Source organism: Rahnella perminowiae, assembly GCF_019049755.1.
Lineage (GTDB): Bacteria > Pseudomonadota > Gammaproteobacteria > Enterobacterales > Enterobacteriaceae > Rahnella > Rahnella perminowiae.
This window is the reverse complement of sequence record NZ_JAFMOS010000638.1, coordinates 1-47,146: the sequence shown is the minus strand read 5'-3', so window position 1 is coordinate 47,146 and position 47,146 is coordinate 1. Positions and strand designations below refer to the sequence as shown.

The window sequence follows — 47,146 nt, the reverse complement described above, 5'->3', positions numbered from 1 at the left end:
GCATAAATGAATGCACCGGCCTTTTCTACTTTCGGGTCTCATTATCTTAAAAACGTTTCGCGATCAGCTGCGGTGATCGGGCGTATCACCCGGCACGGCACACCTGCTGCAACCACATCGGCTGGAATGGACTTCGTGACCACGCTGCCCGCGCCAATCACGCTGTTCCGGCCAATGGTCACACCCGGATTCACCATCACGCCAGTGCCCAGCCAGACGTTATCTTCGATGATGATGGGCAGGGAGAATTGCTGTCCGGTGATGCGGATTTCAGGGTCGATAGGATGACCTGCCGTGGCGAGGGTCACATTTGGCGCGATCATCACGTTATCGCCAATCGTCACCGTGGCGTCATCCACCACCGTGAGATTGAAGTTGGCGTAAAAGTGATTGCCGATATGAATATGCGAGCCATACGCGACATGCAAGGGCGGCTCTATCCAGCAGGATTTGCCCAGACTGCCCATAATGCTTTTGAGCAAATCCAGGCGCTTTGCCTCTTCGGACGGTCGCGTGAGGTTAAAATCATACACGCGCTCTTTTCCGGCGCGACGTTCCTCCGGCAATCCTTCGCCCATGTCTGTATACAGCTCGCCCATATTCATCTTTTCGCGCGTTGACATATCCTGTTCCCTCATCAGAAATTTACGGGGTAAAACCGCAGTCTACTGACCGGAAAAAGAAATGTGAACGCGCGACAATTTCATTGAGTCAACTATGCGACACGGGTCTCGCGTCGCGGGCTGACGGGCGGGTCTTCTTCCTCCATATCCGGCGGGATTTCCAGTTTTTCATGTCCGGAAGCCACACCCCAGTAATAGCAAACCAGCGTCGCGATAACCACCAGCACCATATCCAGCGGGCTTGAAATGGTGCCGGTGCCACCGTAAGTCCCGAAATAAGAGAGAATGAAAATGGCGACGTAATACGCCAGCAACCACCATGCGCTCCGGACATCACGTTTGAAATGCTGATCTTTCTTACCAAACAACACATACGCCACCCAGGCAATCACCAGTATCGGGATCAGCAGCTCATTCACTGACCAGCCGCTCCAGTAAATCAGCAGGGTACTGGCGACAAATGCCAGCGGGCTGAGCAGGGCGAAAACCGGCAGTCGGAACGGACGCGGCAAATCGGGCAACCGTGAGCGCATAACACCGGCATTGACCGGGCCGGGCATATAGGTAAACACGGTGGCGGAAGTGACGGCACCAATCAGCCCGCCCCAGACCTGAAACTCAGACGGCAACGTCCACGCAATCGCCAGTATCAGCGACAGCCAGAGGGCGCCGCGTGGTACGCCAGATTTCGGATCGACCTTGGCGAAAATCGAAAACAGATGACCATTCTTTGCCCAGGCAAACAGCACGCGGGAAGCCCCGGCGAGATAGATATTTCCGGTACCTGCCGGTGAAATCACTGCATCAATCAGGATCAGGTTGATCAGCCATGTTATGCCCAGGCTGCGGGCCAGATCGGCATACGGCGACTGGAAGATAGTTTTCAGCCCCACCCAGCCGTGTGCGCTGAGAATGTCGGTTGGTACCGCACCCATAAAGGCGAACTGCAACAGAATGTAGATAACAAAACTGATGCCGATAGCCAGCATGATGGCGATCGGGATATTGCGCTGCGGGTTTTTCGCCTCACTGGCGAAATCCACCGCCTGGCGGAATCCGAGATACGCAAACACAATTCCTGCGCCGGTCAGGGAGGAGAATATACCGTGGATCCCCCCCGGTGCGGTACCTGGCACGCTCAGGTTGCCGCCGTGGAAATAGCCAAATAAGGTGACGATCACCATCAGCGGCACAATGAATTTGAACGTCGTGATGATGGTGTTGATGCGCCCGAAGAAACTGACGCTCCAGTAGTTAAGCAGGAAGAAACACACCAGGAGAACGATTTGCATCACAAAGCCGAGGCGGGTCGGGCTGCCGTCGGACTGACCTAACGCGGGCCACCAGTACATGGCATATTGCCGCACAGCTTCCACCTCCACGCCCGCCGTGCTGGTATACGCCAGTAAGGAACTTACACCGATCACAAAACCAACCACATTCCCATGGGTGTAATTCGGATAGCGTACAAAACCACCCGCCCGCGGAATAGCCGCTGAAAGCTCGGCGAATACCAGCCCGATCAACAGCACCATCACGGCGCCCAGCAACCAGGCCCAGCCGGTTAAACCACCCGCATAGCCGGAACTGGTGAGTGCCGCATAGAGCCATCCTGAACCGATCATGGATCCGACACCAAGCAAGGTCAGATCCACCAGGCCTAATTTTTTTTTCAAAGTCCCCTGAGTCATAGGATCCTCTTTAGGGTTGAAGAGTTGGGTAGACGGCAGAAATCTTCACTGCCAAAAAAGGGAATTAGCACCCGCGCCGGGATTGCGCGGTCAGAGGGTATTGAGCATGAACCATGCCAGTAATGTGATTTTCGCCACACAGCACCGTGGCGGGCGTAAATACACAGTGCTTATGGTTTGCATGCTATCTGATGGCGCAAAAAGATCGCGCAGAGGTCACGCGGTGCACCTGCGTGGGGCAGGAAAAACATCAGGGTTATGCGGATATTTTCCACAATCTCAGCAGAAAAGCCCGGTGTAACTGAATGTTACAAGCACAGAACGCTAAACGCCTTGTGACCTCGTCCCGGTTTTTAGCGTCTATACTTACTGCCATATTCCGTTTTGAATGGCATAAATCAGGAGGATCCCTTATGTCTGCCCAGATTGAAAAACTCTCCGCACATCCTTTATTTAAGACCGGCTATTTTGCTGGCGGTAAATGGCTTGAGGCCAAAGACACCTTCGATGTGCTGGATCCGGCAACCGGCGAGGTGGTCGCCAAAGTGGCAAAGGCCGGAAAGGCGGAAACGGAAGCTGCAGTGAAGGCGGCCAGCGACGCTTTTCCACAATGGCGTAAAACCACAGCGAAAGCGCGTTCTGAAATCTTGCATCGCTGGTATGAACTGATGCTGGAAAATAAACAATTCCTGGGTGAACTGATGGTTGCCGAGCAGGGCAAGCCGCTGAAAGAGGCATTGGGTGAAGTCGATTACGCTGCAAGCTATCTGCAATGGTTCAGCGAAGAGGCCAAACGTGCCAACGGCGAAATCATTCCTCCGGCCAAATCCGGCTCACGCATCCTGGCGACACGCGAACCCGTCGGCGTGGTGGCGGCAATCACGCCATGGAATTTCCCGCTGGCGATGCTGACCCGCAAACTGGGACCGGCGCTGGCGGCAGGTTGTACCGGTCTCATCAAACCGGCCAGTAACACTCCGCTGTCTGCATTTGCTTTGTTGCAACTGGCACAGGATGCGGGCGTACCGGACGGTGTAATCAACGGCGTGGCCGGTGACACCGGTGCTATCAGTGAAGTGATTATGACCAGCGACGCGGTACGTAAAGTCTCCTTTACCGGCTCGACGGAAATCGGCAAAACATTAGTACGCAACAGCGCCGACACCATGAAGAAAGTGTCAATGGAACTGGGCGGTAATGCCCCCTATATCGTGTTTGACGATGCCGACATTGAGGCGGCCGTGCAGGGCGCGATCACCTGTAAATTCCGCAATTCCGGTCAGGTCTGTGTATGTATCAACCGCATTTACGTGCAGGACGGGGTGTACGAGGCATTTACCTCACGGCTGGTGGAAGAAGTGCGCAAACTGAAAGTCGGCAACGGCATGGACGAAGGTGTGATTGTCGGGCCACTGATCAATATCAAGGGGCTGGAGAAAGTCGAAGAACACGTCAGGGACGCGCTGGAGAAAGGCGCACGCCTGATGGAGGGCGGTCAGCGGCACAAACTCGGTGGTAACTTCTTCCAGCCGACAGTGATTATTGATGTTACCGATGACATGAAAGTGGCGCATGAAGAAACCTTCGGCCCGCTGGCGGCCTGTTTCCGTTTCAAAACGGAAGAAGAAGTGATTAAGCGCGCCAACGATACGCCTTTCGGGCTGGCGGCGTATTTCTACAGCCAGAATCTGCAACGTATTTTCCGTGTCGCGGATGCCATAGAAAGCGGGATGATCGGCATTAACGAATGCGCGATTTCCAACGAAGCCGCGCCTTTTGGTGGCGTAAAAGAATCCGGCCTGGGACGTGAAGGTTCGGTGCTGGGACTGGAAGAATATTTGCAGGTGAAAACGCTGCATTTAGGGAACCTTTAAGTCAGCTTTCCAGAAGCTGTTTTTTAAGAAACAATAAACAGGAACATATTCATTCGGCTTAATACAAAGGACGTCAATGAAGGCATTTAACGGGCTGCGTTCGCGCACTCTGGTGATGGCAGCCGCCGTGGTTTTTGCGCTGTGCGGTATCGCGGGGCAGGTTGTCGCTAAAGCGACATATAATCAGGGCACAATAGTCCCGGGTACCGATGAGCAAACAGTGATCGGCTATTTGCGCCAGAATCATCAATTGCCTGAAAATTACATCACCAAGAAAAAGGCACGCGAAGCGGGCTGGGATGCCCGTGCCGGGAATTTATGTGAGATATTACCCGGTAAAGCGATTGGCGGTGACCGGTTCTCAAACCGGGAAGGGCGTTTGCCTTCGGCGTATAAAAGGGTGTGGCATGAAGCGGATATTAACTATCGCTGCGGGCGTCGCGGGGCAGACCGGGTGTTGTTTGCCAGCGACGGGCTGATTTATGTCAGTAAAGACCATTATCAGAACTTCGTTCGGGTGGAGTAATGTCGATGAATAAAATGAGCTTCGATTTTAATCACATCCCGGATTTACCCGCATTCTACCGTGAGTTCGTCCGTCAGCTTGAACTGACCGACAGCTTTGGTGCGAATCTGGATGCACTCTGGGATGAGGTGACGGGCGGAATAACACTGCCGGTTGAGATAGATTTCATTAATCTGAATGCCAGCCGTAAACGTCGTTTCGGCGCATTGATTCTGTTGTTTGAAGAAGCGGAAGAAGAACTGGAAGGCGAGCTGCGGCTGAACTTACTGGAGAAACCGGTCGCAAAGGCCAAAGGCTGAAAAGAAAAAACCCGCCATTTTCGGTTAAGTAAAAAGGCGGGCTTTTGTTTTTTTATTCCTGACCTTCAGCCAGTTCGCGCAGATACTGGAAAATCTGGCGGTAAGATTTCGGCGGCTTGTTTGCGGCTTTTTCTTTCTGCGCGTTACGGATCAGCGCACGCAGTTGCTGGCGGTCGGCTTCCGGATACAATTCCAAAACCGGCGGGATCGCATCATCACCTTCTTCGACCAGACGATCTCGCAGCATTTCCAGTTTATGGAACAGTGAAACCTGCTGGTTATGGCGGTTTTTCAGCTTATCCAGCGCCGTCTGGATCGGTTCAACATCACGTGAACGCAGCATTTTACCGATCAGTTGTAACTGGCGGCGACGGCCTTCTTTCTTGATCTTCTGCGCTAAGTCGATGGCTGCACGCAGATCGTCGTCCAGCGGCAGTTTGTCCAGCGAGTTTTTACCCAGCTCAACCATTTCCGCACCGAGATCTTTCAGCGCCTCGGCGTCACGTTTGATTTCACTTTTACTGACCCAGATGATTTCATCATCATCGTCGTTCTCGTTGGTTTCGGGAACGTCATCGTGCCAGTCGTCAATTTTCTTTGTCATGGGCGCTTCCTCTTAACGAGGTAATCCTGTCAGTTTGATTGTGCTTTATTGCTTCGGCGGCATTATGCAGGGTTATGCCGCATACATCCATGTTCTGTTGCAACTTTGGGCATAACAACGCCGGTGTGAATGCGAAATTATGGCGAGTCTCTGTTAGACTCAAAGATATTAGTTTCTGAATACCCGTGTAGAACAACCTCTTAATCTCATAAGCGATGGCATGCCGATGAATGTAGTCAATCAAGTTGCGCAGCAGCGTAAAACCCTGGAACAGGCCGTATCTCAGGCGCTGGAACTGGCGAAAGCGGGTTCAGATGCCGCCGAAGTTGCGGTCAGCAAAACCACCGGTATCGGCGTCAGCACCCGTTTTGGCGAGGTCGAAAATGTTGAATTCAACAGCGACGGCGCACTGGGGATTACCGTTTATTATCAGAACCGTAAAGGCAGCGCGTCTTCTACTGATTTAAGCCCGGATGCCATTTCCCGCACCGTGCAGGCAGCGCTGGATATTGCCCGTTATACTTCGCCGGATCCGTTCGCGGGTGTGGCGGATAAAGAGATGCTGGCATTTGATGCGCCGGATTTGGATTTATTCCACCCGGAAGAGTTGGATCCGGATCGCTGTATCGAGCTGGCCGCCCGTGCTGAACAGGCGGCTTTGCAGGCTGATAAGCGCATCACCAATACCGAAGGCGGCAGTTTCAACAGCCATTACGGTATCCGTGTTTTCGGCAACAGCCACGGCATGTTGCAGAGCTATTGCTCAACGCGTCATTCCATTTCCGCCTCAGTGATTGCTGAACACGAAGGTGACATGGAGCGCGACTATGCGTATTCCATCGCCCGCAAAATGAGTGATCTGAAAGACCCTGAGTGGGTCGGCACCGAGTGCGCCCGCCGCACCTTGTCACGTCTGGCTCCGCGCAAATTACCGACCATGCAGGCACCGGTATTGTTCGCTTCCGAAGTGGCGACGGGTCTGTTCGGGCATCTGGTGGGCGCGATCAGCGGCGGCAGCATTTACCGTAAATCGTCTTTCCTGCTCGACAGCCTCGGCAAGCAAATTCTGCCGGACTGGCTGACCATTGAAGAACATCCGCACCTGTTGCAGGGACTGGCTTCCACGCCCTTCGACAGCGAAGGTGTGCGCACCGAGCGTCGTGATATCGTCAAAGACGGCGTGCTGCAAAACTGGCTGATGACCTGTTATTCCGCCCGTAAACTCGGCCTGCAAACCACCGGTCACGCGGGCGGCATCCACAACTGGCGCATTGCCGGTCAGGGTGATGATTTCGCAGGAATGCTACGTAAACTCGACAAAGGCCTGGTCGTCACAGAACTGATGGGGCAGGGCGTCAGCGGCGTCACCGGCGATTACTCCCGTGGCGCGGCCGGTTTCTGGGTCGAGAATGGCGAAATTCAGTATCCGGTAAGCGAAATCACTATTGCCGGTAATCTGAAAGATATGTGGCGCAACATGGTCGCGATTGGTAGCGATATCGAGACTCGCAGCAATATCCAGTGTGGTTCCGTGCTGTTACCCGCAATGAAAATCGCTGGCGAATAACCCTTCCTGAAGCAGCGGTCGCCCGATCGCTGCTTTAATTCTTTACAAAAAATTCATGCCGTTTTTCTCTCTCTCAGCTTATTTTTATAAAGCCTTACAAGTAATGTCGTTTTATCTAACAAATAAATAACAACAGAGAGAAAATCATGCGTAAACAACTGATGGCGTTAGCGGTGATAGCCCTGCTCGGAAGCAGCACGGCAGCACTGGCAGCAGATTTAGAAACGGACATGGACACCATTGCTGATAACTACGGCAAGGTTTTGAAAACCAACGATCAGGCCGAGCTGACCACGGGTCTGGCAAACATGAAAGCGGCTGCCGAAGACGCGAAAAAAGCGACGCCACCAAAACTGAAAGGTAAAGCCCCTGACAGCCCTGAAATACAGGATTATCACAAAGGGCTGGATACGCTGATCGGGCAGATTGATAAGGCGTCAGAACTGGCGAAAGCCGGAAAGATTGATGAAGCGAAGAAGGAAGCGGAAGGGTTTAAAGCCACAAGGAATGAGAACCACAAGAAGTTTAAGTAAGCAGATGGCCGGTGTCTGAGCGGCATTCTCAATGCTGAGGGCGGTGAAAGTTTCGGTTTTTTAATCGCGGTGATCGCTCGGTCTTTCGCGCCGAAACCGACCAAAGAGGGCTAAGACGAGCCCTCTTTGGAATCTCCACGTCTTAAACTGCGCGCTTCGCTCGCTGGCTATGTTTCAGATTTCCAGCCTGTCTCCGCGTTACCTGAAACATAGCCGCCAGCGACAGCGCGCAGTAAAAAAGCGGAGGGAGATCCAAGAGGGAGTAAGCACTTCTCCCTCTTGGGCGGTTTCGGCGCTGCGCGTTAAGCGATCACCGCAGGTGAGAAACCGAAATGTTCTCGGTCTTTAGTAAAGCAGTGCAGCGGCTTCTGCATATGAGAAACCGAAATGTTCTCGGTCTTTAGTAAAGCAGTGCAGCGGCTTCTGCATATGAGAAACCGAAATTTTCTCATTCTTAAGTAAAGCCGCCATTGCAGCGGCTTCTGCAAAAGAAAACCCTTAACGTCTCAGCTCTCCCGCTGCCTCCGGCTGAAACAACAACTCCAGCACGGTAATGTCACTCTCAGCACCATTGGGCATTTCCCACGTAATGCTTTCGCCCACGCGCAGCCCCAGCAGCGCAGCACCGAGCGGAGCCATCACCGATAATTGCTCGTTGCTGTCCTGCAATGCTGCCGGATACACCAGCGTGCGGATGTGTTCTTCGCCGTCTTTACCTTCTGTAAAGCGTACCTTGCTGTTCATCGTGACCACATCGGCCGGAATTTGCTCAGGCGGCAAAATCTCTGCGCGATCTAACTCTTCGTTCAGTGCATCGGCCACCGGGCTGTTGGCAAAGGCCGGTTGTGCCAGCAGTGTATCCAGGCGTTCTGCGTCAAGTTCGTTGATGATCAGTGTCGGTTTACTCATAACATTCTCCGTGGTTCCTTTTGCATCACCCGCCTCATGCGGGTGGGGTGCCGGTCGGCAAAAAACAACACCCCCGCGGGTAAGCGCGGGGGTGTCGGTAATTTGCATGTGTTCTTTGATACTAGGCATTCTCAGGCGGAAATGAAAGCATTGTGTGGGAATTAATCCGTATTGCGAAAATTCCGATTACCAGCGAAATACGCTGCTACATGCCGCAATATTCAGTGATATGGCGACTTAACTTTTCGTTTTGCGAATGAGATCTGCTCAGCGCATCGTATTTCCACTTCGAACTGGAAAAAGACCCTCTACACAGGAAATGTACGCGGGGTTAGGGTAAAGACAGACAAAATAAACGGCTGGAAATAGTGAGTCAGACAAGGAGAGAGGTAATCGCGAGTGAATAACGCAAGCGCATCTGTGAACGGGGTCGGGCGGATTGGATTGAATGATGCGGCGGCGATAACAGAGCAAGTATTAAAGGATATTCAGGCGATGCAAAGTGCAAAGAATATCTACACCACAGATGTTCAGTTGCAGATGTTAACGTCACACGTTAAAGCCATGGTATTACGCTCTATTACCGGCGAGCCGTTACCTGATGTCGAGAAAGATTTATTTGATGAAATTTCTGCCGAGTCCATGCAAATGGCAGAGGAAGTGGTCAGCTGGTTTGGAAATTTACCGATTGAGGAGGCGTATTTACTCTCGGTGCATTTCGAAGTCGCAAGAGATAATGAGCCTGAATAAATTTTACCGAAAATTTAGCGAATTAATTAATCCGGAGATGTGAAACATGGGACAAGTATTAGTGGTGATCGGCGACCGTTTAGGGAAAGGCCAGAAAGTGGCAGCAGGCGTGGAAGCAGCGGGTGGAAAAGCCATTGTTGTCCCTGGCATGGCAGCAGATATGAAACTCGGCGATGTGATGAAAGCAGAGGGTGCCAGCTTAGGTATTTCTTTCTGCGGCAGTGGCGGTGCGGGTGCGATTACCGCACAAAACAAATACGGATATAAAGCTAAATATGGGATGCGCTCCGTGGATGAAGGAGTTACGGCAATTAACGAAGGCTGTCTGGTATTAGGGTTCGGCTTTATGGATAAAGAAGAACTGGGGCAGCGTCTGGTTGAAGCTTATAACAAGAAGTATGGTCAGGCGTAATGAAGCAACAATTAACCACGACGGTCCGGGTTGAAGGAAAAGGCGAAAATAAGGCTGCCGCCTTTTCTTCCGCACTGAGTCAGGTTCAGAGAACGGTTCTCAAGTCATCTGCCAATAATGTCTTGCTACGCATTGAACCGCAGGACGTCAAGATAATAAAGGCAGAAGAATCAGTCAAAAGGGAAAAGTTTCTGTTCTTTTTTCTGGCCAGGGAAAGAAAGAGTTATTACGTGGCGTTAGACATTACCGTCAACCTGACTGTTATTAATACGGAACAGGTAGTTTTTGTCACGAAATAAAAACGTTAGCTATAAATGACAAGGATATACTGATGTTTTTAATTATTTTATTTAAGTCGCTTATTATCGGCGGACTGGTCGGTGTGGGCGTAGGTGCGGGTGCCGCACGTATGTTTCATGCACCCACAGTGCAGGGAATGGGGGCTTTTCGTACGCTTGGGGAATTAAACTCCTGTGAAGGCGATCCGGCTTCACATTTCTCCTTTGGTCTCGGCTTCTTCTTCAACGCCTGGGCTTCTTCCGTGGCGGCAGGTTCTTTCACTCAGGACGTTGACCACCGCATTATTCCTCACTGGGCAACCGCCGCCCTGATGTTCAAAAACCGCAATGTGGCTGAAACCCTGCACGACCCGCGCAAGATGGCAATTGCGGGCGGCATCATCGGCATGATTGTGGTCGCCTTCCTCAACACTACCGCCTCTGCGGTACCTGCAGCGTTACAGGTTACGGCAATTAAAGTGCTGGTACCTGCGGCTAACCTGTTGGTAAACACCGTGATGCCGGTAATTTTCTGGCTGGCGGCAATCGATGCAGGGCGTCGTTCCGGTTTCTGGGCCACCATTTTTGGCGGTATGGCGCAGATGATCATGGGTAACGCCGTGCCGGGTCTGGTGCTGGGTATTCTGATTGGTAAAGGTGTTGAAGAAAGCGGCTGGAACCACGTCACCAAAGTGATGATGGCGGCGATTATCGCGCTGTTTGTCCTCAGCGGCTTCTTCCGCGGGTTCGACGTCAAGCTGTTGCAGTCATTCATGCTGGACGTCCCGACATGGCTGAACGGCATTCACAATTCACTCAGCGGTAAGTAAGGGAGCATGACAATGGAAGAACAAGCCAAACGTGGTTTCTGGTACGCCGAGTGGTCGTTCCCGATCTTTGTCGGACTGCTGTCTTCCGGCGTTTTCGCCGGGACACATATGTATTACCTGTACGGCATCGGCGCGTTTAACGAAGTGGCCTTTGTGTCGATGCTACGTTCCGGCATGGACACCGGCGTGTACGGCGCAGTGGCGGCTTTCGGTGCCAGTTTCCTGTTTGCCCGCATCATCGAAGGCTCGCTGGTCGGTATTCTCGATATCGGCGGCGCGATCCAGACCGGTATCGGCCTGGGCGTTCCGGCACTGTTGCTCGGCGCCGGGATCATCTTTCCGGTGGCGAACTTCGCGGCCTCACTGGTGACCGGCCTGATCCTCGGGTTAGCCGTGGGATACATCATCATTCTGGCGCGTAAATTTACCATCAATCAGAGCAATTCAACCTACGGTGCTGACGTCATGATGGGCGCGGGTAACGCCTCGGGCCGTTTCCTCGGGCCGCTGATTATCCTGTCAGCAATGGCGGCATCGATTCCTATCGGTCTGGGCTCGCTGATGGGTGCGCTGGGTTTCTATTTGTGGCAGAAGCCGATTACCGGTGGTGCCATTCTCGGTGCGATGGTGCTGGGCGCTATCTTCCCTGTTTCACTGTAGCAACAGCAGCGGATCAGCGGTAAACGGGCGTCAGGAGCATTCCTGATGCCCGAGATTATGGAGAATGTCGTATGTATGACTTAATCATCCGGCAGGCATTACGCGCAGACGGTAGCCTGACTGATATTGCAATTCGCGACGGCAAATTTGCCGCCATTGGCACACTGGCCCCCGGTGCCACTGCCCGCCAGACTCTCGATCTGCAGGGTAAGGTTTACGCCAGCGCTGGCTGGATCGATTCCCATGTTCACTGTTACCCGAAATCGCCGATTTATCATGATGAAGCTGATCTGATCGGGGTCGCCTGCGGTGTCACCACCGTGGCGGATGCCGGCAGCACCGGCGCAAATGATATCGACGATTTCTATCAGATCACCCGTAAGGCGAAAACCAATGTTTATGCTTTCCTGAATATCGCCCGCACCGGCATTGTGACGCAAAACGAACTGGCGGATATGACGCAGATTGACAAGATCGGCGTGCGTGATGCCATCGCGCGAAATCCCGGTTTTATCATTGGTATCAAAGCACGCATGAGCAGCAGCGTGGTCGGGCAGAACGGCCTGAAACCGCTGGTGCGCGCCAAAGAAATACAGCAGGAAAATGCTCCTCTGCCGCTGATGGTGCATATCGGCAATAACCCGCCGAACCTCGATGAAATCGCTGATTTGCTGACCTCAGGTGACATCATTACTCACTGTTATAACGGCAAGCCGAACCGCATTCTCTCGCCGGAAGGCGTACTGCGCGACTCCGTTAAGCGTGCGCTCAGCCGTGGCGTGTTGCTGGATGTCGGTCATGGCACTGCGAGTTTCAGCTTTGAAGTGGCAGAACTGGCTATTAAGCAGGGCATTTTGCCGCACACCATCAGCTCCGATATTTATTGCCGCAACCGCCTGAACGGGCCGGTTCACAGTCTGGCGACCGTAATGTCGAAGTTCTTCAGCGTCGGCATGACATTGCCACAGGTCATTGATTGCGTGACCACTCACGCCGCCGGTGCACTCTGTCTGCCTGCCAAAGGCCGTCTGGACGCAGGCGCAGATGCCGATCTGACACTGTTCGAGTTACGTCAGGCACCGCAGGTATTTATTGATTCCGAAGGAAAGTCCGCGAAGGGCGAAAGTGTGCTGGTGCCCCTGGCCGCCGTGGTCGCGGGTGTCATCCTGTTAACCGAAGAAGGGAAATCTGCTCATGTCTTCTGAACAATCTTTATATGAAAAATATGATTTAAAACAGGTTATTAACGCATCAGGTCGCATGACGGCACTGGGTGTTTCTACTCCGCGCGAGGAAGTGGCAGCGGTAGTGAATACCGGTCTGAATCATTACTTTGAAATGAAAGATCTGGTGAACAAAACCGGCGCTTACATCGCGAAATTGCTTCACGTCGAAAGCGCGGTGGTCGTCTCCTGCGCCTCGGCCGGGATCGCGCAATCTGTCGCGGCGGTGATTGTGAAAGATGATGCCTGGCTGCTGGAAAACCTGCATGTCGCGCCGCTGGACATTCCGCACGACATCGTGCTGCCAAAAGGCCACAACGTGAATTTCGGTGCGCCGGTCGCAACGATGGTGACGATGGGCGGCGGCAAGGTAGTGGAAGCCGGTTATGCCAACGAATGTTCTGCCGCGCAACTTGCCGCCTGCATTACGCCGCGCACGGCCGCAATCATGTACATCAAATCACACCACTCGGTGCAGAAAAGTATTTTATCAGTCGCCGAAGCCGCCGAAGTGGCGCGTGCACATAACGTGCCGCTGATCGTCGATGCTGCCGCTGAAGAAGATCTGACGTGTTATTACGAAACGGGTGCGGATCTGGTGGTTTACAGCGGTGCTAAAGCCATCGAAGGGCCGACCAGTGGCCTGGTGCTCGGTAAAAAACAGTATGTCGAATGGGTAAAACTGCAATCCGGCGGCATTGGTCGTGCGATGAAAGTCGGCAAAGAAGGCATTCTCGGCCTGACGCAGGCGATCGAAAGCTATCTCACCCTGCCGAAAACCACCGGACAGGAAATGGTCGACAAGATGACGCCATTCATTGCCAGCCTGAACGAAATTAAGGGTGTGACTGGCCGCGTGGTCTGGGACAGTGCCGGACGTGATATCGCCCGCACGGAAATTACTTTCGATGAAGCCGTACTCGGCTGGAAAACCAAAGCCATTGTGGACGCCATGAAGAGCGGCGATATCGCGATTTATTTTCGTGGTTACCGGGCCAATGAAGGCAAGATTGAAGTCGACGTACGCAGCGTAACGCCGCCTCAGCTTGCCATCGTCGCACAACGTTTTAAACAACTTTTCAAGGGAGACAACGCATGAAGCTGACTCCGAACTTCTACCGTGACCGTGTGTGTCTGAACGTTCTGGCAGGCTCAAAAAACAATGCGCGTGATATCTATGAAGCCGCAGAAGGCCACGTGCTGGTCGGCGTGCTGTCAAAAAATTACGCGGATGTGGCCAGCGCGGTAGCGGATATGAAGGAATATGCGGCGCTGATTGAAAACGCTTTGTCCGTCGGGTTAGGCGCAGGCGATCCGCGTCAGTCGCTGATGGTCAGCCAGATTTCTGCACAGGTTCAGCCGCAACACGTCAACCAGGTCTTTACCGGTGTCGGCACCAGCCGTGCCTTGCTGGGGCAGAATGACAGCGTGGTGAACGGTCTGATTTCGCCAACCGGTAAAGCGGGTTTGGTGAAAATCAATACCGGACCGCTGAGTTCAGGCTCTGCTGACGCGATTGTGCCGGTAGAAACGGCCATTGCGCTGCTCAGAGACATGGGGGGCAGCTCGGTGAAGTATTTCCCGATGGGGGGCCTGAAAACCCGTGACGAATTCGCTGCCGTGGCCCGTGCCTGTGCCGAACAGGATTTCTGGCTTGAGCCGACCGGCGGTATCGACCTGGAAAACTTCGAGCCGATTATGGAAATCGCGCTGGCGGCAGGTGTCACCAAAATCATCCCGCATATTTACAGCTCGATCATCGACAGTGCATCGGGTAATACGCGTCCTGAGGATGTGAAAACCCTGCTGGCCAGCGTCAGAAAGCTGGTGGGTTAAGGTTCTGACACTTGCTGCCGGAGGACAAATATATTTACGCAATGAATCAACGAAGCGATAACATCACCAGATTCAAGGTATCAGCCGAAAGCGGCACGCTGTCTTTTTCGATAGTTATGTGACGGTGGGCAGCCCCTCACCGAGGGTGATGGTGCCTTAAATGGCGCGGCAACAGTGACACCCCCGTTCGCGACACGCATTTGCTGTGAACGGGGGCCCGTTGAAACGAACTGGAAGAACTATGGTGAGATTTCCCAATCAACGTCTGGCGCAACTGTTTGATGCGCTGCAAACCGAAACGCTGCCTCAGGACGAACTGGCAAAACGTCTGTCGGTGTCGACGCGAACGGTTCGTGCGGATATCACTGCGCTTAATGAAATCATCGCAGACTATGGCGCGACTTTTATACACAGTCGTGGCAGCGGATATCAGCTGCGGATTGATGACCATGGCCTGTTCTCGTCGTTGCAGCAATCAACACAACCTAAACCGAATCCGACACCCCGCACAGCCGCCGGGCGGGTGAAGACGTTGTTGATCCGCTTTTTGACTTCTGCCTTTTCATTAAAGCTGGAAGATCTGGCCGATGAATGGTTTGTCAGCCGCGGAACTCTGCAAAATGATATGGCTGAGGTAAGGGAGCATCTGGCCCGCTATCACCTGAATATCGAAACCAAGCCGCGCTATGGCATGAAGCTGTTTGGCGCTGAGCTGGCAATCCGTGCCTGCCTGACTGACCTGCTGTTTCAGCTCGATGCTGAAGAACAAACCAATCCGCTGCTCAAATCGGAAAGCCTGGAACCGGAAGCGCTGGTGCCACTGACGCGCTTTATGCATCAGCTTCTGAGTCAGTCTTCTATTCAGCTGACTGATGAGGGCGAGCACTATCTGATCCTCTATTGTGCGGTGGCCATTAAGCGTATCGCCAGGGGCTATCCGCTGACTGATTTTGATGCCGAAGATGGCGACCCGGCGGTGAAACAGGTTTCTGTAAGGCTGGCGGCAGAGCTGAAAGCGCTGGTCGGCAAGGAAATTCCTGCCTCTGAAGAGGCGTATCTGCGGGTGAATATCGCCGCGCGTCGCGTACAGCAAATTCTGCCGACAGACATCAATGCAGATGATGATGAATCGCTGGTCGATTACATCCTTTCGTATATCAACTCGCACTATAACTATGATTTGCAAGGCGATAAGCAGCTGCGTGCTGATCTGCTGACGCACATTAAGACCATGATTACGCGGGTGAAGTATCAGATTAATATTCCCAATCCGCTGCTAAACAACATCAAACAGCATTATCCGATGGCCTATGACGTCACGCTGGCGGCGGTTTCAAGCTGGGGGAAATACACGCCGTATACACTCAGCGAAAACGAGATTGGTTTTCTGGTGCTGCACATCGGCGTCGGGCTGGAGCGGCATTACAATATCGGCTACCAGCGACACCCGCAGGTGATGCTGGTATGTGATACCGGCAATTCGACAATCCGCATGATTCAGGCGCAGATTAATCGCAAGTATCCGCAACTGGTGATGAAGCAGGTTGTGACGTTGCGTGATTATGAGCAACTGGAACACATCGACGAAGATTTTATTATTTCCAATGCCCGCATCAGTGAGAAAAATAAGCCGGTGGTGGTGCTGTCGCCATTCCCGACCGAATACCAAATGGAGCAGCTCGGTAAACTGGTTCTGGTAGACCGCACGCGGCCTTATATGCTGGAAAAATTCTTCGACGAAAAACATTTTATGATTATCAATGAACCGATGACGCAGGCGGAGTTATTCCGCCATGTGTGCTCGCAACTGGAAGCGGAAGGTTATGTCGATCAGGCGTTTTATCCGTCGGTGGTAGAGCGTGAAGAGATTGTCTCGACCATGCTGGGTGAAGGCATTGCGCTGCCGCACTCGCTGGGGTTGCTGGCAAAGAAAACCGTGGTAATCACGTTGCTCTCTCCCCAGGGCATTGCATGGGGAGAAGGGGAGACCGCACACGTAATTTTCCTGCTGGCGATCAGCAAAGCAGATTATGAAGAGGCGATGGCGATTTACGATTTATTCGTGACGTTTGTGCGGGAACGCTCAATGAGCCGTTTGCTGAGCAGTGAGAATTTTGAAAGCTTCAAGGCAATTGCAATAGATTGCCTTTCACGCATTTAAAATCTTACTTATCCCCAAAATAGTTCGAGTTGAGGAAGGTGGCAAACGAAGGAGTCCCGATGAGCTTACACGGGTAAGTGATTCGGGTAACTGAGCGCAGCCAACGCACCTGCAACTTGAAATATGACGGGGATTAGTCCTCGTCAAAACCGGAGTTGATCAGATTTACGACAGCGGTGAGCGCCTGTTCTTCGTCGGGCCCCGTGGCTTCGATTTCGATTTTCTGGCCTTTCGGGGAGTCTAGCATCAGCAGCGCGATAACACTGCTGGCTTCCGCTTCTATGCCCGTGCCGTTGCGCAGCATAACTTCTGATTCAAAGCTCTGCACCAGTTCAAACAATTTCATTGCCGGTCGGGCGTGCATGCCTAACCGGTTTTTGATTTCTACCGTTTGTTTCACCGTCATGATTTGCGTTTTTCCAGCGTGCGATGGCGGGACTGCACATTCTTCCCGCGGGAACGGAAATAGTCGGCCAGTTGCTCTGCGATGTACACCGAACGGTGTTTACCGCCGGTACAGCCAATGGCGACGGTCAGATAGCTGCGGTTGTTGGTTTCCAGCATTGGCAGCCACTGTTCGAGGTAGCTGCGGGTCTGGTAGATAAAGTTATGCACTTCAGTATGACGGTCGAGGAACGCCGCCACCGGCTTATCAAGGCCGGTCATCGGACGCAATTTCGGATCCCAGTGCGGGTTCGGCAGAAAACGGACGTCGAAGACGTAATCCGCATCAATCGGTATGCCGTGTTTGAAGCCGAAGGATTCGAATACCATGGTCAGTTCGCGCTCGCGTTTACCCAGCAGACGGGTACGCAGCATTTCTGCCAGTTCATGCACGGACATTTCGGAGGTATCGATGATCAGATCCGCCGACGAACGCAGCGGTTCGAGCAGATCGGCTTCTTCATCAATGGCACTTTCGAGGGACAAGTTTTTGCTGGAAAGCGGGTGCAGACGACGGGTGTCGCTGTAACGGCGGATCAAAGTATTACGGTCGGCATCAAGGAATAACAGCTGCGGCGAAAAACTCTCCGGCAGTTGTGACATCGCATGCTCATAAACTTCGGGTGTTTCCGGCATGTTACGGACGTCAATGCTCACGGCCGCTGACGTATTACGTTCAACGAGTGTCTGGGCAAGCTGCGGCAATAACACCACCGGTAAATTGTCCACACAGTAAAAACCCATGTCTTCTAATGCCCGTAGGGCAACCGACTTCCCGGAACCGGAACGGCCGCTGACAATCATCAGCACCATGGTGACACTCCCCTGGCATTCAGTGTTCAGAATTCATTTTCCCGGCACCGTACCGGGAATCAGCAATTTATTCGTTTTCAGTCATTATCTGGAACAGTTCTTCGTCGCTTTGCGCACCACGCAGACGGCGACATACTGTTTTATCAGCTAATTTCTTCGCGACTAAAGATAATGTATGTAAATGGGTTTTACATTGATCTGCCGGTACCAGCAAGGCAAAAAGCAAATCTACCGGCTGATTATCGATGGCGTCAAAAGCAATCGGCTGTTCAAGCTGAATGAACACGCCAACGGCACGTAAAGTGTCTTCTTCCAGCTTACCGTGCGGGATGGCGATCCCGGCACCGATCCCGGTGCTCCCCATACGTTCGCGGGTCAAAATAGCGTCGAAAATCACCTGTGGCGACAAATTTAATTGTTTGGCGGCCAGCTCGCTGATGATTTCCAGTGCGCGTTTTTTGCTGGCGCAATGAACGCCGCTTTTGGTGCATTCGGCATTAAGCACCGACGTTAATTGCATTGCAGTATCGTTAATCATGTCATCTTTCACTTTTGCGCTGTTTCACCCTTAAAGCTATATCGGCTCGTTTCCCGAAGGTCACAAGCCGATGCCCGAAGGTTTGTAGCACAGGGTTGGCTACATGAATGTCAGTGCTGTTTCAGTTTGTCTTTATGTTTATTCAGCTGTCGGGCCAGTTTATCAACCAGCCCGTCAATCGCTGCGTACATATCCTGATGTTCCGAGGTGGCATGTAATTCGCCTCCGTTCACATGCAAAGTGGCTTCCGCTACTTTCTGCACCTTTTCCACGCTCAACACCACATACACCTGATTAATCCTGTCGAAATACTGCTCGAGCTTAGCCAGTTTCGACGTGATGAACTCTCTCAGGGGATCCGTGATCTCAATGTGATGTCCGGTAATGTTGAGCTGCATAATGTCTTCCTTCTCTGTTGAGGTCAAACTAACTGTTTACGTTGGTTTGAGGGCGGGATGGACAAAGACTCTCGGTATTTGGCGACAGTCCGGCGCGCAACCATAATTCCCTGATCGGAAAGCAGGGTTGCTAACTTGCTGTCACTGAGCGGTTTTACAGGATTCTCCGCTGCGATTAATTTCTTCACCAGCGCCCGGATCGCGGTTGACGATGCCTCGCCGCCGCTGTCTGTACTGACATGGCTGGAGAAGAAATACTTCAGTTCGAAAATACCACGCGGACTGTGCAGGAACTTTTGTGTCGTCACGCGTGAAATCGTCGATTCATGCATTTCCACGGCACTGGCAATATCGGCCAGCACCATAGGTTTCATAAATTCTTCACCCAGTTCAAAGAACGCCTGCTGCTGCTCAACGATGCAGCGCGTCACTTTCAACAGCGTGTCGTTACGGCTTTCCAGGCTTTTAATTAACCACTTGGCTTCCTGCAGATTGCTGCGGATAAATTGCCCGTCGCTGTCGCTGCGTGTGGAGTTACCCATCGCGGCGTACTGCTGGTTAATCTTCAGACGCGGAATGCTGTCGGAATTGAGTTCTACCGTCCAGACCCCTGACACTTTACGCACCAGCACATCCGGGATCACGTATTCGGATTCGCCGGTATTGATCGACTGACCCGGACGCGGATCCAGAGACTGGATCAGAAGCATCGCTCCTTTGAGTGTATCTTCTTTTAACCGGGTTGATCGCATAAGTGCGCGGAAATCATGGTTCGCCAGCAAATCGAGATGTTCGCTGATGATAAGACGGGCTTCAGTGATGAAAGGCGTGTCAGTGGCATATTGAGACAGCTGGATCAGCAGACAATCGCGCAGGTCACGTGCTGCCACCCCCACCGGATCAAAACGCTGAACGCGTTTAAGTACGGCCTCAACTTCGTCCATCGTGATGTTTTCATCACCGACGCTTTCGAGGATGTCTTCAAGGGAGACGGTCAGGTAACCGGTGTCATCCACCGCATCGACAATTGATGTGGCAATCGCGGCATCAGTATCAGAAAACGGCGTCAGCTCAACCTGCCACATCAGGTAATCCTGAAGGGTCTGGGTGGTTTCACCCTGATAAATGGGCAGCTCGTCGTCGCTGTAATCATTACCGGTACCGGACGGCGTGCCTGCGGTGTAAATCTCATCCCAGGTCGCGTCGAGCGGCAATTCTTCCGGCATATCTTTTTGCTCGAGCGCCTCGCGGGTGTCTAACCCCTCGCTGTCGGTGGCTTCTACCGAGTCGATTTCTTCATGAAGGTCAGTTTGTTCCAACAGAGGGTTGCTCTCCAGCGCGAGTTGGATCTCCTGCTGGAGCTCAAGCGTGGACAGTTGCAACAAGCGGATGGCCTGTTGTAACTGGGGAGTCATAGCCAGTTGTTGGCTGAGTCTGAGTTGCAAACCTTGCTTCATATCTTGGCTTAATTCCGTTGATGAGTGAAAACGGCAACACTTCTGTCAGAGACGGCCTGTTTCAGTGTAGGTGGAAACAGGCACGGTTCCGGCGGCACAGATCACAGACGGAATTCTTCACCAAGATAAACACGTTTAACTTGTTCATCAGCAAGAATGTCGGCTGGCGTGCCGTGGGCAATCAATTTCCCCTGACTGACAATATACGCGCGTTCACAAACGTCGAGTGTTTCGCGCACGTTATGGTCAGTGATCAGTACGCCGAGGCCGCTGTCACGTAAATGCTCAATGATTTTTTTAATGTCGATAACGGAAATCGGGTCAACCCCGGCGAACGGTTCATCCAGCAGGATGAATTTAGGGTTTGCTGCCAGCGCACGGGCAATTTCCACACGACGTCGTTCACCACCGGACAGTGACTGACCGAGGTTATCGCGCAAATGAGAAATATGGAACTCTTCCATTAATTCATTCGCGCGGTCATTACGCTGTTCTTTGGTCAGATCATCACGGATCTGCAGCACCGCCATCAGGTTATCAAATACACTGAGACGACGGAATATGGAGGCTTCCTGCGGAAGATAACCAATACCGCGACGGGCGCGGGTATGCAGCGGCAGCAGGCTGATGTCTTCATCATCAACGATGATACGGCCCGCATCGCGCTGGACAATGCCCACGACCATGTAAAAGGTGGTGGTTTTACCCGCACCATTTGGGCCCAATAACCCGACGATTTCACCCGAGTTGACCATCAGGCTGACATCTTCAACGACCTTACGGCCTTTGTATGCCTTGGCGAGATTCTCTGCGATTAATTTAGCCATAAAATATCAGTTACTCTTTTTGGTCGGCTGGCCGCCCGCTGCAGGCGTTTTTTGTTGCAGCTGCGAAGGGACCAGAACGGTCGTCACACGGTTACCCTTATCACTAAAAGCTTCCATTTGCTGTTTCTGTACCAGATAAGTAATGCGGTCGCCTTTCACATTGCTGTCCAGTTGCTCAAGGTAAGCATTGCCGGTCAGCGTGACGAGGTCATTTTCCACTTCGTAGCGGACTTTCTGGGCATGGCCTTTTACCGGCTTACCGTTGTCCTGCATCTGATAGAACGTCACCGGGTTACCGTAACCTTCTACCACTTCTTTACCGGACACACCCTGCGGACGTATCACCACCACTTTATCGGCTTTAACCTGGATCGTGCCCTGATTCACCACCACATTGCCGGTAAACGTCGCGGTATTGGTGTTGACGTCGAGTGCCTGATTTGCCGAGTCAATGGTGATCGGTTTCGTTGTGTCGTCTTTTAAGGCAAATGCCGGAACGCTGACGGCTAACAATGAGCTGACGATCAGAAGATCACGGATTTTATTTTTTGCTTTGAATTTCATAGGAAGTCGATACCTTTTCGATCAGCTCTGCTGTTTTATCACGCAGATTACCACGCATTTTCATGCCGTTAGATGTAAAACCTGTACCATAAAGCGTCACTTCATCGTCTGAGGCAACGTCCTGTGTCGTCAGGTTAACCTGTGCATTGTCCGTTTTGATTCTTTGCAGCTGTGATGTCTCAGGCGTCAGGCTATCGGCCTGCACATGCCCATAGAGATAAAGCATCTTATCCTGAGTCAGTTTCGCTTTATCGGAACGTAATACCCAGGTGGCTACTTTGTTCTTGTCATACATGGTCGCGACCGGATGAGTAAACCACGACACCTGATCCGTGGTGTAATATTTTACCTCGTCTGACACCAGTTTATACGTCAGGCTGCCCATCGGGTCATATACCATCGTAACGGTGTGGGAAGTCTGATAAGTCGGATCCTGATCGTTAACCACCTGCGGAACATCATCGCTGTTGTCAGACAATGACCAGCCAATCAGCACCAGGACAATGGCGGTAAGCGCCAGAATAACCCAAAGTTTTGCTTTACTCATATCGACAGCCCTTTGGCGTCCTCCAGCTTGCCCTGCGCCAGCAGAATCAAATCACACAGTTCGCGAACTGCACCACGCCCGCCAGCGATACGGGTAACATAATGCGCTTTTGGTAACAAAACAGGATGTGCATCCTGAACCGCCACAGAAAGACCCACTTCGGCCATCACCGGCCAGTCAATCAGGTCATCACCAATGTATGCCACTTCTTCGGCCCGAAGAGACAGTGTATCTAACAGTTCGCGGAAGGCCAAAAGCTTATCCGACTGGCCCTGATACAAGTGGCGAATACCCAGAGTTTTAGCGCGATCTTCCAGTAATTTTGCATTGCGGCCTGTAATAATCGCGACTTCGATGCCGGATGTCAGCAGGCAGCGGATACCGTAACCATCGCGAACGTTGAAACTTTTCAGCTCTTCTCCCTGATTTCCCATATAGATCAGGCCATCAGACATGACGCCATCGACATCGCAAATCAGCAGGCGGACCGCTTTCGCCCGTTCAAGCACTTGCGTACTGACCGGACCGTAGCAGGTTTCCGCCAGGGCTGCGCTATTACTCATTTAGGGAATTCCTCAATTAAACTACGCCAGCGCGCAGCATATCGTGCATATGTAACACACCCAGCAACTGGTCACCATCAGCAACCATCACACACGTGATGTGTTTGTCCTGCATTAAATTCAGCGCATCAACTGCCAGCAGTGACGGACGTACGCGAATGCCGCCTGTCGTCATCACATCCGCAATTGATGCCGTATTGATGTTGACACCCATATCAAAGATGCGTCGCAAATCCCCATCGGTAAAAATCCCTTCGATTTTCATCAAATCGTTGCAGATAACCGTCATGCCCAGATTTTTACGGGTGATTTCCAGCAACGCATCCCGTAACGACGCCTCGCGGCTGACGTGCGGGATCTCATCTCCGGTGTGCATGATATCGCTGACGCGAAGCAACAGCTTGCGACCCAGTGCTCCGCCAGGGTGTGACAGGGCGAAATCTTCCGGTGTGAACCCGCGAGCTTCCAGCAGTGCGACAGCCAGAGCATCGCCCATCACCAGCACCGCTGTGGTGCTGCTGGTCGGTGCCAGCCCCAGCGGGCAGGCTTCTTTGGGCACTTTTACACAAAGATGGACATCCGCCGCTTTTCCCATCGTGCTTTCAGGGTTAGACGTCATGCAGATAAGCGTAATGCCCAGGCGTTTGAGTACCGGAATCAGCCCCAGAATTTCATGGGCTTCACCGGAGTTGGAAATCAGAATGACGACATCCTGCTTTGACACCATGCCCAGGTCACCGTGGCTGGCTTCACCGGGATGCACAAAGAAGGCCGGCGTGCCTGTACTGGCAAAGGTGGCGGCCATCTTACGGCCAATATGACCGGATTTGCCCATGCCCATGACAACGACTTTGCCATTGCAGGCGAAAATTTTTTCGCAGGCGCGGGTAAAATCACCGTTAATGTATTGATCTAACTGCTCAAGTCCTTCACGTTCTGTTTTCAGTACATCACGTCCGACGGCCTGAAAATCAAAACCGGGGGCGAAGGTATCGTTAGCCATAGTCGGTTCCTGACAGAGTTCAGAAGGCAATGCTGTCTGGTAACAGGAACAGCACTGCCATATAGGCGATAAATCCACACAGCAATAATGCACCGGCTAAATGGCCGATACGGTGTTTACGCATCAGGCATAGCCCGGAAAGCACCACGCTGACCGCCAGCATGACCCAATAATCGCGATGAAATGCGTCCGGATTGAACGAACCTGGTGCCACCAGCGCGGGTAATCCCAGCACCAGACAGGTATTAAAAATGTTTGCGCCAATGATGTTACCTAGCGCAATGTCATCTTCGCCTTTGATAGCACCGGCGATAAAGGTCGCCAGTTCCGGCAGACTGGTACCGATGGCGATGACCGTCAGGCCGATCACCAGTTCGCTGACACCCAGATAACGCGCGATGACGGTGCTGTTATCAACGATCATGCCCGATGCCAGGGGCATGATGATAAAGCCCAGCGCCAGCCATAAAAACGCGACCGTATTGCTGCTGTCTTGTGGAAGTTCGGACATTTGCTCATAGGTCAGCGTATCCAGGCCTTCTTTTTCGGCAGCACGGGCGATTTTTATCACCAGCATCATGAACACGCCTGCACTGGCCAGCAACAAAACACCATCAAGCCGGCTGAGTTCTCCGTCGCTTAACAGAAAACCACACAGAGCCGTGACCAGTAACAATAATGGGAGTTCGCGGCGTAATATATCAGAACGAACGGAAAGTGGATGAATCAGGGCGGCACCGCCCAAAATCAGAAGAATATTAATGATATTCGAACCAATGGCGTTTCCGATGGCCAAATCCATCTGATCGTTGATAGCCGCGGTGGTGGAAACGACCAGTTCAGGAAGAGATATTCCGACGCCGACGACAGTCATACCAATTACCAGCGGGGAGATGCCTATCGAGCGTGCCAGCACTGCGGCTCCGTACACCAGACGATCAGCGGCATACACTAACAGTAACAAGCCGACAATCATCAGTACGATAGCGAGAAGCATGAAACATCCTTTATTGGGTATAATGCGAGGTTCGTTGCCTTTACGGGCAGGCGATTCCTTCGTCAACATGAGCTAAGGCGACATTTTGTCTGAAAACAATGCCACCAGGTTCCTGTATGTTAGACGATGAAGGCTTTTAATTTAAAATGGTAATTGGTTGATTTTGACCATCTGTGGCTGAAAAGTAAATCGATGGCAACTTTGGTAACGAAACCGGGGTAAGTTTTTGTAAAAATACCAAAGTTATACGATACCCTGTGCGTGTCAGACGTATTCTTAGCGAAAGCATTCCGAAGGGAAAAACTGAATGAGTCAAAGCGAATCGAATCTGGTTGAGATCAAGGGCATGAGTTTCGTGCGTGGCGATCGTCCCATTTTCGAAGAGATAAATATGACAGTGCCGCGTGGCAAAGTCACCGCAATCATGGGGCCTTCGGGGATCGGTAAAACCACCTTGCTGCGTCTGATCGGCGGTCAACTTACGCCCAACAACGGCGAAATCTGGTTCGACGGCGACAACATTCCGACATTGTCCCGTCGCAAGCTGTACGAGTCGCGCAAGAAAATGAGCATGTTGTTTCAGTCCGGTGCATTGTTTACTGACCTGACTGTGTTCGAAAATGTGGCGTTCCCGTTGCGTGAACACAGCAAATTGCCGGAGGAATTACTGCGCAGTACGGTGACCATGAAACTGGAAGCGGTAGGGTTGCGCGGTGCCGGTAATCTGATGCCTGCCGAATTGTCCGGTGGTATGGCGCGGCGCGTCGCACTGGCGCGTGCCATTGCGCTGGACCCTGAGCTGATTATGTTCGATGAGCCTTTTGTGGGGCAGGATCCGATCACCATGGGCGTTCTGGTCAAACTGATTGATGAGCTGAACCATGCGCTGGGCGTGACGTGCATTGTGGTTTCCCACGACGTGCCTGAAGTCCTGAGCATTGCTGATTATGCCTATATCGTGGCCGCACAGCATGTCATCGCAGAAGGTACGCCAGAGGAGTTGCAAAATAATCCTGATCCGCGCGTTCGTCAGTTCCTGGATGGTATTGCCGACGGACCGGTGCCTTTCCGTTTCCCGGCCGGTGATTACAAAACCGAGTTGCTCGGATGATGGAGTTATCTGCTTATGTTAACTAAGGCACTCGCCTCAGTCGGACGTCGCGGGATAAACACCTGTGCGTCTTTTGGTCGTGCCGGACTGATGCTCTTTCGGGCATTGGTCGGTAAGCCGCAATTTGCCAAACAATGGCCGCTGCTGATCAAGCAGCTTTACAGCGTTGGCGTACTTTCCCTGTTGATTATCCTGGTTTCCGGTTTGTTTATCGGCATGGTGCTTGGCTTGCAGGGGTATCTGATTTTAACCACCTACAGCGCTGAGGCCAGCCTCGGTATGATGGTGGCGCTCTCTTTACTGCGCGAGCTTGGACCGGTGGTCACTGCACTGCTTTTCGCCGGGCGCGCGGGTTCTGCGCTGACCGCTGAACTGGGATTGATGAAAGCCACCGAGCAAATCTCCAGCCTGGAGATGATGGCCATTGATCCGCTGCGCCGCGTTGTGGCACCGCGTTTTTGGGCCGGTCTGATTTCCATGCCTTTGCTGACGGCGATTTTTGTTGCCGTGGGGATCTGGGGCGGATCGCTGGTGGGAGTGGACTGGAAAGGCATCGACAGTGGTTTCTTCTGGTCAGCGATGCAAACTGCCGTAGACTGGCGGACCGACCTGCTTAACTGTCTGATTAAAAGCCTTGTTTTCGCTATCACCGTGACCTGGATTGCATTGTTCAATGGCTATGATGCGATACCGACGTCCGAAGGGATTAGCCGGGCAACGACACGTACTGTGGTGCATTCGTCACTGGCGGTGCTGGGATTGGATTTTGTGCTGACAGCACTGATGTTTGGAAATTAAACCATGCAAACGAAAAAGAGTGAAATCTGGGTAGGCGCATTTTTAATCATCGCTTTGATTGCTGTGATCTTCCTGTGTCTTAAAGTGGCCGACATCCGTTCAATCGGCTCCGACCCGACTTACCGTATTTCTGCTGACTTCGACAATATCGGTGGCCTGAAAAGCGGTTCACCGGTCAAAGTCGGTGGCGTGGTGATCGGCCGCGTCAGCAGCATCACGCTCGATAAAAATTATTCTCCACGTGTAGAAATGGATATCGACCAGAAATACAACCAGATCCCGAGCACCAGTACGCTGGCGATCCGCACGTCTGGTCTGCTGGGCGAGCAATTCCTGGCGTTGAATATTGGTTTTGAAGACCCTGAAATGGGAACGACTATCCTTAAAAACGGTGGCGTTATTCAGGACACTAAATCAGCGCTGGTTCTCGAAGACCTGATTGGTCAGTTCTTGTATAAGAGTGGCGATGGTAAGGCTGATCCTGACGCAACGGCGGCACCTGCAGGGAATGCTGCACCTGACGCCAATACGGCGCCGCAACCGGCTGCCCATTAACAATTTGCCATCACGGATTCTCCATAAAAGAGGAAATAAGTATGTTTAAACGTTTAGTGATCGCTGCACTGCTGGTGGTTATGGCTCCGCTGGCGAATGCCGCCGTGGACAAGACCAATCCTTACAGCGTGATGAATGAAGCGGCGAGCAAAACCTTCACCCGCCTCAAAACCGAACAACCGAAAATCAAGCAGGATCCTAACTATCTGCGCCAGATTGTTCGTGAAGAATTGTTGCCGTATGTGCAAATCAAATACGCCGGCGCGCTGGTGTTAGGCCGCTATTACCAACAGGCGACACCTGCACAGCGCGACGCTTACTTCGCGGCGTTCTCAGACTACCTGCAACAGGCTTACGGCCAGGCTCTGGCGATGTACAACGGCCAGAACTATACGGTGCAGCCTGAGCAGTCCTACGCGGGTAAAGACATCATTGCTATCCGTGTCACGATTACCGATCCGAACGGCCGTCCTCCGGTTCGTCTGGATTTCCAGTGGCGTAAAAACAGCCGCACCGGCGACTGGCAGGCTTATGACATGATCGCCGAAGGCGTCAGCATGATTTCGACCAAACAGAACGAATGGGCAGATATTTTGCGCCAGAAAGGTATTGATGGCCTGACTGAGCGCCTGAAACAAGCCGCTGCTCAGCCGATCACGCTGGATAAACAACAATGAGTGAAGCCCTGCGCTGGGAATCGCAGCCGCCGCGACTGTCGTTGCACGGTGAGTTAGATCGCGAAACGCTGGTGGCATTTTGGGATGTACGCAAAAAGCTGATGCCCGGCGTGACCTGTCTGGACGTCTCCGGGCTGGCGCGTGTTGACTCTTCTGGCCTGGCTTTGCTGGTGCATTTACGCGAGGAAGCCAGTCAGCAGGGGATTACGCTGACGATTGCGGGTATCACTGACAGGCTGAGAACACTGATTGCTTTGTATAACCTTCAGGACATTATTCCGTCGGAGACCACGACTTGTTCTGTTGAATAAATAGTTGAGCAGTTCCCGTGGGTTAGGCTGTGGGATATGAAGCGTTATCGGTATGTCCATAAAGCCCCTGTGCGAAACTCTTCGTCAGGGGCTTTTTCGTGGTTTAAGAATTGCGCCAATCCCTATAAGATATCGGGCTGTTATGATTCTTCAGAAGAATAGATCCCTATGGAAACGAGTGAAATTAAAGACGTGCTGATGAAGGCATTGGCACTGGACGAAGCCCACATTACTGGCGATGGCAGTCATTTTCAGGCCATTGTCGTTGGTGCGATGTTTGATGGCATGAGCCGCGTGAAAAAACAACAGACCGTTTACGCGCCGCTGATGGAATACATCGCCGACAATCGAATCCACGCTCTGTCTATCAAGGCTTATACCCCTGAAGAATGGGCGCGTGACCGTAAACTGAGCGGTTTATAAGACTGCCGGCGTTCCGGCAGCTTCCTCCTATCTGACCTGTCGTTTTAATAAATAGAGAGCAGTCATAATGGATAAATTTCGTGTACAGGGTGGGACTCGCCTGAGTGGTGAAGTCACTATCTCTGGTGCAAAAAATGCAGCACTTCCTATTTTGTTTGCCGCACTGCTTGCTGAAGAACCTGTTGAACTCCAGAACGTTCCTCACCTGAAAGATATCGATACCACCATCAAGCTGCTGAGCCAGCTGGGCACCAAAATCGAACGTAACGGTTCTGTTTTCGTTGACGCCAGTGCGGTGAATGAGTTTTGTGCGCCGTATGACCTGGTAAAAACCATGCGTGCTTCCATCTGGGCGCTTGGCCCGCTGGTGGCGCGTTTCGGTCGCGGCGAAGTTTCTTTACCGGGCGGCTGTGCTATCGGTGCACGTCCTGTTGATCTGCATATTACGGGTCTGGAACAGTTGGGCGCGACCATTGTTCTGGAAGAAGGCTATGTGAAAGCCTCTGTCGATGGCCGCCTGAAAGGCGCGCACATTGTGATGGATAAAGTCAGCGTGGGCGCAACGGTCACTATCATGAGCGCGGCGACCTTGGCTGAAGGCACCACCATTATTGAAAATGCCGCGCGTGAGCCGGAAATCGTCGATACCGCGAATTTCCTCAATACACTGGGTGCGCAAATTACCGGTGCGGGTACCGATAAAATTACCATCGAAGGTGTTGCCCGTCTGGGCGGCGGGGTTTACCGCGTGGTGCCTGACCGTATCGAAACCGGCACCTTCCTGGTGGCGGCGGCGATTTCCGGTGGCAAGATTACCTGTCGCGAAGCCCGACCTGATACGCTGGATGCCGTACTGGCAAAATTGCGTGAAGCCGGTGCCGATATTGAAGTGGGCGAAGACTGGATCAGTCTCGATATGCATGGCAAACGCGCCAAAGCAGTGACCTTCCGCACCGCGCCGCATCCGGGCTTCCCGACTGACATGCAGGCGCAGTTCAGCTTGCTGAACCTGGTAGCAGAAGGTACAGGTGTGATCACCGAAACCATCTTTGAAAACCGTTTCATGCACATACCTGAACTGATCCGTATGGGCGCACACGCTGAAATCGAAGGCAGCACCCTCATTTGCCATGGCGTTGAAAAACTGTCTGGCGCTCAGGTGATGGCGACCGATTTACGGGCCTCTGCAAGTCTGGTTCTGGCGGGTTGTATTGCCGAAGGTGTGACCGTGGTTGACCGTATTTATCACATCGATCGTGGCTACGAGCGTATCGAAGATAAACTGCGTCAGCTGGGTGCAAAAATCGAGCGCTTTAAAGGCGAGTGATTCATAACGCCTGCGCAATAAAAAAGCCGGAAGGGGAAACCTTTCCGGCTTTTTCGTTTCTGCAATGAATGGTTGTCAGTGGTCAGGGTATTCCTGCACCGTAACCTGCAATGTCAGTTTCTGACCATCACGCATAATTTCTACCGGAATGACGGTTCCCGGACGAATTTCTGCTACCTGATCCATGGTCTCGATAGCGGAAACGGCCGGTTTGTTGTTGACGTTAATAATCACGTCTCTGACCTGCATACCCGCATTTGCCGCCGGGCCATTTGGCGTGACTTCGTTCACCACAATTCCCTGAATGTGATCCAGCCCGCTGTTCGGCCCGTGCAGAGGGGAAACTTCACGCCCGCTGATCCCGATATAACCCCGAATAACACGGCCATCACGAATCAGCTTGCCCATGACTTTTGTCGCCAGTGCGGTCGGGATAGCAAAGCCGATGCCTTCCGGCGTGGCGCCGTCATTACTTTGGTCAAAGGACAGCGTATTAATCCCCATCAGTTCCCCGAGCGAATTCACCAGCGCACCGCCGGAGTTCCCCTGATTGATCGAGGCATCGGTTTGCAGAAAGTTCTGGCGGCCGGACGGGCTGAGGCCAATACGACCGGTGGCGCTGATAATGCCCTGTGTGACTGTCTGACCGAGGTTATAGGGGTTACCGATTGCCATCACGACATCACCGACATGCGGGGTACGATGTGGATTAATCGGGATGACCGGCAGATTTCCGGCGTTGATTTTCAGCACGGCCAGGTCAGTCAGGCTGTCAGAGCCGACCAGCAACGCTTCGAATACGCGGCCATCCTGCAAGGCGACGATAATTTGATCGGCATTATTGATCACGTGTTTATTGGTGAGGATATAGCCATTGTCGTTCATGATCACACCGGAACCCAGTGTGCGGATGGCCAGTTCGTTCTGTGTACTGTTACCCATGTTGCGGTTATAGACATTCACCACGGCCGGAGCAGCATGGCGGACGCCTGAGTTATAACTGACGGGTTCTTCGCTGTTCTGGGCGAAGTTTTTGTCAAACAGCGGTTCTGTGATGTTTTTACGCAACATAGGTACCGCCGCCAGCAAAATGCCAGCAACAATCAGGCCGATAACAGCGGATCTCAAGAGCTTAACAAACATGGGTGTATGGGATGCGAGATAAAAGTGAGGGAAGAATAGCATGACTTAATCGGACGCAGCAGCACCTGCGTCCGATTTTCAACGCTTTACGGCATGAATAAGTAGATATTTTGTCCTTTACGCAAGATGCTCAGTGCGATCAGGTCCGGTTTGCTTTCCAGAATTTTGCGGAAGGCTGCCAGATTTTCGAGCGGCTCGCGGTTGACACCAATAATCACATCACCTTTTTCAAGGCCGATCTGGTCCGCCGGCGTGCCTTTCTTCACGTCATCAACATGCACACCTTGGGTCTTTTTATCGGTGGTATCACTGAGCGTCACACCCTGTAATGCCGGATTGAGTTTCTCAATGCTGACTTCTACGGCAGGGCTTTTATCCAGCGTGACACTGACAGTCATCGGTTTGCCATCGCGCAGCAAACCAATCTGCATCGTGACTCCCGGGCCGGCAGTGCTCACTTTCGCGCGTAACTCAGCAAAGCTGCTCAGCGTTTTACCCTGCAGGGTAATCAGCACGTCACCCGGTTTAATACCGGCTTTTGCCGCTGCCGAATCCGGCAACACCTCGTTGACGAAAGCGCCGCGCTGGCTGTCGAGTTTGAATGCCTGTGCCAGTTCCGGTGTCATTTCGCTGCCGCGGATCCCCAGCAGGCCGCGTTTCACTTCGCCAAATTCAATCAGCTGATGGCTGAGATTCTTCGCCATGTTCACCGGAATAGCAAAACCGATACCGACACTGCCACCCTGCGAGGAAATGATGGCGGTGTTGATACCAATCAGTTCACCTTTCAGGTCGAGCAGCGCGCCACCGGAGTTACCGCGGTTAATCGACGCATCAGTCTGAATAAAGTTTTCCAGCCCTTCAAGGTTCAGGCCGCTGCGGCCAAGGGCAGAAACAATGCCGGATGTCACGGTCTGGCCGAGCCCAAACGGATTACCCACGGCAACGGCAAAATCGCCTACACGCAGGTTATCGGAATCCGCCATCGTAATTTGTGTCAGATTTTTAGCATCAATCAGCTGGATCACCGCGATATCGGACTGATCGTCTTTGCCGATGAGTTTGGCTTTGTATTCGCGGCCATCGTTGAGCTGAACGTTGATTTTATCCGCGTTGTTCACCACATGATTATTGGTGAGCACGTAGCCTTTGGCGGCATCAATAATGACACCGGAACCCAGCCCTTCAAAAGGCTGCGGCCCCTGATTGGGTTCCGGATCCTGCTGACCGAAGAAGAACTTGTATTCTGGTGGTACATCCGCACTTGGCGGCTGGGTGCCGGAAACCTGAACGCCCACGACGGCGGGTAATACTTTTTCCAGCATCGGTGCCAGACTTGGCAAAGGTTGTCCCTGAACTTCCGTTGGTAAAGCCGCATTCGCCATAGGCGCAGAAGCGAAAGTTAATCCAAGGCTAACAGCTAACACACTGAGCAAAAATAACTTTTTCTTCATCACGATAACTCTCTCGCTTTCTGTAATGGACGTCAGTTATGGATAACAGAACGGTGATTCACAACACGGGAAGGGTCTTGAGAACGGCACACGCACGGGACATGTGCCGTAACTGCATAACGATTGTTGTGCAGGTCAGGGGCGTCTGTTATTTACGAACCGGACGCTCGCCACGCAGCAAACCGGACGCGCCGTCAGAATAATCGCGTGGCATTTGCACCGGCACCTGATCATTATCGGCTTCAGAACCGGTCAGACGATAATTAAACGGATTATCCTGCTCAGGCATATCGGGCAGTAAATTGTTGGAGCTTTTAGCCATGTGCTGATACAGCTGACGGTAATCCGTCGCCATGTTATCGAGCAACTCTGCGCTGCGGGCAAAATGGCCCACCAGCTCCTGACGGTATTCGTCGAGTTCGGCTTTACTTTTCTCCAGTTCGTTTTTCATGACTTGTTGATCACGTAATTTACGATTACCAAAGCGCATCGCCACCGCACCAATTGCGATACCGACCACTAATCCAATGAGTGCATACTCCCAGGTCATAATGACTCCTATTTTGACTTCGTTGTCCCGCAGGGCTTTTTCACGTAACTTTTATGACTTAACTTTTTTACACAATGGTTTTAACGTAATTGTTACACGCATGCGTCATGCAATAGCTCCACTATAACCGTTAACCTTGTCAGAGTGGAATCCTGCGGGGAAAATCACTGCCATCTGTTGGTTTTTTCATACACAGACAGCCGGGAAAAGCGGCGAATCCACGGCAAAAAAGCGGCTAAACGACGTGAAAAACATAAAATTTTTTTCTCAGGGACGTTAACGAAGATGCAATCTCAATCACCCCTTTTTCTTTATCAGAACGCTGTGGATGCCGGTGAGTTCCAGGCGGATGCCGTTCAGAAACAAGCTGTCGCACAGCTCGATACGATTTACCAGGCATTGTCCGCGCAGCCCCTGACACGTCCCCGGTCTGCCAGCCGTGGCGGGTTGCTGAGTCGTTTGTTTACCAAAAGTCCGCAGAAAACCCCTTCGCGACCGGTACAGGGGCTGTATATGTGGGGCGGAGTGGGGCGCGGCAAAACCTGGCTGATGGATTTGTTTTTCCACAGCCTGCCCGGTGATCGCAAGCTTCGCCTGCATTTCCACCGTTTTATGTTGCGCGTCCATGAAGAACTGACGCAACTTCAGGGGCAGGAGGATCCGCTGGAAGTGATCGCGGACCGCTTTAAAGCAGAAACCGATGTGCTCTGTTTTGATGAGTTTTTTGTTTCGGATATTACCGATGCGATGCTGCTGGCGACGTTATTGCAGGCCCTGTTTGCCCGGGGTATCACGCTGATTGCGACATCAAATATTCCGCCTGATTTGCTGTACCGCAACGGCCTGCAACGGGCACGGTTCCTGCCTGCGATTGATCTGATTAAAGAATACTGCGATGTGCTCAATGTGGATGCAGGTATCGATTACCGTTTGCGCACGCTGACGCAGGCCAATTTATGGCTGACACCTGCGGGGCCGGAAACTGCTGACGCGATGCATTCAATGTTAGGGAAACTGACCGGCAATCACAGCGGTGCGCAGACGGGCGAAAGACCGCTGCTGGAAGTGAATCATCGTCCGCTGCAGGCTATTGCCGCCGTTGATGGCGTGCTGGCGGTGGAATTTCATACCTTATGTGAAGAGGCGCGCAGCCAGCTCGATTATATTGCGCTGTCGAAAATCTATCACAGCGTACTGCTGCACAATGTGCCGGTGATGGGCGCAGACAGTGAGAACGCAGCCCGGCGTTTTCTGGCGCTGGTCGATGAATTCTATGAGCGTCATGTAAAACTGGTCATTTCCGCCGCCGTCCCGATGTTTGACATTTATCAGGGCGAACGGCTGAAATTCGAATATCAGCGTTGTCTGTCACGTCTGCAGGAGATGCAGAGCGAGGAGTACCTCAGACGGCCGCATCTGCCGTGATTTTTTGTATGGTTATTTTTTGATCAGTTCGTGGTATAAAAAGCGTCAGTAAAGCCTGCAGGGTGAACCCTCAGAAGGCGGGGAGGGAAATCTTCCTTTTTGTCGAAAAAGGGTTCGATCTTTGCAGGAGACTTCTCTATAATCTTGCGACCCCACGTTACTACAAAGTTTTTTTCCCGAAACTTTATAAGTGCCAGCATTGGCTATTCGAAGGGGTAGGTTTGCTGGACGATGGTCGTGTGAACCTCAAATACTTATTTTATAAACAAGTAAGCGTTCGGGTGTTCGCCAACGTGTAACTTTAATTGGGTAAGCTTTTAATGAAAACTTTTACAGCTAAACCGGAAACCGTACAACGTGACTGGTTCGTAGTTGACGCTACCGGCAAGACCTTAGGTCGCCTGGCCACTGAACTGGCCCGCCGTCTGCGTGGCAAACATAAAGCGGAATACACTCCGCACGTTGATACTGGTGATTACATCATCGTTCTGAACGCAGAAAAAGTTGCTGTCACTGGCAACAAGCGTAACGACAAGATTTATTACCATCACACCGGCCACATCGGTGGTATCAAGCAAGCGACCTTTGAAGAGATGATCGCTCGCCGTCCTGAACGCGTGATCGAGCTCGCGGTTAAAGGCATGTTGCCAAAGGGCCCGTTGGGTCGTGCAATGTACCGTAAAATGAAAGTTTACGCGGGTAACGAGCACACTCATGCGGCGCAACAACCGCAAGTTCTTGACATTTAATTCGGGATTATAGGCAATGGCTGAAAATCAATACTACGGCACTGGTCGCCGCAAAAGCTCCGCCGCTCGTGTTTTCATCAAACCGGGTAGTGGTAACATCGTAATTAACCAGCGTAGCCTGGAACAGTACTTTGGTCGTGAAACTGCCCGCATGGTAGTTCGTCAACCACTGGAACTGGTCGACATGGTTGAGAAATTCGACCTGTACATCACCGTTAAAGGTGGTGGTATCTCCGGTCAAGCTGGTGCTATCCGTCACGGTATCACCCGTGCACTGATGGAATATGACGAAAATCTTCGTGGCGAACTGCGTAAAGCAGGCTTCGTTACCCGTGATGCTCGTCAGGTTGAACGTAAGAAAGTCGGTCTGCGTAAAGCACGTCGTCGTCCTCAGTTCTCCAAACGTTAATTTTCTGCTGCTTTTGCAGCTCAGTGCTTCGGCACGAAAATCAGCGTCAAAAACCCGGTGTTTCACCGGGTTTTTTTATGTCTTTTTTTCGGTAATTGCGGAAGAAAATGATCTCCTGACACACAATTCGCCATGAAATCGTTTCACCGTGCCCCACAGCCTGCGTAAAATCTGGTAAACTATCACACACTTTTGTACCTGTTCGCCGAGCAGTTGACGTTGCCGCGCTTCCTGGCTGGGTTCGCCTTGCCGATGGTTGTCTATGAAACTACGGGACAAAAACTGCAGGCTGGCGATAACTCGCTGTAATATTCTAGATAAACTTGGAGGTTTTCATGGCTGTCGCTGCCAACAAACGTTCGGTAATGACGCTGTTTTCCGGCCCGACCGACATTTTTAGCCATCAGGTACGTATCGTACTGGCGGAGAAAGGTGTCAGTGTCGAGATCGAGCAGGTTGAGATGGATCACCTGCCGCAGGATCTTATTGACCTCAACCCTTACCGCACTGTACCGACGCTGGTTGATCGTGAACTGACCCTGTTCGAATCCCGCATCATCATGGAATATCTTGATGAGCGCTTCCCGCATCCGCCGCTGATGCCGGTTTATCCGGTTGCCCGTGGTGAGAGCCGTCTGATGATGCACCGCATCGAAAATGACTGGTATTCGCTGATGCGTCAGATCGAGCAAGGTTCGGCAAGCGAAGCCGATGCCGCGCGTAAGCAATTGCGTGAAGAGCTGCTGGCTATTGCGCCAATCTTCTCATACATGCCTTACTTCAAGAGCGAAGAGTTCAGCCTGGTTGATTGTTACCTGGCTCCGCTGCTGTGGCGTTTGCCGGAACTGGGTATTGAACTGGCAGGTGCCGGTTCTAAAGAGCTGAAAGGTTATATGACTCGCGTCTTCGAACGAGATGCTTTCCTGGCTTCCCTGACCGAAGCAGAGCGCGAAATGCGTTTGCATACCCGAGGTTAAGGTATGGAGATGACCGACATGTCTCCGCGTCGCCCCTATCTGCTGCGGGCTTTTTATGACTGGTTGCTCGACAACCAGTTAACCCCGCATCTGGTGGTTGACGTAACGATGCCAGGCGTGATGGTGCCGATGGAGTTTGCGCGTGACGGACAAATTGTCCTGAACGTTGCGCCGCGTGCTGTCGGCAATCTCGAACTGGGTAACGATGACGTACGCTTTAATGCCCGTTTTGGTGGCGTACCGCGTAACGTGTTTGTACCAATTGCCGCTGTTCTGGCGATTTATGCCCGCGAAAACGGTGCCGGTACCATGTTCGAACCGGAACCAGCTTATGAAGCCGAAGGTGCCTTTGAGGGTGATCTGAGCGCTGATGAGCCGGCAGAACCGACGATGTCAGTCATTGATGGCGATTTGCCCGATGTGGCTGAAGAAGATCCGAACGATGAGCCGCCAACGCCGCCACGCGGTGGTCGTCCGGCACTGCGCGTAGTGAAGTAACAACCCACTCACTCCGGTTCCGTGCTTAAACCCTGCGTTGTTACGCGGGGTTTTTTATTGCCTTCAGTCCGCTGACTTCTCCTTCCGGCAGTGCAGATTTGCTGTGTCATCATTGAACACGTTATTCGCTTGAACCGAAGCTGAGCCTGACGCTATGAGGATATTCGACGAATAACCGGCAGAAAAGGGGGATGTCATGAGGAATTCTTTTGAGTTATGCGTAAAAAAGGTCTGCCAACCATTGTTAGCAGACCTTTTTATGAGGCGATGGATCAGACTTCGAGGAAGTTCATGATGCCTTCTGCTGCTTTACGGCCTTCAGCAATAGCGGTCACCACCAGATCGGAACCGCGAACCGCATCGCCACCGGCGAAGATTTTCGGGTTGCTGGTCTGGAAGGCATTGTCGCTGCCTTCCGGTGCCACGATACGCCCCTGGGTATCCAGCTCAACGTCGTGGGCTGCCAGCCATTCCATTTTATGAGGACGGAAACCAAATGCCATCACCACGGCATCAGCTTCCATTACATGTTCGGAACCCGCCACGATTTCAGCACGACGACGACCATGAGCATCCGGTGCGCCCAGTTCAGTACGCGCCATGCGTACACCACATACGCGGCCAGAATCATTCAGTTCGATGCTCAGCGGTTGCAGGTTGAATTTGAAATCAACGCCTTCTTCGCGCGCATTCTTCACTTCACGACGTGAGCCCGGCATGTTCTCTTCATCACGACGGTATGCACAGGTCACGTGAGTAGCACCCTGACGGATTGAGGTACGCACGCAGTCCATCGCAGTATCACCCCCGCCCAGCACCACCACACGTTTTTTATCCATGGTGACGTAAGGCTCTTCCTGACTGTCGGCATAACCCATCAGTTGCTTGGTATTTGCGATCAGGAACGGCAGGGCATCGTAAACGCCCGGTGCATCTTCATTCGCCAGACCACCGCGCATTGACTGATAAGTCCCGACGCCGAGGAACACAGAATCGTATTCCGCCAGCAGTGCATCAATGGTGACGTCTTTGCCGACTTCAGTATTGAGCTGGAACTCGATACCCATCTCAGTGAAGATTTCACGACGTTTGGTCATCACCGATTTTTCCAGCTTAAAGGCCGGGATGCCGAAAGTCAGCAAGCCGCCGATTTCCGGATGGCGATCGTAAACCACCGCTTTCACACCGTTGCGGGTCAGGACATCAGCACAGGCCAGACCCGCCGGCCCTGCGCCGATAATCGCCACGCGTTTGCCGGTTGGCTGTACGTGAGACATATCCGGACGCCAGCCCATCTCAATGGCTTTATCGTTAATATAGCGTTCGATGTTACCGATGGTCACTGCACCGAACTCATCGTTCAGGGTGCAGGAACCTTCGCAGAGTCTGTCCTGCGGGCAAACACGCCCGCAGACTTCCGGCAGGCTGTTGGTCTGGTGCGCGAGATCTGCCGCTTCCATGATGCGGCCTTCGTTCGCCAGCTTCAGCCAGTTCGGAATATAGTTATGTACCGGACATTTCCATTCACAGTAAGGGTTACCGCACGACAGACAGCGGTCTGCCTGTGAGGCGGCTTGCGTCGCTGAGAACGGCTCATAAATTTCCACAAACTCAATTTTGCGGATCTTCAGCGCTTTCTTAGGCGGATCAACACGCTGTAAGTCGACAAATTGATAAACGTTTTGACTCATCTTAACCTCTTACTGCGCTTGTACCCGCAGCTCAGCTGCGGAACGACTACGGTGACCCAACAATGCTTTGACATCACTGGACTTCGGTTTTACCAGGGCAAATTTAGGCGCCCACTCCGGCCAGTTCGCCAAAATCTCTTCACCACGGGTCGATGCGGTCAACTGTACGTGTTCGATGATCAAACCGCGCAGATGCTCTTCATGGATAGCCAGATCGGCCACTTCCAGCACTTCAACCAGTTCCGGGTTAACACGTTTGCGGAATTCGCCATCTTCATCAAGGACATAAGCGAAACCACCGGTCATGCCTGCGCCGAAGTTGACGCCGGTACGGCCGAGGACACACACAATACCACCGGTCATATATTCACAGCCGTTATCACCGATGCCTTCTACCACAGTGATAGCACCGGAGTTACGGACAGCGAAACGCTCACCCGCACGGCCTGCCGCAAACATTTTGCCACCGGTTGCACCATACAAACAGGTGTTGCCGATGATGCTGGCTTCGTGGCTGCGGAATGCAGAACCGATTGGCGGACGAATGGCAATACGGCCACCGGCCATGCCTTTGCCCACATAGTCGTTTGCATCGCCGGTCAGCATTAAATCTACGCCGCCAGCGTTCCAGACGCCGAAACTCTGGCCCGCGGTGCCATTGAAGTTAATGCGCACCGGATCAGCCGCCATACCCTGATCACCGTGTTTCTCCGCAATCGCCCCGGACAACATGGCACCCACTGAACGGTCAGTGTTGCGGATATCAAAGTAGAACGCTTTGCTCTGCTTCGAATCGATATGGGGTGATGCCTGTTCCAGAATGTCTTTATTCAGCTGACCCTTATCGAACGCCGGGTTGCTTTCTGTGCAGTACACAGATTTACCTTCATGCGGTGTGGCCGTTGCCAGTATCGCAGAAAGGTCGAGATTGTTTTGCTTGGCGGTGAAGCCGTCCAGCTCGGTCAGCAGGTCGGTACGGCCAATCAGGTCCACCAGTTGGCTGATGCCCAGTTCGGCCATGATTTCACGGGTTTCCTGCGTGATGAACCTGAAGTAGTTCGTCACACGTTCCGGCAGACCGTGATAATGGTTGCGACGCAGTTTTTCATCCTGAGTTGCCACGCCCGTTGCACAGTTGTTCAGGTGGCAAATACGCAGGTATTTACAACCCAGCGCCACCATCGGGCCGGTCCCGAAACCAAAGCTTTCTGCCCCCAAAATCGCTGCCTTGATGATGTCGAGGCCGGTTTTCAGGCCGCCATCCACTTGCAGACGAATTTTGTGACGCAGCCCGTTCGCCACCAGCGCCTGTTGTGTTTCCACCAGCCCCAGTTCCCACGGACAGCCGGCGTATTTCACGGAAGACAGCGGGCTTGCGCCGGTGCCGCCATCGTAGCCAGCGATCGTGATGAGATCGGCGTAGGCTTTTGCCACGCCGACGGCGATAGTGCCGACGCCCGGTTCAGAAACCAGCTTCACCGAAATCATTGCTTTCGGGTTGACCTGTTTCAGGTCGAAAATCAGCTGCGCCAGATCTTCAATGGAATAAATATCGTGATGCGGCGGTGGAGAAATCAGGGTTACGCCCGGCACGGAATAACGCAGTTTCGCGATGTACGGCGTCACTTTGTCCCCCGGCAACTGGCCGCCTTCGCCTGGTTTTGCACCCTGCGCCACTTTGATCTGAATAACATCGGCATTCACCAGATACGCCGGTGTTACCCCGAAACGACCTGATGCAACTTGCTTGATACGGGACACTTTATTGGTACCGTAACGCGCCGGATCTTCGCCGCCTTCCCCGGAGTTAGAACGTCCGCCGATGCTGTTCATCGCCTCGGCCAGAGATTCATGCGCTTCCGGGCTCAGTGCGCCGATAGACATTGCAGCCGTATCGAAACGGGTAAATAAACCTTCCGCCGGTTCAACCTGATCAACAGGGATCGGCTGGCCTTTAGGCGTGACTTTCAGCAAGTCGCGCAGCGTGGCCACCGGACGTTCGTTAACCAGTTTGGCGTATTTCTTATAATCGTCGTAATCACCGCTGTTGACGGCAGTTTGCAGGGTAGTGACCACGTCCGGGTTATAGGAATGGTATTCGCCACCGTGGACAAACTTCAGCAGACCGCCCTGATCCAACGTTTTGCGTTTCAGCCATGCGCGTTTGGACAGGTTCAGCAAGTCCTGTTCGAAGTCGCTGTAACCGGCACCGCCGATACGGCTGACGACGCCGTTGAAGCAGGTGTTGCACAGATCTTTCGCCAGACCGACCGCTTCAAACAGTTTAGAGCAACGGTAAGAGGCAACGGTTGAGATGCCCATTTTGGACATGATCTTGTACAGGCCTTTATTGATGCCGTTACGGTAATTCAGCATCACTTCACGGTATTTCTTCTCGATGACCTGCGAGTCAACCAGTTTTGCCAGCGTTTCGTAGGCCAGATACGGATAAACCGCTGTGGCACCGAAACCAATCAGCACGGCGAAATGGTGCGGGTCACGGGCGCTGGCCGTTTCAACAATGATGTTGGCATCGCAGCGCAGGCTTTTCTCAACCAGACGCAACTGTAGCGCACCGACGGCCATTGGCGCAGGCAGCGGCAGACGGTTCGGGGCGATGTTGCGGTCAGACAGCACCAGCAGAACCGCGCCGTTACGCACTTTCTGTTCGCCTTCGTCACAGAGTTTCTGGACGAACTGCTCCATATTTTGTTCGGTCGGATCGTACGTGATATCCAGTGTTTCAGCGCGATAATGCTTGCTGTCGAGCGTGGTCAGCTGTTTAAAGTCAGACCACAGCAGGATTGGCGATTTGAAGCTCAGGCGGTGAGCCTGACCTTCGGCTTCGCAGAACACATTCATCTCACGGCCAATGCTGGTCGCCAGAGACATCACGTGGGCTTCACGCAGCGGATCGATTGGCGGGTTGGTGACCTGCGCAAACTGCTGGCGGAAGTAGTCATACACGATACGCGGACGGCTGGAGAGCACGGCAAATGGCGTATCATCGCCCATGGAACCGACGGCTTCCTGACCGTTTTCACCCAGCACGCGGATGATCTGATCGAGTTCTTCACTGCTGTAGCCGAACTGCTTCTGGAAGGTTTCGAGTAACGAATCTTCCAGCTCGCGGCTGCCCACCTGATCTTCCGGCAGGTCTTCGAACGGCACCAGACGCTGGACGTTTTTCTCCATCCATTGTTTGTAAGGGTGACGGCCTTTCAGGTCGTTATCGGTTTCAGCGGAGTGATGAATTTTGCCACTGCGGGTGTCGATCACCATCAGCTCGCCCGGTCCGACGCGGCCTTTTTCGACCACTTCATCAGGCTGGTAATCCCAGATGCCAACTTCAGAGGCACAGGTGATCAGCTTGTCTTTGGTGATGACATAGCGCGCAGGGCGCAGCCCGTTACGGTCAAGGTTACAGGCGGCATAACGACCATCTGACATTACGATGCCGGCAGGACCGTCCCACGGCTCCATGTGCATGGAGTTAAAATCGAAGAACGCGCGCAGGTCGTCGTCCATGTCCGGGTTTTGTTGCCAGGCTGGCGGTACCAGCAAGCGCATGGCGCGCAGCAAATCCATCCCGCCTGCCAGAAACAGTTCGAGCATATTATCCAGCGAGCTGGAATCCGAACCGGTTTCATTCACGAAAGGTGAAGCATCTTGCAGATCAGGGATCAGCGGCGTTTTGAATTTATACGCACGGGCACGTGCCCACTGGCGGTTACCGGTGATGGTGTTGATTTCACCGTTGTGCGCCAGATAGCGGAAAGGCTGAGCCAGCTGCCAGCGCGGTACGGTGTTGGTCGAGAAACGCTGATGGAACAGGCAGATGGCCGATTCCAGGCGCAGGTCGGCCAGATCTAAATAGAAGCGTGGCAGATCCGCCGGCATACACAGGCCTTTATAGATCGTGACCACGTTGGAGAAACTGCAGACATAGAAGTCTTTATCCTGAATGCGTTTCTCAATGCGGCGGCGCGCCATATACAGGCGACGCTCCATGTCACGCGGACGCCAGCCGGCGGGCGCGTTGACAAAAATTTGTTCGATGCGGGGCAGGGAGGAAAGCGCGATTTCACCAAGTACGTCCGGATTAGTCGGAACGTCACGCCAGCCCACCACGGACAGCGTCTCGTTTTGCAACTCTTCTTCAACAATGCGGCGGCTTGCCTCCGCTTCTTTTTCATCTTTGCTGAGGAACAGCATGCCAACGGCATAGTTTTTCGCCAGACGCCAGCCACGTTCTTCGGCAATCATGCGGAAGAAGCGGTCAGGTTTCTGTAAATGAAGGCCACAGCCGTCGCCGGTCTTGCCGTCAGCAAGGATCGCACCACGGTGTTGCATACGGGCCAGTGCGTGGATCGCAGTACGCACGACCTTATGGCTAGGTTCGCCTTCTATATGGGCGATCAGGCCGAAACCACAGTTGTCCCTCTCTTGGGATTTATCGTACAACATTACGTGAACCTCCCCAGGCTCTGCGAGACTCTCACACCAATCGCGAGCGGGCTTATACACAGAGGTTTATCCGCAATTTCGCGCACTCTTGCGGTGCGTTGATTGCCCGGACATCTCCGTCAAAGTCCTCTCGTGATGGTTCTCACAAGTGGTGGTTGACTTGTTTTAATGAGGGAGTCTTCAATTACTGCATAAATATGACGAGTTGCTCACCCGTCGAGATTGCTTCCAGCGGACTCCCAACTTAGCGAGAAAGCACAGACAGGTCAAATGGCGATTTAAGTTATATTAAAAGTGATATAAAGCGATTTAACTTATTGAAATATATTTAATTTATGGTGTTTTTATTGGCGTATTTTCGATAGGGTCATGCCCGTAAAGTGTGAGCTGACTCACTATGGGGAAAGCGTAAGATCTCCGCACCATGCTGGCAGGGGCGTAATTACCAGTATTTTATACTGGAAAATGCTGTGCACATGCGGTTTGTCACTGTTTTTAACCTGACAGTAATAATGTGTTAGTGGCGGGTTTGTAATAAGAATTATTCATACTGCCAGGAGTGACTTTATTTGCAGTAATAATGAATAGTTATGCCTGTGCGAAATACGCCGGCAGGAAAGATATTCGGCGGATAAAAGGAAAAAATGTTAGCCGGACGGCAGTTGGCGATGTTTGCGGCCTGATAAAGCCGGCCGATATTAATAATATCACCGCAGATAATAGTCAATACTCTGCCCCGCTTACCTGCATTGCACCATGACAAGCCCCTGCAAGGTGCATCTCGCAAACTTCACGTTCAATTTATGCCCTGCCATCACGCCGGGGAGGTTTTGCGGTATGATTCAGAGGACTTCGTTTTAAGGGAAACGTTATGAAGCAAATCCGGGTTTTAGCGCAGTATTATGTCGATCTGATGGTCAAGCTGGGGCTGGTGAGATTTTCACTGTTGCTGGCATCTGCGCTGGTGGTGCTGGCAATGATTGTCCAGATGGCGGTCACTATGCTCCTGCGCGGGCAGGTTGAGAGTATCGACGTCGTTCGTTCCATCTTCTTTGGTTTGCTGATTACGCCCTGGGCGGTTTATTTCCTGTCGGTGGTGGTTGAACAGCTTGAAGAGTCACGTCAGCGTTTAGCGCGTCTGGTCGATAAACTGGAGGAAATGCGCCACCGAGACCTCGAACTGAATCAGCAACTCAAAGATAATATCACCCAGCTGAATCAGGAAATCGCCGACCGTGTGAAAGCGGAAGAAGCACGTCTGGCGGTGGTCGATAAGCTGAAACTTGAAATGCAGCACCGCGAACAGGCGCAAATCGAACTGAGTCAGCAATCTGCATTATTACGCTCTTTCCTCGATGCCTCGCCGGACCTGGTGTATTACCGTAACGAAGACAAAGAATTCTCCGGCTGTAACCGTGCGATGGAACTGCTGACCGGCAAAAGTGAGAAGCAATTGATCGGCCTGACGCCTAACGATGTTTACACGCCGGATATCGCCGAGAAAGTGGTTGAGACTGACGAGAAGGTTTTTCGTCACAATGTTTCCCTGACTTACGAACAATGGCTGGTCTATCCGGACGGACGTAAAGCCTGCTTTGAATTGCGCAAAGTGCCGTTTTATGACCGTATCGGCAAGCGGCACGGGCTGATGGGCTTCGGACGCGATATTACCGAGCGTAAGCGCTATCAGGACGCGTTAGAGAATGCCAGCCGTGAGAAGACCACCTTTATCTCAACGATCAGCCACGAGCTGCGTACACCGCTTAATGGCATCGTCGGGCTAAGCCGCATACTGCTCGATACTGAACTGGATAAAGAACAGCACAGCTACCTGAAAACTATCCATGTCAGCGCCATCACCCTCGGTAATATCTTCAACGATATTATCGAAATGGATAAGATCGAACGCCGCAAAGTGCAGCTTGATAACCAGCCGGTCGATTTTACCGAATTCCTGACTGATCTTGAAAATCTTTCCGGCCTGCTGGCTCAGCCGAAAGGGCTGAAATTTATCATGGAGCCTGATCTGCCGTTGCCGCGCAGTATTACGACGGACGGCACGCGTCTGCGCCAGATTTTATGGAACCTGATTGGCAACGCCGTCAAATTTACCCGCGAAGGTCAGATTGTACTGAGCGTGCATTATGAGCCGAACGATATGCTGCGCTTTGTTGTGCGCGATTCCGGTCTGGGGATCCCGCAGGATGAGCAGGACAAAATCTTCGCCATGTATTATCAGGTAAAAGATCGCAACGGCGGTAAACCGGCAACCGGTACGGGTATCGGACTGGCGGTGTCAAAACGTCTGGCGCAGGCGATGGGCGGCGATATCACCGTCAGCAGTGTGCCGGGGCAGGGTTCCTGCTTTACGCTGACTGTCCGCGCACCGATGCTGGATGCACCGGCTGATCTGGCCGGTGACGAAGAAGACATGCCGTTACCGGCGCTGCATGTGCTGCTGGTCGAAGATATCGAGCTGAACGTGATTGTGGCGCGTTCGGTGCTGGAGAAGTTAGGCAACAGCGTTGAAGTGGCGATGAACGGCCATGATGCGCTGGAGATGTTTGATCCCGACGAATTCGATCTGGTGCTGCTGGATATTCAGCTACCGGACATGACCGGACTGGATATCGCCCGTAAGCTGCGTACCGATTACGCCGGGCAATCTCTGCCGCCGCTGATTGCCCTGACAGCAAACGTGCTGAAAGACAAAAAAGAGTATCTTGATGCGGGAATGGATGATGTGCTGAGCAAGCCGCTGTCTGTTTCCGCACTGACCACGATGATTCAGCAGTTCTGGGATCATCAGCCTGACGTTTGCGTATTGGAAAAGGAGCCTGTAGTGATGAAAGACAGCGAATCGTTGCTTGATACCGCCATGCTCGAGCAGTACATCGACCTGGTCGGGGCGAAACTGATTTATCAGAGTGCGGATATGTTTGAAAAAATGATGCCGGGCTATCTGGCTGTGCTGGATTCCAACATGACCGCGCGCGATCAGAAAGGGATTGCCGAGGAAGGCCACAAAATCAAAGGGGCGGCCGGTTCCGTTGGCCTGAAACATTTACAGCAACTGGCACAACAGATCCAGACCCCGACGCTGCCTGCCTGGTGGGATAATGTTCAGGAATGGGTTGATGAGCTGAAGGCTGAATGGCGCAATGACATCAAAGTATTGCGTGACTGGACGTCAAACGCTGAAAAAAAATAACCCCAGCCGAGGCCGGGGTGCGCGAATACTGCGCCAACACCAGGGAAAGAGGTAACCCACGATAGTTTTTAGGGTTTGGTTTTCGCAGGTCTTGGAATTCAGTTTTAAAGTCTAATACATCCTGTAGCAATCAACATAACAAATATAAGCAAGGCTGTTACAACATTCATTAAAAACTGTGATGTAGATTAGTCTTTGTCTATACAAAACATCAAGCCTTTATCGCAGGATTTTTCACAGAATACAAATGAAGCCTGTTGATGTTGTATCGGCGACATGCAATTTTGCTTATGGAACTGAACACAAGCAGACTGTTTTACCGGCGGATTTGCGATATGCTCGTTTCTGAAACCGGTTCTATAAAATCTAAAATAATGTATAACCCTTTGTAATATCTGTTTTTATGTCGAATTTTAACGAGCTGACTTTTCGGAAGCCCCAAG

At 52.5% G+C, this 47,146-nt stretch carries 47 protein-coding genes and 1 pseudogene; 28 read left to right on the top strand and 20 right to left on the bottom strand.

Translation table 11 applies throughout. From position 1 onward, the window contains the following. Positions 1-41 precede the first annotated feature (41 nt). Together J1785_RS24605 and J1785_RS24600 are read right to left on the bottom strand one after the other, a co-directional pair. The gene (locus tag J1785_RS24605) at positions 42-623 is read right to left on the bottom strand and encodes a DapH/DapD/GlmU-related protein (RefSeq protein ID WP_129954750.1); all 582 of its coding nucleotides are present in this window, start codon (positions 621-623) and stop codon (positions 42-44) included. Between the two features lie 92 nt (positions 624-715). Next, the gene (locus tag J1785_RS24600) at positions 716-2,314 is read right to left on the bottom strand and encodes an APC family permease (protein ID WP_129954749.1); all 1,599 of its coding nucleotides are present in this window, start codon (positions 2,312-2,314) and stop codon (positions 716-718) included. Positions 2,315-2,727: 413 nt separating this feature from the next. On the opposite strand from J1785_RS24600, the gene J1785_RS24595 reads away from it, so the two are divergent. The 3 genes from J1785_RS24595 (at position 2,728) to J1785_RS24585 (ending at position 5,013) form a co-directional block, all read left to right on the top strand. Then, complete coding sequence (locus tag J1785_RS24595; protein WP_129954748.1) at positions 2,728-4,188, top strand: NAD-dependent succinate-semialdehyde dehydrogenase; 1,461 nt, start codon at positions 2,728-2,730, stop codon at positions 4,186-4,188. Positions 4,189-4,264: 76 nt separating this feature from the next. Beyond that, a complete protein-coding gene (locus tag J1785_RS24590) occupies positions 4,265-4,714 on the top strand; it encodes a ribonuclease domain-containing protein (RefSeq protein WP_217220945.1) in 450 nt (149 codons plus the stop codon). Positions 4,715-4,719: 5 nt separating this feature from the next. Further along, positions 4,720-5,013 (top strand): barstar family protein, encoded by a 294-nt coding sequence (locus J1785_RS24585; RefSeq protein ID WP_129954857.1) that lies wholly within the window; start codon positions 4,720-4,722, stop codon positions 5,011-5,013. A gap of 52 nt (positions 5,014-5,065) precedes the next feature. Here the strand turns inward: J1785_RS24585 and yjgA are convergent, their stop codons facing one another. Then, positions 5,066-5,617 carry a ribosome biogenesis factor YjgA gene (gene yjgA / locus J1785_RS24580; protein WP_129954746.1) on the bottom strand — a complete coding sequence of 184 codons (552 nt, stop codon included), beginning with the start codon at positions 5,615-5,617 and terminating at the stop codon, positions 5,066-5,068. 226 nt (positions 5,618-5,843) lie between these two features. On the opposite strand from yjgA, the gene pmbA reads away from it, so the two are divergent. Continuing rightward, positions 5,844-7,184 carry a metalloprotease PmbA gene (gene pmbA, locus J1785_RS24575; RefSeq protein WP_217138162.1) on the top strand — a complete coding sequence of 447 codons (1,341 nt, stop codon included), beginning with the start codon at positions 5,844-5,846 and terminating at the stop codon, positions 7,182-7,184. 146 nt (positions 7,185-7,330) lie between these two features. Then, positions 7,331-7,717, top strand: coding sequence for a cytochrome b562 (gene cybC / locus J1785_RS24570; protein ID WP_129954744.1), 387 nt, complete (start codon positions 7,331-7,333; stop codon positions 7,715-7,717). Between the two features lie 498 nt (positions 7,718-8,215). Here the strand turns inward: cybC and rnk are convergent, their stop codons facing one another. Further along, on the bottom strand, positions 8,216-8,626 hold the full coding sequence (gene rnk / locus J1785_RS24565; RefSeq protein WP_015698907.1) for a nucleoside diphosphate kinase regulator: 411 nt from the start codon (positions 8,624-8,626) through the stop codon (positions 8,216-8,218). A gap of 399 nt (positions 8,627-9,025) precedes the next feature. Between rnk and J1785_RS24560 the strand changes: the two genes are divergently transcribed. The 10 genes and pseudogenes from J1785_RS24560 to J1785_RS24520 all read left to right on the top strand — a co-directional run bounded on the left by J1785_RS24560 (position 9,026) and on the right by J1785_RS24520 (position 16,776). Continuing rightward, positions 9,026-9,376 (top strand): PRD domain-containing protein, encoded by a 351-nt coding sequence (locus J1785_RS24560; RefSeq protein ID WP_129954743.1) that lies wholly within the window; start codon positions 9,026-9,028, stop codon positions 9,374-9,376. 46 nt (positions 9,377-9,422) lie between these two features. Next, on the top strand, positions 9,423-9,788 hold the full coding sequence (locus tag J1785_RS24555) for an SFCGS family glycine-rich protein (protein ID WP_120508349.1): 366 nt from the start codon (positions 9,423-9,425) through the stop codon (positions 9,786-9,788). Further along, positions 9,788-10,087 (top strand): DUF4312 family protein, encoded by a 300-nt coding sequence (locus tag J1785_RS24550; RefSeq protein WP_129954742.1) that lies wholly within the window; start codon positions 9,788-9,790, stop codon positions 10,085-10,087. The genes J1785_RS24555 and J1785_RS24550 overlap by 1 nt, the downstream gene beginning before the upstream one ends. Positions 10,088-10,119: 32 nt before the next feature. Next, complete coding sequence (locus J1785_RS24545) at positions 10,120-10,896, top strand: DUF4311 domain-containing protein (protein WP_129954741.1); 777 nt, start codon at positions 10,120-10,122, stop codon at positions 10,894-10,896. 12 nt (positions 10,897-10,908) lie between these two features. After that, entirely contained in the window at positions 10,909-11,556 is a 648-nt protein-coding gene (locus J1785_RS24540; protein WP_129954740.1) for a DUF4310 family protein, read from the top strand. Between the two features lie 71 nt (positions 11,557-11,627). After that, positions 11,628-12,761 (top strand): amidohydrolase/deacetylase family metallohydrolase, encoded by a 1,134-nt coding sequence (locus J1785_RS24535; RefSeq protein WP_129954739.1) that lies wholly within the window; start codon positions 11,628-11,630, stop codon positions 12,759-12,761. Further along, a complete protein-coding gene (locus tag J1785_RS24530) occupies positions 12,751-13,878 on the top strand; it encodes a DgaE family pyridoxal phosphate-dependent ammonia lyase (RefSeq protein WP_217220944.1) in 1,128 nt (375 codons plus the stop codon). Before J1785_RS24535 ends, J1785_RS24530 begins: the two co-directional genes overlap by 11 nt. Beyond that, the gene (gene dagF / locus J1785_RS24525; RefSeq protein WP_129991977.1) at positions 13,875-14,615 is read left to right on the top strand and encodes a 2-dehydro-3-deoxy-phosphogluconate aldolase; all 741 of its coding nucleotides are present in this window, start codon (positions 13,875-13,877) and stop codon (positions 14,613-14,615) included. The genes J1785_RS24530 and dagF overlap by 4 nt, the downstream gene beginning before the upstream one ends. Positions 14,616-14,632: 17 nt before the next feature. Then, a pseudogene (locus J1785_RS27110) lies at positions 14,633-14,775 on the top strand (beta-propeller fold lactonase family protein); the annotation flags it as partial. 81 nt (positions 14,776-14,856) lie between these two features. Then, positions 14,857-16,776: a BglG family transcription antiterminator gene (locus tag J1785_RS24520; protein ID WP_129954736.1), complete on the top strand. Its 1,920-nt coding sequence runs from the start codon at positions 14,857-14,859 to the stop codon at positions 16,774-16,776. A gap of 133 nt (positions 16,777-16,909) precedes the next feature. Here J1785_RS24520 and npr read toward each other — a convergent pair whose 3' ends face one another. From npr to J1785_RS24465, 11 genes are all read right to left on the bottom strand, one after another. Then, positions 16,910-17,182 (bottom strand): PTS phosphocarrier protein NPr, encoded by a 273-nt coding sequence (npr, locus tag J1785_RS24515; protein WP_120131579.1) that lies wholly within the window; start codon positions 17,180-17,182, stop codon positions 16,910-16,912. Beyond that, positions 17,179-18,033 carry an RNase adapter RapZ gene (gene rapZ, locus J1785_RS24510; protein WP_129954735.1) on the bottom strand — a complete coding sequence of 285 codons (855 nt, stop codon included), beginning with the start codon at positions 18,031-18,033 and terminating at the stop codon, positions 17,179-17,181. Before rapZ ends, npr begins: the two co-directional genes overlap by 4 nt. Before the next feature lie 67 nt (positions 18,034-18,100). After that, the gene (gene ptsN, locus J1785_RS24505; RefSeq protein WP_173362074.1) at positions 18,101-18,583 is read right to left on the bottom strand and encodes a PTS IIA-like nitrogen regulatory protein PtsN; all 483 of its coding nucleotides are present in this window, start codon (positions 18,581-18,583) and stop codon (positions 18,101-18,103) included. A 98-nt stretch (positions 18,584-18,681) separates the two neighbouring features. Further along, positions 18,682-18,969, bottom strand: coding sequence for a ribosome hibernation promoting factor (gene hpf / locus J1785_RS24500; RefSeq protein ID WP_013577259.1), 288 nt, complete (start codon positions 18,967-18,969; stop codon positions 18,682-18,684). A 23-nt stretch (positions 18,970-18,992) separates the two neighbouring features. Beyond that, the gene (gene rpoN / locus J1785_RS24495) at positions 18,993-20,426 is read right to left on the bottom strand and encodes an RNA polymerase factor sigma-54 (protein ID WP_129954734.1); all 1,434 of its coding nucleotides are present in this window, start codon (positions 20,424-20,426) and stop codon (positions 18,993-18,995) included. Between the two features lie 101 nt (positions 20,427-20,527). After that, positions 20,528-21,253 (bottom strand): LPS export ABC transporter ATP-binding protein, encoded by a 726-nt coding sequence (gene lptB / locus J1785_RS24490; protein ID WP_013577257.1) that lies wholly within the window; start codon positions 21,251-21,253, stop codon positions 20,528-20,530. 6 nt (positions 21,254-21,259) lie between these two features. Further along, on the bottom strand, positions 21,260-21,817 hold the full coding sequence (lptA, locus tag J1785_RS24485) for a lipopolysaccharide ABC transporter substrate-binding protein LptA (RefSeq protein ID WP_015698896.1): 558 nt from the start codon (positions 21,815-21,817) through the stop codon (positions 21,260-21,262). Further along, positions 21,795-22,364: an LPS export ABC transporter periplasmic protein LptC gene (lptC, locus tag J1785_RS24480; protein ID WP_129954732.1), complete on the bottom strand. Its 570-nt coding sequence runs from the start codon at positions 22,362-22,364 to the stop codon at positions 21,795-21,797. Before lptC ends, lptA begins: the two co-directional genes overlap by 23 nt. Next, the gene (gene kdsC / locus J1785_RS24475; RefSeq protein WP_129954731.1) at positions 22,361-22,927 is read right to left on the bottom strand and encodes a 3-deoxy-manno-octulosonate-8-phosphatase KdsC; all 567 of its coding nucleotides are present in this window, start codon (positions 22,925-22,927) and stop codon (positions 22,361-22,363) included. The genes lptC and kdsC overlap by 4 nt, the downstream gene beginning before the upstream one ends. A 16-nt stretch (positions 22,928-22,943) precedes the next feature. After that, the gene (kdsD, locus tag J1785_RS24470; protein WP_129954730.1) at positions 22,944-23,930 is read right to left on the bottom strand and encodes an arabinose-5-phosphate isomerase KdsD; all 987 of its coding nucleotides are present in this window, start codon (positions 23,928-23,930) and stop codon (positions 22,944-22,946) included. Positions 23,931-23,949: 19 nt separating this feature from the next. Continuing rightward, positions 23,950-24,927 carry a calcium/sodium antiporter gene (locus J1785_RS24465; protein ID WP_129954729.1) on the bottom strand — a complete coding sequence of 326 codons (978 nt, stop codon included), beginning with the start codon at positions 24,925-24,927 and terminating at the stop codon, positions 23,950-23,952. A 307-nt stretch (positions 24,928-25,234) separates the two neighbouring features. Here J1785_RS24465 and mlaF point away from each other — a divergent pair, with 307 nt between their 5' ends. The 7 genes from mlaF to murA all read left to right on the top strand — a co-directional run bounded on the left by mlaF (position 25,235) and on the right by murA (position 30,129). Continuing rightward, positions 25,235-26,038, top strand: coding sequence for a phospholipid ABC transporter ATP-binding protein MlaF (gene mlaF, locus J1785_RS24460; RefSeq protein ID WP_129954728.1), 804 nt, complete (start codon positions 25,235-25,237; stop codon positions 26,036-26,038). A 15-nt stretch (positions 26,039-26,053) separates the two neighbouring features. After that, positions 26,054-26,836, top strand: coding sequence for a lipid asymmetry maintenance ABC transporter permease subunit MlaE (gene mlaE / locus J1785_RS24455; RefSeq protein ID WP_015698890.1), 783 nt, complete (start codon positions 26,054-26,056; stop codon positions 26,834-26,836). A 3-nt stretch (positions 26,837-26,839) separates the two neighbouring features. After that, positions 26,840-27,391, top strand: coding sequence for an outer membrane lipid asymmetry maintenance protein MlaD (gene mlaD, locus J1785_RS24450; protein WP_129954727.1), 552 nt, complete (start codon positions 26,840-26,842; stop codon positions 27,389-27,391). Between the two features lie 41 nt (positions 27,392-27,432). Continuing rightward, the gene (mlaC, locus tag J1785_RS24445; protein WP_129954726.1) at positions 27,433-28,068 is read left to right on the top strand and encodes a phospholipid-binding protein MlaC; all 636 of its coding nucleotides are present in this window, start codon (positions 27,433-27,435) and stop codon (positions 28,066-28,068) included. Continuing rightward, positions 28,065-28,379, top strand: coding sequence for a lipid asymmetry maintenance protein MlaB (gene mlaB, locus J1785_RS24440; protein WP_129954725.1), 315 nt, complete (start codon positions 28,065-28,067; stop codon positions 28,377-28,379). Before mlaC ends, mlaB begins: the two co-directional genes overlap by 4 nt. A 168-nt stretch (positions 28,380-28,547) precedes the next feature. Continuing rightward, positions 28,548-28,802, top strand: coding sequence for a BolA family iron metabolism protein IbaG (gene ibaG / locus J1785_RS24435; RefSeq protein ID WP_129954724.1), 255 nt, complete (start codon positions 28,548-28,550; stop codon positions 28,800-28,802). Positions 28,803-28,869: 67 nt separating this feature from the next. Then, complete coding sequence (murA, locus tag J1785_RS24430) at positions 28,870-30,129, top strand: UDP-N-acetylglucosamine 1-carboxyvinyltransferase (protein WP_129954723.1); 1,260 nt, start codon at positions 28,870-28,872, stop codon at positions 30,127-30,129. 75 nt (positions 30,130-30,204) lie between these two features. On the opposite strand, the gene degS is transcribed toward murA, so the two are convergent. From degS to zapG, 3 genes are all read right to left on the bottom strand, one after another. Then, positions 30,205-31,272 carry an outer membrane-stress sensor serine endopeptidase DegS gene (degS, locus tag J1785_RS24425; protein WP_129954722.1) on the bottom strand — a complete coding sequence of 356 codons (1,068 nt, stop codon included), beginning with the start codon at positions 31,270-31,272 and terminating at the stop codon, positions 30,205-30,207. Between the two features lie 86 nt (positions 31,273-31,358). After that, positions 31,359-32,726, bottom strand: coding sequence for a serine endoprotease DegQ (gene degQ / locus J1785_RS24420; protein WP_129954721.1), 1,368 nt, complete (start codon positions 32,724-32,726; stop codon positions 31,359-31,361). A 148-nt stretch (positions 32,727-32,874) separates the two neighbouring features. After that, positions 32,875-33,276, bottom strand: coding sequence for a Z-ring associated protein ZapG (zapG, locus tag J1785_RS24415; RefSeq protein WP_013577242.1), 402 nt, complete (start codon positions 33,274-33,276; stop codon positions 32,875-32,877). A gap of 285 nt (positions 33,277-33,561) precedes the next feature. On the opposite strand from zapG, the gene zapE reads away from it, so the two are divergent. The 5 genes from zapE (at position 33,562) to sspB (ending at position 37,334) form a co-directional block, all read left to right on the top strand. Then, a complete protein-coding gene (gene zapE, locus J1785_RS24410) occupies positions 33,562-34,701 on the top strand; it encodes a cell division protein ZapE (RefSeq protein ID WP_129991981.1) in 1,140 nt (379 codons plus the stop codon). A 320-nt stretch (positions 34,702-35,021) separates the two neighbouring features. Then, positions 35,022-35,450 carry a 50S ribosomal protein L13 gene (gene rplM / locus J1785_RS24405; protein ID WP_013577239.1) on the top strand — a complete coding sequence of 143 codons (429 nt, stop codon included), beginning with the start codon at positions 35,022-35,024 and terminating at the stop codon, positions 35,448-35,450. Positions 35,451-35,466: 16 nt separating this feature from the next. After that, the gene (rpsI, locus tag J1785_RS24400; protein WP_013577238.1) at positions 35,467-35,859 is read left to right on the top strand and encodes a 30S ribosomal protein S9; all 393 of its coding nucleotides are present in this window, start codon (positions 35,467-35,469) and stop codon (positions 35,857-35,859) included. A gap of 335 nt (positions 35,860-36,194) precedes the next feature. Continuing rightward, positions 36,195-36,836, top strand: a complete 642-nt coding sequence (sspA, locus tag J1785_RS24395) for a stringent starvation protein SspA (protein ID WP_129954717.1) — start codon at positions 36,195-36,197, stop codon at positions 36,834-36,836. A gap of 3 nt (positions 36,837-36,839) precedes the next feature. Next, positions 36,840-37,334 carry a ClpXP protease specificity-enhancing factor gene (gene sspB, locus J1785_RS24390; RefSeq protein ID WP_129954716.1) on the top strand — a complete coding sequence of 165 codons (495 nt, stop codon included), beginning with the start codon at positions 36,840-36,842 and terminating at the stop codon, positions 37,332-37,334. Between the two features lie 272 nt (positions 37,335-37,606). Here sspB and J1785_RS24385 read toward each other — a convergent pair whose 3' ends face one another. Together J1785_RS24385 and gltB are read right to left on the bottom strand one after the other, a co-directional pair. Continuing rightward, complete coding sequence (locus tag J1785_RS24385) at positions 37,607-39,025, bottom strand: glutamate synthase small subunit (protein WP_129954715.1); 1,419 nt, start codon at positions 39,023-39,025, stop codon at positions 37,607-37,609. Positions 39,026-39,034: 9 nt separating this feature from the next. Further along, a complete protein-coding gene (gltB, locus tag J1785_RS24380; protein ID WP_217138170.1) occupies positions 39,035-43,492 on the bottom strand; it encodes a glutamate synthase large subunit in 4,458 nt (1,485 codons plus the stop codon). 871 nt (positions 43,493-44,363) lie between these two features. On the opposite strand from gltB, the gene arcB reads away from it, so the two are divergent. Further along, positions 44,364-46,703: an aerobic respiration two-component sensor histidine kinase ArcB gene (arcB, locus tag J1785_RS24375; protein ID WP_217220943.1), complete on the top strand. Its 2,340-nt coding sequence runs from the start codon at positions 44,364-44,366 to the stop codon at positions 46,701-46,703. Positions 46,704-47,146: the final 443 nt, after the last annotated feature.

Coding starts and splice junctions, on each gene's coding strand:
- J1785_RS24465 (WP_129954729.1), bottom strand. CDS start 24,927: ATGCTTCTCGCTATCGTACTGATGATTGTCGGCTTGTTACTGTTAGTG.
- lptA (WP_015698896.1), bottom strand. CDS start 21,817: ATGAAATTCAAAGCAAAAAATAAAATCCGTGATCTTCTGATCGTCAGC.
- cybC (WP_129954744.1), top strand. CDS start 7,331: ATGCGTAAACAACTGATGGCGTTAGCGGTGATAGCCCTGCTCGGAAGC.
- J1785_RS24590 (WP_217220945.1), top strand. CDS start 4,265: ATGAAGGCATTTAACGGGCTGCGTTCGCGCACTCTGGTGATGGCAGCC.
- sspA (WP_129954717.1), top strand. CDS start 36,195: ATGGCTGTCGCTGCCAACAAACGTTCGGTAATGACGCTGTTTTCCGGC.
- mlaC (WP_129954726.1), top strand. CDS start 27,433: ATGTTTAAACGTTTAGTGATCGCTGCACTGCTGGTGGTTATGGCTCCG.
- J1785_RS24545 (WP_129954741.1), top strand. CDS start 10,120: ATGTTTTTAATTATTTTATTTAAGTCGCTTATTATCGGCGGACTGGTC.
- J1785_RS24540 (WP_129954740.1), top strand. CDS start 10,909: ATGGAAGAACAAGCCAAACGTGGTTTCTGGTACGCCGAGTGGTCGTTC.
- J1785_RS24605 (WP_129954750.1), bottom strand. CDS start 623: ATGTCAACGCGCGAAAAGATGAATATGGGCGAGCTGTATACAGACATG.
- J1785_RS24535 (WP_129954739.1), top strand. CDS start 11,628: ATGTATGACTTAATCATCCGGCAGGCATTACGCGCAGACGGTAGCCTG.
- rplM (WP_013577239.1), top strand. CDS start 35,022: ATGAAAACTTTTACAGCTAAACCGGAAACCGTACAACGTGACTGGTTC.
- pmbA (WP_217138162.1), top strand. CDS start 5,844: ATGAATGTAGTCAATCAAGTTGCGCAGCAGCGTAAAACCCTGGAACAG.
- murA (WP_129954723.1), top strand. CDS start 28,870: ATGGATAAATTTCGTGTACAGGGTGGGACTCGCCTGAGTGGTGAAGTC.
- J1785_RS24530 (WP_217220944.1), top strand. CDS start 12,751: ATGTCTTCTGAACAATCTTTATATGAAAAATATGATTTAAAACAGGTT.
- rnk (WP_015698907.1), bottom strand. CDS start 8,626: ATGAGTAAACCGACACTGATCATCAACGAACTTGACGCAGAACGCCTG.
- J1785_RS24595 (WP_129954748.1), top strand. CDS start 2,728: ATGTCTGCCCAGATTGAAAAACTCTCCGCACATCCTTTATTTAAGACC.
- kdsC (WP_129954731.1), bottom strand. CDS start 22,927: ATGAGTAATAGCGCAGCCCTGGCGGAAACCTGCTACGGTCCGGTCAGT.
- degQ (WP_129954721.1), bottom strand. CDS start 32,726: ATGAAGAAAAAGTTATTTTTGCTCAGTGTGTTAGCTGTTAGCCTTGGA.
- npr (WP_120131579.1), bottom strand. CDS start 17,182: ATGACGGTGAAACAAACGGTAGAAATCAAAAACCGGTTAGGCATGCAC.
- hpf (WP_013577259.1), bottom strand. CDS start 18,969: ATGCAGCTCAACATTACCGGACATCACATTGAGATCACGGATCCCCTG.
- mlaE (WP_015698890.1), top strand. CDS start 26,054: ATGTTAACTAAGGCACTCGCCTCAGTCGGACGTCGCGGGATAAACACC.
- J1785_RS24585 (WP_129954857.1), top strand. CDS start 4,720: ATGAATAAAATGAGCTTCGATTTTAATCACATCCCGGATTTACCCGCA.
- yjgA (WP_129954746.1), bottom strand. CDS start 5,617: ATGACAAAGAAAATTGACGACTGGCACGATGACGTTCCCGAAACCAAC.
- J1785_RS24385 (WP_129954715.1), bottom strand. CDS start 39,025: ATGAGTCAAAACGTTTATCAATTTGTCGACTTACAGCGTGTTGATCCG.
- rpoN (WP_129954734.1), bottom strand. CDS start 20,426: ATGAAGCAAGGTTTGCAACTCAGACTCAGCCAACAACTGGCTATGACT.
- mlaB (WP_129954725.1), top strand. CDS start 28,065: ATGAGTGAAGCCCTGCGCTGGGAATCGCAGCCGCCGCGACTGTCGTTG.
- dagF (WP_129991977.1), top strand. CDS start 13,875: ATGAAGCTGACTCCGAACTTCTACCGTGACCGTGTGTGTCTGAACGTT.
- lptC (WP_129954732.1), bottom strand. CDS start 22,364: ATGAGTAAAGCAAAACTTTGGGTTATTCTGGCGCTTACCGCCATTGTC.
- J1785_RS24520 (WP_129954736.1), top strand. CDS start 14,857: ATGGTGAGATTTCCCAATCAACGTCTGGCGCAACTGTTTGATGCGCTG.
- degS (WP_129954722.1), bottom strand. CDS start 31,272: ATGTTTGTTAAGCTCTTGAGATCCGCTGTTATCGGCCTGATTGTTGCT.
- mlaD (WP_129954727.1), top strand. CDS start 26,840: ATGCAAACGAAAAAGAGTGAAATCTGGGTAGGCGCATTTTTAATCATC.
- kdsD (WP_129954730.1), bottom strand. CDS start 23,930: ATGGCTAACGATACCTTCGCCCCCGGTTTTGATTTTCAGGCCGTCGGA.
- mlaF (WP_129954728.1), top strand. CDS start 25,235: ATGAGTCAAAGCGAATCGAATCTGGTTGAGATCAAGGGCATGAGTTTC.
- J1785_RS24550 (WP_129954742.1), top strand. CDS start 9,788: ATGAAGCAACAATTAACCACGACGGTCCGGGTTGAAGGAAAAGGCGAA.
- rapZ (WP_129954735.1), bottom strand. CDS start 18,033: ATGGTGCTGATGATTGTCAGCGGCCGTTCCGGTTCCGGGAAGTCGGTT.
- lptB (WP_013577257.1), bottom strand. CDS start 21,253: ATGGCTAAATTAATCGCAGAGAATCTCGCCAAGGCATACAAAGGCCGT.
- zapG (WP_013577242.1), bottom strand. CDS start 33,276: ATGACCTGGGAGTATGCACTCATTGGATTAGTGGTCGGTATCGCAATT.
- J1785_RS24555 (WP_120508349.1), top strand. CDS start 9,423: ATGGGACAAGTATTAGTGGTGATCGGCGACCGTTTAGGGAAAGGCCAG.
- rpsI (WP_013577238.1), top strand. CDS start 35,467: ATGGCTGAAAATCAATACTACGGCACTGGTCGCCGCAAAAGCTCCGCC.
- zapE (WP_129991981.1), top strand. CDS start 33,562: ATGCAATCTCAATCACCCCTTTTTCTTTATCAGAACGCTGTGGATGCC.
- J1785_RS24600 (WP_129954749.1), bottom strand. CDS start 2,314: ATGACTCAGGGGACTTTGAAAAAAAAATTAGGCCTGGTGGATCTGACC.
- arcB (WP_217220943.1), top strand. CDS start 44,364: ATGAAGCAAATCCGGGTTTTAGCGCAGTATTATGTCGATCTGATGGTC.
- gltB (WP_217138170.1), bottom strand. CDS start 43,492: ATGTTGTACGATAAATCCCAAGAGAGGGACAACTGTGGTTTCGGCCTG.
- ibaG (WP_129954724.1), top strand. CDS start 28,548: ATGGAAACGAGTGAAATTAAAGACGTGCTGATGAAGGCATTGGCACTG.
- sspB (WP_129954716.1), top strand. CDS start 36,840: ATGGAGATGACCGACATGTCTCCGCGTCGCCCCTATCTGCTGCGGGCT.